General features: G+C 58.1%; 55 protein-coding genes and 2 pseudogenes (1 of these 57 running past the window's edge). 42 read left to right on the top strand and 15 right to left on the bottom strand.

Translation table 11 applies throughout. The features are described 5' to 3' along the window. The 5 genes from fabB to Cth01_RS05990 all read left to right on the top strand — a co-directional run. A protein-coding gene (gene fabB / locus Cth01_RS06010) for a beta-ketoacyl-ACP synthase I (protein WP_034354603.1) crosses the window boundary here: on the top strand, positions 1-830 show its 3' portion. The gene continues 394 nt to the left of window position 1, outside the view; 830 of the gene's 1,224 nt are visible here — the last part of the coding sequence; its start codon lies off the left edge, out of view; the stop codon is at positions 828-830. A 79-nt stretch (positions 831-909) separates the two neighbouring features. Continuing rightward, complete coding sequence (locus Cth01_RS06005; protein ID WP_003068019.1) at positions 910-1,497, top strand: D-glycero-alpha-D-manno-heptose-1,7-bisphosphate 7-phosphatase; 588 nt, start codon at positions 910-912, stop codon at positions 1,495-1,497. Positions 1,498-1,627: 130 nt separating this feature from the next. Next, positions 1,628-2,368 (top strand): lysophospholipid acyltransferase family protein, encoded by a 741-nt coding sequence (locus tag Cth01_RS06000; RefSeq protein WP_034354597.1) that lies wholly within the window; start codon positions 1,628-1,630, stop codon positions 2,366-2,368. Positions 2,369-2,381: 13 nt separating this feature from the next. Continuing rightward, positions 2,382-3,374 (top strand): M48 family metallopeptidase, encoded by a 993-nt coding sequence (locus Cth01_RS05995; RefSeq protein WP_045838748.1) that lies wholly within the window; start codon positions 2,382-2,384, stop codon positions 3,372-3,374. Positions 3,375-3,400: 26 nt separating this feature from the next. Further along, a complete protein-coding gene (locus Cth01_RS05990) occupies positions 3,401-3,817 on the top strand; it encodes a rhodanese-like domain-containing protein (protein WP_034377407.1) in 417 nt (138 codons plus the stop codon). 24 nt (positions 3,818-3,841) lie between these two features. On the opposite strand, the gene galE is transcribed toward Cth01_RS05990, so the two are convergent. Further along, positions 3,842-4,864 carry a UDP-glucose 4-epimerase GalE gene (gene galE / locus Cth01_RS05985; protein ID WP_045838747.1) on the bottom strand — a complete coding sequence of 341 codons (1,023 nt, stop codon included), beginning with the start codon at positions 4,862-4,864 and terminating at the stop codon, positions 3,842-3,844. Between the two features lie 79 nt (positions 4,865-4,943). Next, positions 4,944-5,414 (bottom strand): peptidoglycan-binding protein LysM, encoded by a 471-nt coding sequence (gene lysM / locus Cth01_RS05980; RefSeq protein WP_034354587.1) that lies wholly within the window; start codon positions 5,412-5,414, stop codon positions 4,944-4,946. Positions 5,415-5,584: 170 nt separating this feature from the next. On the opposite strand from lysM, the gene Cth01_RS05975 reads away from it, so the two are divergent. The 5 genes from Cth01_RS05975 to rfbC all read left to right on the top strand — a co-directional run bounded on the left by Cth01_RS05975 (position 5,585) and on the right by rfbC (position 9,899). Then, complete coding sequence (locus Cth01_RS05975; RefSeq protein WP_034354584.1) at positions 5,585-6,358, top strand: type III pantothenate kinase; 774 nt, start codon at positions 5,585-5,587, stop codon at positions 6,356-6,358. 69 nt (positions 6,359-6,427) lie between these two features. Next, positions 6,428-7,498: a dTDP-glucose 4,6-dehydratase gene (rfbB, locus tag Cth01_RS05970; protein WP_012838754.1), complete on the top strand. Its 1,071-nt coding sequence runs from the start codon at positions 6,428-6,430 to the stop codon at positions 7,496-7,498. Then, positions 7,495-8,400 (top strand): dTDP-4-dehydrorhamnose reductase, encoded by a 906-nt coding sequence (rfbD, locus tag Cth01_RS05965; RefSeq protein ID WP_045838746.1) that lies wholly within the window; start codon positions 7,495-7,497, stop codon positions 8,398-8,400. The genes rfbB and rfbD overlap by 4 nt, the downstream gene beginning before the upstream one ends. 63 nt (positions 8,401-8,463) lie before the next feature. After that, entirely contained in the window at positions 8,464-9,351 is an 888-nt protein-coding gene (gene rfbA / locus Cth01_RS05960; RefSeq protein ID WP_045838745.1) for a glucose-1-phosphate thymidylyltransferase RfbA, read from the top strand. Beyond that, positions 9,348-9,899 (top strand): dTDP-4-dehydrorhamnose 3,5-epimerase, encoded by a 552-nt coding sequence (gene rfbC, locus Cth01_RS05955; RefSeq protein ID WP_039050062.1) that lies wholly within the window; start codon positions 9,348-9,350, stop codon positions 9,897-9,899. The genes rfbA and rfbC overlap by 4 nt, the downstream gene beginning before the upstream one ends. On the opposite strand, the gene Cth01_RS05950 is transcribed toward rfbC, so the two are convergent. Further along, a complete protein-coding gene (locus tag Cth01_RS05950) occupies positions 9,896-10,762 on the bottom strand; it encodes a LysR substrate-binding domain-containing protein (protein ID WP_045838744.1) in 867 nt (288 codons plus the stop codon). The two genes, rfbC and Cth01_RS05950, sit on opposite strands and share 4 nt — an antisense overlap. 346 nt (positions 10,763-11,108) lie before the next feature. On the opposite strand from Cth01_RS05950, the gene Cth01_RS05945 reads away from it, so the two are divergent. From Cth01_RS05945 to Cth01_RS05930, 4 genes are all read left to right on the top strand, one after another. After that, positions 11,109-12,158, top strand: a complete 1,050-nt coding sequence (locus Cth01_RS05945) for a putative 2-aminoethylphosphonate ABC transporter substrate-binding protein (RefSeq protein ID WP_034354564.1) — start codon at positions 11,109-11,111, stop codon at positions 12,156-12,158. A gap of 187 nt (positions 12,159-12,345) precedes the next feature. After that, the gene (locus Cth01_RS05940) at positions 12,346-13,422 is read left to right on the top strand and encodes an ABC transporter ATP-binding protein (protein WP_045838743.1); all 1,077 of its coding nucleotides are present in this window, start codon (positions 12,346-12,348) and stop codon (positions 13,420-13,422) included. A gap of 23 nt (positions 13,423-13,445) precedes the next feature. After that, positions 13,446-15,185 carry a putative 2-aminoethylphosphonate ABC transporter permease subunit gene (locus tag Cth01_RS05935; protein WP_428839330.1) on the top strand — a complete coding sequence of 580 codons (1,740 nt, stop codon included), beginning with the start codon at positions 13,446-13,448 and terminating at the stop codon, positions 15,183-15,185. 97 nt (positions 15,186-15,282) lie between these two features. After that, entirely contained in the window at positions 15,283-16,398 is a 1,116-nt protein-coding gene (locus tag Cth01_RS05930) for a TIGR03364 family FAD-dependent oxidoreductase (protein ID WP_045838741.1), read from the top strand. A 106-nt stretch (positions 16,399-16,504) separates the two neighbouring features. On the opposite strand, the gene Cth01_RS05925 is transcribed toward Cth01_RS05930, so the two are convergent. The 3 genes from Cth01_RS05925 to Cth01_RS05915 all read right to left on the bottom strand — a co-directional run bounded on the left by Cth01_RS05925 (position 16,505) and on the right by Cth01_RS05915 (position 19,210). Continuing rightward, the gene (locus tag Cth01_RS05925; protein ID WP_045838740.1) at positions 16,505-17,599 is read right to left on the bottom strand and encodes a TFIIB-type zinc ribbon-containing protein; all 1,095 of its coding nucleotides are present in this window, start codon (positions 17,597-17,599) and stop codon (positions 16,505-16,507) included. 88 nt (positions 17,600-17,687) lie between these two features. Beyond that, positions 17,688-18,071 carry a bleomycin resistance protein gene (locus tag Cth01_RS05920; RefSeq protein ID WP_045838739.1) on the bottom strand — a complete coding sequence of 128 codons (384 nt, stop codon included), beginning with the start codon at positions 18,069-18,071 and terminating at the stop codon, positions 17,688-17,690. A gap of 29 nt (positions 18,072-18,100) precedes the next feature. Further along, complete coding sequence (locus Cth01_RS05915) at positions 18,101-19,210, bottom strand: SPFH and helix-turn-helix domain-containing protein (RefSeq protein WP_003068040.1); 1,110 nt, start codon at positions 19,208-19,210, stop codon at positions 18,101-18,103. Positions 19,211-19,599: 389 nt separating this feature from the next. Between Cth01_RS05915 and glyQ the strand changes: the two genes are divergently transcribed. The 4 genes from glyQ (at position 19,600) to Cth01_RS05895 (ending at position 25,223) form a co-directional block, all read left to right on the top strand. Further along, positions 19,600-20,538 (top strand): glycine--tRNA ligase subunit alpha, encoded by a 939-nt coding sequence (glyQ, locus tag Cth01_RS05910; protein WP_003068041.1) that lies wholly within the window; start codon positions 19,600-19,602, stop codon positions 20,536-20,538. A gap of 87 nt (positions 20,539-20,625) precedes the next feature. Next, positions 20,626-22,740: a glycine--tRNA ligase subunit beta gene (gene glyS, locus Cth01_RS05905; protein ID WP_045838738.1), complete on the top strand. Its 2,115-nt coding sequence runs from the start codon at positions 20,626-20,628 to the stop codon at positions 22,738-22,740. 75 nt (positions 22,741-22,815) lie between these two features. Next, positions 22,816-24,030, top strand: coding sequence for an oligosaccharide flippase family protein (locus Cth01_RS05900; protein ID WP_072248226.1), 1,215 nt, complete (start codon positions 22,816-22,818; stop codon positions 24,028-24,030). Between the two features lie 17 nt (positions 24,031-24,047). Then, entirely contained in the window at positions 24,048-25,223 is a 1,176-nt protein-coding gene (locus tag Cth01_RS05895; RefSeq protein ID WP_139032054.1) for an O-antigen polymerase, read from the top strand. Here Cth01_RS05895 and Cth01_RS05890 read toward each other — a convergent pair. Then, a complete protein-coding gene (locus Cth01_RS05890) occupies positions 25,183-25,617 on the bottom strand; it encodes a hypothetical protein (protein ID WP_233425114.1) in 435 nt (144 codons plus the stop codon). The genes Cth01_RS05895 and Cth01_RS05890 overlap by 41 nt on opposite strands. 123 nt (positions 25,618-25,740) lie before the next feature. Here Cth01_RS05890 and Cth01_RS05885 point away from each other — a divergent pair. Together Cth01_RS05885 and Cth01_RS24245 are read left to right on the top strand one after the other, a co-directional pair. Then, positions 25,741-26,055 (top strand): annotated as a pseudogene (locus tag Cth01_RS05885) (DUF1153 domain-containing protein). After that, the gene (locus Cth01_RS24245) at positions 26,052-26,243 is read left to right on the top strand and encodes a helix-turn-helix domain-containing protein (protein WP_072248224.1); all 192 of its coding nucleotides are present in this window, start codon (positions 26,052-26,054) and stop codon (positions 26,241-26,243) included. The pseudogene Cth01_RS05885 and the gene Cth01_RS24245 overlap by 4 nt, the downstream one beginning before the upstream one ends. Positions 26,244-26,601: 358 nt before the next feature. Here Cth01_RS24245 and Cth01_RS24240 read toward each other — a convergent pair whose 3' ends face one another. Further along, a complete protein-coding gene (locus Cth01_RS24240) occupies positions 26,602-26,766 on the bottom strand; it encodes a hypothetical protein (protein WP_233425127.1) in 165 nt (54 codons plus the stop codon). On the opposite strand from Cth01_RS24240, the gene Cth01_RS24235 reads away from it, so the two are divergent. Together Cth01_RS24235 and Cth01_RS05875 are read left to right on the top strand one after the other, a co-directional pair. Next, positions 26,695-26,871: an integrase core domain-containing protein gene (locus Cth01_RS24235; protein WP_233425113.1), complete on the top strand. Its 177-nt coding sequence runs from the start codon at positions 26,695-26,697 to the stop codon at positions 26,869-26,871. The genes Cth01_RS24240 and Cth01_RS24235 overlap by 72 nt on opposite strands. Before the next feature lie 34 nt (positions 26,872-26,905). Continuing rightward, positions 26,906-27,048: pseudogene (locus tag Cth01_RS05875) on the top strand (IS3 family transposase); the annotation flags it as partial. A gap of 31 nt (positions 27,049-27,079) precedes the next feature. On the opposite strand, the gene Cth01_RS05870 reads toward Cth01_RS05875, so the two are convergent. Genes Cth01_RS05870 through Cth01_RS05845 form a run of 6 tightly spaced genes read right to left on the bottom strand, consistent with a single transcriptional unit; the run spans position 27,080 to position 33,485 of the window. Next, on the bottom strand, positions 27,080-28,111 hold the full coding sequence (locus tag Cth01_RS05870; protein ID WP_072248223.1) for a glycosyltransferase family 4 protein: 1,032 nt from the start codon (positions 28,109-28,111) through the stop codon (positions 27,080-27,082). Beyond that, positions 28,112-29,533, bottom strand: coding sequence for a mannose-1-phosphate guanylyltransferase/mannose-6-phosphate isomerase (locus Cth01_RS05865; protein ID WP_072248222.1), 1,422 nt, complete (start codon positions 29,531-29,533; stop codon positions 28,112-28,114). Next, entirely contained in the window at positions 29,533-30,510 is a 978-nt protein-coding gene (fcl, locus tag Cth01_RS05860; RefSeq protein ID WP_045838734.1) for a GDP-L-fucose synthase, read from the bottom strand. The genes Cth01_RS05865 and fcl overlap by 1 nt, the downstream gene beginning before the upstream one ends. Position 30,511: 1 nt before the next feature. Beyond that, a complete protein-coding gene (gene gmd / locus Cth01_RS05855; protein ID WP_045838733.1) occupies positions 30,512-31,633 on the bottom strand; it encodes a GDP-mannose 4,6-dehydratase in 1,122 nt (373 codons plus the stop codon). 2 nt (positions 31,634-31,635) lie between these two features. Further along, on the bottom strand, positions 31,636-32,379 hold the full coding sequence (locus Cth01_RS05850) for a glycosyltransferase family 2 protein (protein ID WP_072248221.1): 744 nt from the start codon (positions 32,377-32,379) through the stop codon (positions 31,636-31,638). After that, positions 32,376-33,485, bottom strand: a complete 1,110-nt coding sequence (locus tag Cth01_RS05845) for an MraY family glycosyltransferase (RefSeq protein ID WP_045838732.1) — start codon at positions 33,483-33,485, stop codon at positions 32,376-32,378. Before Cth01_RS05845 ends, Cth01_RS05850 begins: the two co-directional genes overlap by 4 nt. Positions 33,486-33,626: 141 nt before the next feature. Between Cth01_RS05845 and argB the strand changes: the two genes are divergently transcribed. The 14 genes from argB to Cth01_RS05775 all read left to right on the top strand — a co-directional run bounded on the left by argB (position 33,627) and on the right by Cth01_RS05775 (position 49,284). Beyond that, positions 33,627-34,526, top strand: a complete 900-nt coding sequence (argB, locus tag Cth01_RS05840) for an acetylglutamate kinase (RefSeq protein WP_003068053.1) — start codon at positions 33,627-33,629, stop codon at positions 34,524-34,526. Positions 34,527-34,683: 157 nt separating this feature from the next. After that, positions 34,684-35,403, top strand: coding sequence for a response regulator transcription factor (locus Cth01_RS05835; protein WP_003068054.1), 720 nt, complete (start codon positions 34,684-34,686; stop codon positions 35,401-35,403). A 130-nt stretch (positions 35,404-35,533) separates the two neighbouring features. Further along, positions 35,534-37,033: a sensor histidine kinase gene (locus tag Cth01_RS05830; protein ID WP_045838731.1), complete on the top strand. Its 1,500-nt coding sequence runs from the start codon at positions 35,534-35,536 to the stop codon at positions 37,031-37,033. A 176-nt stretch (positions 37,034-37,209) separates the two neighbouring features. Beyond that, on the top strand, positions 37,210-37,905 hold the full coding sequence (slmA, locus tag Cth01_RS05825; RefSeq protein ID WP_003081301.1) for a nucleoid occlusion factor SlmA: 696 nt from the start codon (positions 37,210-37,212) through the stop codon (positions 37,903-37,905). 187 nt (positions 37,906-38,092) lie between these two features. Continuing rightward, positions 38,093-38,887: a TetR/AcrR family transcriptional regulator gene (locus tag Cth01_RS05820; protein WP_174447024.1), complete on the top strand. Its 795-nt coding sequence runs from the start codon at positions 38,093-38,095 to the stop codon at positions 38,885-38,887. A 77-nt stretch (positions 38,888-38,964) separates the two neighbouring features. After that, positions 38,965-40,761, top strand: coding sequence for an acyl-CoA dehydrogenase C-terminal domain-containing protein (locus tag Cth01_RS05815; protein WP_045838730.1), 1,797 nt, complete (start codon positions 38,965-38,967; stop codon positions 40,759-40,761). 87 nt (positions 40,762-40,848) lie between these two features. Further along, on the top strand, positions 40,849-41,292 hold the full coding sequence (locus Cth01_RS05810) for a DUF2147 domain-containing protein (RefSeq protein WP_034377170.1): 444 nt from the start codon (positions 40,849-40,851) through the stop codon (positions 41,290-41,292). Between the two features lie 82 nt (positions 41,293-41,374). Further along, entirely contained in the window at positions 41,375-43,798 is a 2,424-nt protein-coding gene (locus Cth01_RS05805) for a 3-hydroxyacyl-CoA dehydrogenase/enoyl-CoA hydratase family protein (protein WP_045838729.1), read from the top strand. A 22-nt stretch (positions 43,799-43,820) separates the two neighbouring features. Beyond that, positions 43,821-45,017: an acetyl-CoA C-acyltransferase gene (locus tag Cth01_RS05800; protein ID WP_034354504.1), complete on the top strand. Its 1,197-nt coding sequence runs from the start codon at positions 43,821-43,823 to the stop codon at positions 45,015-45,017. Positions 45,018-45,031: 14 nt separating this feature from the next. Continuing rightward, entirely contained in the window at positions 45,032-45,997 is a 966-nt protein-coding gene (locus Cth01_RS05795) for an alpha/beta hydrolase family protein (protein ID WP_034354501.1), read from the top strand. A 37-nt stretch (positions 45,998-46,034) separates the two neighbouring features. Continuing rightward, the gene (locus Cth01_RS05790; RefSeq protein WP_045838728.1) at positions 46,035-46,868 is read left to right on the top strand and encodes an acyl-CoA thioesterase; all 834 of its coding nucleotides are present in this window, start codon (positions 46,035-46,037) and stop codon (positions 46,866-46,868) included. A 46-nt stretch (positions 46,869-46,914) separates the two neighbouring features. Continuing rightward, positions 46,915-47,709, top strand: a complete 795-nt coding sequence (locus Cth01_RS05785; protein WP_045838727.1) for an enoyl-CoA hydratase — start codon at positions 46,915-46,917, stop codon at positions 47,707-47,709. A gap of 176 nt (positions 47,710-47,885) precedes the next feature. Beyond that, complete coding sequence (locus Cth01_RS05780; RefSeq protein ID WP_045838726.1) at positions 47,886-48,398, top strand: thioesterase family protein; 513 nt, start codon at positions 47,886-47,888, stop codon at positions 48,396-48,398. A 241-nt stretch (positions 48,399-48,639) separates the two neighbouring features. Continuing rightward, the gene (locus Cth01_RS05775; protein ID WP_045838725.1) at positions 48,640-49,284 is read left to right on the top strand and encodes a bactofilin family protein; all 645 of its coding nucleotides are present in this window, start codon (positions 48,640-48,642) and stop codon (positions 49,282-49,284) included. Positions 49,285-49,351: 67 nt separating this feature from the next. Here Cth01_RS05775 and Cth01_RS05770 read toward each other — a convergent pair whose 3' ends face one another. After that, positions 49,352-49,819 (bottom strand): acyl-CoA thioesterase, encoded by a 468-nt coding sequence (locus Cth01_RS05770; protein WP_003068067.1) that lies wholly within the window; start codon positions 49,817-49,819, stop codon positions 49,352-49,354. Positions 49,820-50,031: 212 nt separating this feature from the next. On the opposite strand from Cth01_RS05770, the gene Cth01_RS24115 reads away from it, so the two are divergent. The 6 genes from Cth01_RS24115 to Cth01_RS05740 all read left to right on the top strand — a co-directional run bounded on the left by Cth01_RS24115 (position 50,032) and on the right by Cth01_RS05740 (position 56,505). Next, on the top strand, positions 50,032-50,523 hold the full coding sequence (locus Cth01_RS24115; protein ID WP_174447019.1) for a hypothetical protein: 492 nt from the start codon (positions 50,032-50,034) through the stop codon (positions 50,521-50,523). After that, a complete protein-coding gene (locus Cth01_RS05760) occupies positions 50,481-52,310 on the top strand; it encodes an ABCB family ABC transporter ATP-binding protein/permease (protein WP_045838724.1) in 1,830 nt (609 codons plus the stop codon). The genes Cth01_RS24115 and Cth01_RS05760 overlap by 43 nt, the downstream gene beginning before the upstream one ends. Before the next feature lie 181 nt (positions 52,311-52,491). Then, positions 52,492-53,256 (top strand): GntR family transcriptional regulator, encoded by a 765-nt coding sequence (locus Cth01_RS05755; protein WP_034391050.1) that lies wholly within the window; start codon positions 52,492-52,494, stop codon positions 53,254-53,256. Between the two features lie 65 nt (positions 53,257-53,321). After that, on the top strand, positions 53,322-54,398 hold the full coding sequence (locus tag Cth01_RS05750) for a Rieske 2Fe-2S domain-containing protein (protein ID WP_045838723.1): 1,077 nt from the start codon (positions 53,322-53,324) through the stop codon (positions 54,396-54,398). Between the two features lie 107 nt (positions 54,399-54,505). Beyond that, a complete protein-coding gene (locus tag Cth01_RS05745) occupies positions 54,506-54,985 on the top strand; it encodes a MarR family winged helix-turn-helix transcriptional regulator (RefSeq protein WP_034354480.1) in 480 nt (159 codons plus the stop codon). A gap of 161 nt (positions 54,986-55,146) precedes the next feature. Beyond that, entirely contained in the window at positions 55,147-56,505 is a 1,359-nt protein-coding gene (locus Cth01_RS05740) for an MFS transporter (RefSeq protein WP_034404247.1), read from the top strand. Positions 56,506-56,511 lie beyond the last annotated feature (6 nt).

Genomic DNA, 56,511 nt, shown 5'->3' with positions numbered 1-56,511 from the left:
ACCAGGTCACACGCTGCATGAGCTCCACGGTGTCGGCCTGCCTGGCAACCAACTTCAAGGTCAAGGGCATCAACTACTCCATCACCTCGGCCTGCTCCACCTCGGCCCACTGCATCGGTGCTGCGGCCCAGCAGATCGCCTGGGGCATGCAGGATGTGATGTTTGCCGGCGGCGGCGAAGAGCTGTCCTGGGGCATGTCGCTGCTGTTCGACGGCATGGGTGCCATGTCCAGCAAGTACAACGAGACGCCTGATAAGGCCTCGCGTGCCTACGATGCCAACCGTGACGGCTTCGTGATCGCTGGCGGCGGCGGTGCCGTGGTGCTGGAAAGCCTGGACCATGCGCTGGCACGCGGTGCCAACATCCTGGCCGAAGTGGTGGGCTTTGGTGCCACCAGCGACGGTGAGGACATGGTCGCTCCTTCGGGCGACGGCGCCATTGCCTGCATGAAGCAGGCCATGGAAACCGTGGATGCGCCCATTGACTACATCAACACCCATGGCACATCGACCCCCGTGGGCGATATGCAGGAAGTGCGTGCCATGCGCGAGCTGTTCGGTGACCAGGTGCCTCCGTTCTCGTCCACCAAGTCGCTGACCGGCCACTCGCTGGGCGCGACCGGTGTGCAGGAGGCGATTTACTGCCTGATCATGCTGAACAAGGGCTTCATCGCAGGGTCCGTGAACGTGGAGACGCCCGACCCGCTGCTGGGCGATATGCCTCTGGTCACCCAGACCCGCGATGCCGAACTCAAGACCGTGCTGTCCAACAGCTTTGGCTTTGGCGGCACCAATGCCTCCCTGGTGCTCAAGCGCTGGGAAGGGCAGTAAGCGCCGGAGTCTTGGATCGCGAGCCCGCTTGGCCTTGAGGTAAGCGGGCTTTTTTCTGTCGTCGACTACTGTCTCCCCCATGAAGATCGCAATTCTTGACCGTGATGGCACCCTGAACCAGTGGGGAGCTCAAGGTTTCATTGGCCGGCCCGATGAGTGGGTTGCAGTCCCCAGTGCGCTGGAGGCGGTTTCGCGCCTGAACCGTGCCGGCTGGCATGTGGTGGTCGCCACCAATCAACCTGGGCTGGGTCGCGGGCTGTTCGATGTGATCGAGCTCAACGCCGTGCACGCCAAGATGCACCGGGAGATGGCAGCCGTCGGGGCGCGGGTGGAGGCAGTGTTTTTTTGTCCGCACGCTCCCGATGAAGACTGCCAGTGCCGTAAACCAGGCGTAGCGCTGTTCGAGCAGATTGCCGATCGCTACGGCGCGGAGGGCCATGAAATCTGGGCCATTGGCAGCGGTGTCGAGCATTTGCAGGCGGGCAAGGCTCTTGGCGCTCATCTGGTGTTCGTGGAGTCCACCGCCAGGCCCGAGTGCAGCAGCGATGCCGACCTGCCTGAAGGCAGCGAGCGCTATCCGGATCTGGAGGCTGTGGTGAATATGCTGTTGCCGCTGGGAGGGGATGAGGATGCTCAGCCCCTGGATTCGGCGCCTGCCCCGCATTGAGCCTGGGTTTCAGGTCAAAATAGACTCAACTGCTTGAAAGAGCAGCGCAAGCTGCTATGTTTCTTGTTGATAACCGTGCCAAATCATGGGCCAGACTTCAGGTCTGTGCTCACGTCATTCGATTGCTGTCATGTCCCTGATTCGCTCCGTCCTCCACATGTTGTGGATGGCTATTACCGTCATTCCCTACACTTTCGCGGTGCTGCTGGCCAAGTGGACCAGCGGCTCATCGGCCAAGGCATACAGTGCTGCCCGCGCCTGGCTCAAGCTCTCGGTGGACAGCGCCCGCGTGATCATGGGGGTCCGGTATCAGGTGCAGGGCATGGAGAACCTGCCTGCGGACCCGAATCAGGGGGTGGTGCTGCTGGTCAAGCACCAGTCCACTTACGAGACCTTTCTCATGCCTGCCATCATGCCGCGCCCGCTGGCCTATGTGTTCAAGAAGGAGCTGCTGAAGGTGCCATTCTTCGGTTGGTCCATCGGTGCACTGGACATGATTCACATAGACCGGGCCCAGCGCTCGCGCGCCTTTCACAAGGTGGTGGAGCAAGGCAAGCGCCTGCTCGATCAAGGCATCTGGGTCATCATGTTTCCCGAAGGTACACGTGTGAATCGTGGAGAGGTGGGCGAGTACAAGACCGGCGCCACCCGTCTGGCCATCATGACGGGTGCGCCCGTGGTACCCATCGCTGTTACCTCGGCCAAGTGCTGGCCGCGCAAGGCCTTCATTAAAAAGCCCGGCGTGGTGGATGTTTCCATTGGCAAGCCCATTTCTTCGGTGGGCCGCAAGCATGACGAGCTGATGGTCGAGGTCGAGGCATGGATCGAGTCCGAAATGCAGCGCCTGGACCCAGAGGCTTATCGCAGATAAGGCAAAACTGCCCATGTCCACAGGCGATAGCTTGCAGCAAGCTTGGCAATGGCTGGTGCCGCCTGTGGTGGGGGATGGGCGGGGCGGGTTGATGCCGCGCAAGCGCCGGCGCAGCGGCCCTGAAGCCATTGAGCAGCGTTTGGATCAATCCGAGCTGGAATTTGAGAATAGTCAGCTTGTAGCACCCGTCAATATTTCAGTGGGTGCTATTGATTCTGAAGAGAATGAGCTGCCTGCAGAGCCCACACTTCTGGTGCATCCGGAAGCTAGCCACAGCGCCCGCTTGCAAGGGCGTGAGGTGGCTTATCTGCTGCGCCGTTCGGCGCGCCGCAGCATAGGCTTCAGCGTAGGGCTGCAAGGGCTTGAAGTCACCGCTCCGCAATGGGTGGCCATGCGCGAGATCGAATCAGCGCTGCAGACCAAGGCCGGCTGGATTGTGCGCAAGCTGCAGGAAGCCGGACAGCGACAGCAGATCAAGCAGGAAGCGCGCATTCTCTGGCTGGATGGAGGCGTGCTGGACTATCTGGGCCAGCCCATGAGTTTGCGGCTGACCGGGGATGGGTCACAACTGCTGCGTACGCGCCAGACGCATAGAGAGCAGGGGGGCGATGGCCCGCAAAGCCTGCATCTGCCCTTGCCGACAGGGGCACCGCCTGCCCAGGTGCGCGCGGCCGTTCAGGCCTGGATACTGCGGGAGGCGCGCAGCTATTTCACGGCCCGTATGCTGCACTATGCCGCACTCATGGGCGTGCGCTGGAATGCGCTGCGCCTGACAAGTGCCAGCACGCGCTGGGGCAGTGCCAACAGCAGCGGGATCATTCGTCTGAACTGGCGGTTGATGCAGCACAGCCCGCAAATCATCGACTATGTGGTGGTGCATGAGCTCGCCCATCTGCATCATATGGATCACAGCCCGCAGTTCTGGGCTGTGGTGGCTCAGGTGCTGCCCGACTGGAAGCATTTGCGCAGAGCATTGAGAGACAGGCCCTTGCCCGCTTGGGAATAGCGGCAATGATCGAGACGAGGAATGAAATGAGCAATACAACCCAAATCCAACCCGCTGCCGGCTATGCCGGCGATGTGCCGGCGGAGCTGGCCTGGCAATGGCTGCAGGCTGGTGAAGCGGTTCTGGTCGATGTGCGCACCGATGCCGAGCGCGAGTGGGTGGGCAAGGTGCCAGGCGCTGTTGCCGTGGCCTGGAAGCAGTGGCCCGGCATGGCAGCCAACCAGAACTTTGACGCCGAGCTGCGAGCAGCGGTACCCGAGGGCAGGAAAGTGGTGCTGCTATGCCGCAGCGGTGTGCGCTCTGTTGCGGCTGCCCAGCGTGCCGCGGGCCTGGGAATCGAGGCCTACAACATTCTTGAAGGTTTCGAAGGCGACGTTGACGCCAACGGCCAGCGAGGCCAGTTGGGTGGCTGGCGCAAGCGCGGCCTGCCCTGGCATCAGTAATGCGCAGGGCCTGGGCGGCAGCTTCTAGACCGAGCGATAGCCGTTGGGGTTCTGGCTTTGCCAGCGCCATGTGTCGGCGCACATGGTGTCCAGATCATGCTCGGCTTGCCAGCCAAGGGTTTTCAGGGCGTGATCAGGGTCTGCGTAGCAACTGGCCACATCCCCGGGGCGGCGGTCTGTAATCGTATAGGGAAGGGTCTTGCCGCAGGCTTTTTCGAAGGCATGCAGCACTTCGAGCACGCTGTAGCCATTGCCCGTGCCCAGGTTGATGGTCAGCAACTCGGGCTTGGCCAGGCCGGCCAGCTTCTCGAGTGCCTTGACATGACCTCGGGCCAGGTCGACGACATGGATGTAGTCACGTACGCCGGTGCCGTCCACGGTGTCGTAGTCGCCGCCAAAGATCTGCAGCTTTTCACGACGGCCCACGGCGACCTGTGCCACAAAAGGCAGCAGGTTGTTGGGAATGTCCGAAGGGTCTTCACCAATCAGGCCGCTGGCATGGGCACCAATGGGATTGAAGTAGCGCAGCACGGCCAGCGACCATTGGGCGTCGGAGTGGTAGAGGTCCGACAGAATCTCTTCCACCATCAGTTTGCTGCGGCCGTAGGGATTGGTGACCGAAGTAGGGTGCACCTCATTGAGAGGCAAATATTGTGGCGAGCCATAGACTGTTGCCGAAGAGCTGAACACCAGATTGCGCACATTGTGCTTTTTCATGGCGCGCAGCAGCACCAGGGTGCCGTTGACGTTGTTGTCGTAGTAGTCCACAGGCTGGGCAACGGACTCGCCCACTGCTTTTTTGCCGGCAAAGTGCACGACACTGTCAATGCCATGCTCCTGCAAGGCCTGCTCAAGCGCAGCTTGATCGCGGACATCGCCATTGATCACGGCAATGGTGCGTCCAGTGATTTGCTCCACGCGGCGGATTGCTTCAGGATGGCTGTTGCTGAAGTTGTCGAAAATCACGACTTCATGACCGTGGCTGATCAGTTCGATGGCTGTATGGCTGCCGATATAGCCGGCACCGCCTGTGAGCAGAGTTTTCATAAGCTGCAGTCTAACTTCGAGTCAAATGAGAAAAGCGCTCATGCGAGCGCTTTTTGCGGCTGTATTTACAGAGCCTGATTCAGAGCGCCGGAATGCGCAGTTTCTGGCCAGGATAGATCCTGTCCGGGTTGCTGAGCATGGGCTTGTTGGCTTCAAAAATCACGTTGTACTTGTTGGCATCACCATAGTACTTCTTGGAGATGGCCGACAGGGTGTCACCGCGTACCACATCGTGGTACTGGGCTTCTGGCTCGGGGTTGGTGACCGCCATCAGGTTGTCCACGGACTGGACATTGGCCACATTACCGCAGCACAGCGTCACTTTTTCCTTGACAGCCTGAGTGGGAGCCGTGCCATTGACTGTTACCTTGCCTTGAGAAGCATCGAATTGAACCTGCAGATCGGATACGCCCAGATTCTGGGTGTTGATATAGCTGGCGATCGCCTGAGCCGCCTTGGCATTCAAGTCTTCGGCCGGTGCGGCTGCATGTGCGTCGCTGCCGCCAAACAGTTTTTCTCCGGCTTCCTTGATGAAACTGAACAGACCCATGGTTTCGACTCCTCAAAAGTAGTGGAAGAAAGCAGTTCACTTTAACGGGAAATCGAAATGATTTCTTGCAGGAGATGGACTGAGCGCTTTCTTTGACAATTTCCTGCGCACTTGTAATGAATGTGACAAGCGGCTGTCTGTCACAGAGAAAAGTGCTGATAATCCGCCGCATGACATTTTTGGCCATAGACATTGGCAACACCCGTTTGAAGTGGGCCATGTATGAAGATCATCGCCCTGGTGCTGCCTTGCTGGCCCATGGAGCGGAGTTCCTGGAGCATATAGAGCGCCTGGCAGAAGGTGCCTGGGCCGGGCTGCCAGCTCCCGAGCGCATGCTGGGCTGCGTGGTTGCCGGTGAGACGGCAAGGCGCAGGGTGCACGAGCAGATCGAACTCATGCTGGGATGGAATCTCGAGCCTCAATGGGTAGTCCCCTCCATCGCAGAAGCAGGGGTGACCAATGGCTATGACCATCCTTCCAGGCTGGGTGCGGACAGATGGGTGGCCATGATTGGTGCACGTCACCACATGTTGCAATTGGGCGATGCCCGGCCCTTGATCACGGTTATGGTGGGTACGGCAGTGACGGTCGATGCCATGGATGCGCAAGGCCGATTTCTGGGCGGCCTGATCATTCCCGGGCATGGCATCATGCTCAGGGCCCTGGAAGGCGGCACTGCGGGCCTGCACGTGCCTACGGGTGAAGTCAGGTGCTTTCCCAAGAACACCAGCGATGCGCTGACCAGCGGCGGCACCTATGCCATCGCCGGTGCGGTGGAGCGCATGTACCAGCATCTGGCAGAACACTGCGGTGCAGAGCCGATGTGCATCATGGCGGGCGGTGCCGGCTGGAAGATGTCTCCCAGCATGACCAGGCCTTTTGAGCTGATCAACAACCTGATCTTTGATGGCCTGCTGGTGATGGCTGAAAAGCGCTGGGGTTGAGTGTGCTGGCTTGATGGCCGTGGGTTGGGCTCTTCTATCGCTATCACTGAAATTTAGAGGCAGCTCTCTATGATTTTCGTAACCGGCGGTGCAGGCTTTATCGGCGCCAACTTTGTTCTCGATTGGCTGGCGCATGTGAATGAGCCCGTGGTCAATATCGACAAGCTGACCTATGCGGGCAATCTGGAGAATCTGGCCAGCTTGAAGGGCGATGCCCGTCATGTGTTTGTGCAGGCCGATATCGGCGACAGTGCACAGCTGGCGCAATTGCTGGCGCAGCACCAGCCTCGCGCCGTGGTGAACTTTGCGGCCGAGTCGCATGTGGATCGCTCCATTCATGGCCCCGAGGATTTCATCCAGACCAATGTGGTGGGCACTTTCCGCCTGCTGGAGGCGGTGCGTGCCTATTGGAATGGCCTGGAAGGCGAGGCCAAGTCCGGTTTTCGCTTTTTGCATGTCTCCACCGACGAGGTCTATGGGACGCTTGCGCCGACCGATCCTGCATTTACCGAAGAGCACAATTACGAGCCCAACAGCCCGTACTCGGCCAGCAAGGCGGCTTCTGACCATCTGGTACGGGCCTGGCATCACACCTACGGCCTGCCGGTGCTGACGACCAATTGCAGCAACAACTACGGCCCGTTGCATTTCCCCGAAAAGCTGATCCCGCTGGTCATTGTCAATGCGCTGGCCGGCAAGCCGCTGCCCATCTACGGCGACGGCATGCAGGTGCGTGACTGGCTGTATGTGCGCGACCATTGCAGCGCCATCCGCCGTGTGCTGGAGGCCGGCCAGTTGGGTGAGACCTATAACGTGGGCGGCTGGAACGAAAAGGCCAATATCGATATCGTCAAGACCGTGTGCAGCTTGCTCGACGAGCTGCGCCCGCGCGCCGATGGCAAGGCCTATGCCGAGCAGATCACCTATGTGACCGACCGTCCTGGCCATGATCGCCGCTATGCGATCGATGCGCGCAAGCTGGAACGCGAGCTGGGCTGGAAGCCTGCCGAGACCTTCGAGACCGGCATTCGCAAGACCGTGCAGTGGTATCTGGCCAACCCCGAGTGGGTGGCCAATGTGCAGTCGGGCGCCTACCGTGACTGGGTGCAGAAGCAGTACACCGGCGAGGCGTCGGCATGAAGCTGCTGCTGCTGGGCAAGAACGGTCAGGTCGGTTGGGAGCTGCAGCGCAGTCTCGCGCCTTTGGGCGAGGTGATTGCGCTGGATCGCCAGAACGTGAATGTGGATGGGAATGGCCTGTGCGGTGATATCGGCGATCTGCAGACACTGGCGCAGACCATTCGCAGCGTACGCCCGGATGTGATCGTAAATGCCGCAGCGCATACGGCAGTGGACAAGGCCGAGAGCGAGCCGGATCTGGCCTTGCGCCTGAACGCCGAAGCCCCTGAAGTCATGGCGCTGGAAGCCAAAAGCCTGGGCGCCCTGCTGGTGCACTACAGCACCGACTATGTCTTCGACGGCTCCGGCAGTGCGGCACGCAAGGAGGGTGATGCAACCGGGCCGCTATCGGTCTACGGTCGCACCAAGCTGGAGGGAGAGCAGCGGATTGCGGCCGCGCATTGCCGTCATCTGATTTTTCGCACCAGCTGGGTCTATGCAGCGCGTGGCGGCAACTTTGCCAAGACCATGTTGCGCCTGGCGCAGGAGCGTGAGGCGCTCAGCGTGATCAACGATCAATGGGGTGCCCCCACCGGCGCCGATCTGATCGCCGATGTCACGGCCCATGCAGTGCGCCATGTGAGCGCCCACGAAGGCGATGGAGGTCTCTACCATCTGGTTGCGGCAGGGGAGACCAACTGGCATGCCTATGCCAGCCATGTGATTGAGCGCGCCCAAAGCCTGCGTCCTGATCTGGGCTGGAAGGTGCAAAGCATTGCCGCCGTGCCGACCACGGCCTTCCCGACAGCGGCGGCGCGGCCCTTGAACTCGCGTCTGGATACGCAAAAGCTGCAAGCGGCCATGCAACTGCATCTGCCCGCATGGCAGCAAGGCGTGGAGCGCATGCTGCGCGAAATTCTGTAATTTTCAAATAACTCGCTTCAGGCGCTTATCTGCAAGGCGTTGGAAGCCATCCATTGATTCATCATGACGACACAGCGCAAAGGCATCATTCTGGCTGGCGGCTCCGGCACCCGTCTGCACCCCGCCACCCTGGCCATCAGCAAACAGCTGCTGCCGATCTACGACAAGCCCATGATTTACTACCCGCTGAGCACGCTGATGCTGGCGGGCATTCGGGACATTCTGATCATCAGCACCCCGCAGGACACGCCGCGCTTCCAGCAACTGCTGGGCGATGGCAGCCAGTGGGGCCTGAACCTTCAGTATGAGGTGCAGCCCAGCCCTGATGGTTTGGCCCAGGCTTTTTTGATTGCCGAGTCTTTTCTGGGAGGGGGCTCCTGCGCGCTGGTGCTTGGAGACAATATTTTCCACGGCCATGATTTGCAGACCTTGGTCAAAGTTGCCAATCAGACCCAGGGTGGAGCGACGGTGTTTGCCTATCATGTGCAGGAGCCCAGCCGCTACGGGGTGGTGGAGTTTGACCAGCAAGGGCAGGTGCTCTCGATAGAGGAAAAGCCGGTCGAGCCAAAATCCAATTACGCAGTGACGGGGCTGTATTTCTACGATTCGCAAGTGGTCGAGATTGCAAAGACTCTCAAGCCCTCTGGCAGAGGCGAGTTGGAAATCACAGACATCAATCGTATTTATCTGGAAAGAGGTCAGCTCAATGTGAAGCTGATGGGGCGAGGCTATGCCTGGCTCGACACTGGCACCCATGACAGTCTGCTGGAGGCAGGTCAATTCATTGCCACCCTCGAGCAGCGTCAGGGGTTGAAGGTGGCGTGCCCGGAAGAAATCGCATTTCGTGCCGGCTGGATTGACGCCGCTCAGCTCGCCGAACTGGCAAAGCCGTTGCTCAAGAACGGCTACGGGCGGTATCTGATGCAATGTCTGGAGGCTGGAGTGCGATGAAGGTCGTTCCGACTGCGATCCCCGAGATCAAGCTGTTCAAACCCACGATTCATCGGGATGGGCGAGGGCTTTTCGTGGAAAGCTTTCGCCAGGATATCTTCAACCAGGCCACGGGCACGAACCACGAGTTCATTCAAGACAACCACAGTCGCAGCAGCAAGGGCGTGCTGCGTGGGCTGCACTACCAGCTGCCGCCCCATGCCCAGGGCAAGCTGGTACGTGTGATCTCCGGTGCGGTGTTTGATGTGGCAGTGGATATTCGCCGCAGCTCACCCAGCTTTGGCCAATGGGTGGGAGCTGAGCTGAGTGCCGAGAATCACCACCAGCTCTGGATTCCGCCGGGCTTTGCCCATGGCTTTGTGGTGCTCAGCGATACGGCGGACCTTGTATACAAGGCCACAGCCTATTATGCGCCGGAGTCGGATCGGGGCCTGCTCTGGAATGACCCCGACATAGCTATTGCGTGGCCACAGCTCGATATCGACTTTTCCTTGTCCGAAAAGGATCAGCATCAGCCTGCATTCAAGCAGGCCGAACTGTTCGATTAAGTCTGGTCTGATTCGGCCATCTGCAGAAATGGCTGAATCAGCTGCGCGTCGCGCCGCTCGCGCAGGCAGTACAGGTATTCGGGAAGACAGGGAACCTCGCCTTCCAGATCCAGCACGACGAGTTCAGGGTGGGCCGATGCTTCGTGCCGCGCAAAAATGCTGATGCCCATCTGGCGGATCACGGCTTCGCGTATGGACTCGCGGCTGGCAATTTCCAGCACTCGTTGCGGGCTGACCTGGGCGGCTTCCAGCATCTGCTCGGTCAGCTGCCGGGTCATGGAGCCGCGCTCGCGCAGGATCAGCGTGTTTTCTGCCAGATCCTCGATGGCGACGGACTTCTGCCTGGCCAGCGCATGCTGCCGGTGCACGACCAGGGCCAACGGGTCGCGCCCCAGCTCCAGGCGCAGCAGGCGCGGATCGGTGTCCAGGTGCGAAGAGGTTGCCAGATCCACCTGGTACTCGGCCAGCGCCTGAATCATCTGGCGCGAATTGCCGTTGACGATGCTCACTTCCACCAGCGCATATTGCTGCTGATAGCGCTTGACGATGTCCAGCACATAGTAGGGGGCGGTGGCGCCTATGCGTAGCTGGCCCTGATTGACATGGCCCGACTGGCGCAGCGCCGATTCGATCTGGGCCGACTGCAGCAGCAGCTTTTCTATTTCCGGCAGCAGCTTCAGGCCCGCATCGGTGATGGCCAGTCTTCCGCTCTGGCGCGTGAACAGCTCGACTTCATATTGCTCCTCCAAGGCCTTGATCTGCGCCGTGACCGTGGGCTGGCTCAGCCCCAGCTGGCGCGCTGCCTGGGTGATGCTGCCGAGGCGGGCGACCCAGAAAAAGGATTTGAGCTGTGTGGCAAACATGACAAGGTCTTCAAGAAAGCGGTGCCCGGATTTCAACATGAACGCTGCAGCCGGTAATGCGGATGAGCAGCTTTGATTTCAATAGCTTCTTGCGCATATAAGCAATGTCTTTTAGATGGTTTTATGAAGAAATATGAGACAGATAAGGCGTAAGTTGCTTTTGAATTAATAGCATTTCGATGGCGGACGCTGGCGTAGCGCGCTGACTACAAAGTTTGCTGATGACGCCTTTGCCAGATTTCAGTTCTGTGACACAGGCGTTTCACAGTGAATTTCTACAGTTCCCTCATGTCGCAAACGGCCGCGTTGGTCGGGCGGCAACGATCAATCCAAGGGACTGTTATCCATGCGCCACGCTTTTGCACCCGCCACTCGCCGCTTCACCTTGATCGCCTTTGCCACGGTTGCCACGGCTTTGCTGGGCCTAGCCTCCGCGGCCCACGCCAGGACCGATCTGCTGGTGTATTCGGCCCTGGAGGCCGACCAGATCAAGGCCTACAAAGCGGCTTTTGAAAAAGCCCATCCCGAGATCGAGCTGAAGTTCGTGCGCGACAGCACGGGCATCATCACTGCCCGTCTGCTGGCCGAAAAGGCCAATCCCCAGGCCGATGTGATCTGGGGCGTGGCCGCCACTTCGCTGATGCTGCTGGACAAGCAAGGCATGCTGCAGCCCTATGCGCCCAGAAACCTGGCCAAGGTGCGCTCCACCATGCGCGATCCGGCAGCCACGCCGACCTGGGTGGGCATGGACCTGTGGTCGTCCGCCGTCTGCTTCAACACCGTGGAAGGCCCGAGGCGCAAGCTGCCCACGCCTGCCAGCTGGGCCGACCTGACCAGGCCCGAATTCAAGGGCTCGATCACCATGCCCCACCCGGCGTCCAGCGGCACGGGCTATCTGATGGTGGCCGCCTGGCTGCAGATGATGGGCGAGGACAAGGGCTGGGCCTATATGGATGCGCTGCACCAGAACATCGGCGTCTACACGCACAGCGGCTCCAAGCCCTGCCGCCAGGCCGGCGCGGGCGAATTCCCCGTGGGCCTGAGCTTTGAATACCGGGCCAACAAGACCAAGAAGGATGGTGCGCCCATAGACATTGTCTTCCCAAGGGAAGGCCTTGGCTGGGATGTGGAAGCCACGGCCATTCTGAAGACCAGCAAAAAGCAGGACGCGGCCAAGGCCCTGGCCGACTGGGCGGTGACGCCTGACGCCAACAAGCTCTATGCCGCCAACTTTGCCGTGCTGGCCCTTCCCGAGGCCCAGGAAAAGCACGAGTTCATTCCGGCCGATCTGGAAAAGCGCCTGGCCAGGAACGACTTCAACTGGGCAGCGGCTAACCGCGATCGTATCTTGGCCGAATGGTCGCGTCGGTACGAAGCCAAAGCGGAGAAGAAATAACACCCCCTGAGGCGCTTCGCGCCTTCCCCCTCTCTGGCGCTGAGCGCCGGAGGGGGACGACAGCCTCGCTGCGGGGCTGCCCTTGCTCGCTGTCACTGGCGAAACGGGTCTGCACATGCAGCGGTGGGCATTTCGAGCGATACAGATCGGAACGACCTTCGGATTGTTTGCACGTTGAAAGAGATACATGCTGCGCATTGACCATATCGCCAAGCAGTACAGGGACCAGCCGGTGCTGCGCGACATTGACCTGTTGGTGGAGGGGGGCGAGTTCGTCAGTCTGCTGGGCCCTTCGGGCTGCGGCAAGACCACGCTGCTGCGCATTCTGTGCGGCATCGAGCAGGCCGACGCGGGCCGCATTCTGTTTCAGGGCGAGGACATCACGCGCTGGCCTGCCGCGCGTCGGGGCTTTGGCGTGGTGTTCCAGAGCTACGCACTGTTTCCGAACCTGACGGCGGCCCAGAATGTGGCGTTTGGTCTCAGGGGCCAGCCTGCGGCGCAAGTGCAGGCCCGGGTGCAGGAGATGCTGGCTCTGGTAGGCCTGGGTGCGCAGGCGCAGCGCTATCCGGCGCAATTGTCGGGCGGCCAGCAGCAGCGCATTGCGCTGGCCCGCGCACTGGCGCCGCGCCCGCGTCTGCTGTTGCTGGACGAGCCGCTGTCCGCGCTCGATGCCCAGGTGCGCACCGAACTGCGCAGCGAAATCCGCCAGTTGCAGCGTCAGCTGGGCATTGCCTGCGTGATGGTCACGCACGACCAGGAAGAAGCGCTCTCCATGGCTGACCGGGTGGTGCTGATGCATCAGGGCCGTATCGAGCAGCAGGGCTCGCCAGAGCAGCTCTACGCCAAGCCGGTCAGCCACTTTGCGGCCGGTTTTGTGGGCCGCATGAATTTGCTGCCCGCCGTGGCCGAGTCGGGCGATGCGGTGCACGTGGGCGAGGGGCGGCTTGAATGCAGCACTGCCGGCTTTGAGGCCGGTGATGCCTTGCTGGTGGGCGTGAGGCCCGAAAGCGTGGTGCTGCACCCGGCCCAGCCCGCAGCACTGCCCAATCTGTTCCGGGCGCGGGTGGTCGAGACCTCGTTCCTGGGCTCGCTGGTCCTGGTGCGCGTGTTCAGCCCCACGCTGCAATGCCAGATCGATGTGCAATGGCCGCTGCGCCATGACGCGCGTCTGCCCGACTGGCTGCAGGGCGAGGTGCTGGTGGAGTTGCCGGCTGCCGCGCTGCAGTCGCTGGCAGCGCCAGAGATTTTGCGAAAGGCGGCATAAGCATGAATGCCTCTTCTTCTGCGATGCCCGTGGGGAGCTATGCGCCTGCAGCGGAATCACGTCGGCAGCAAGGCACCGGCCCTGCGACGCCACGACAAACGCGCTTTTTCGATTGGGAAAAGCTGTGGCTGGGCGCGCTGGTGCTGGGCCTGCTGGGCGCGCTGCTGGTGGCCATTGCACTGCCCGTGGGGGCGCTGCTGAGGCACAGCTTTGTGTCGGCCGATGGCAAGTTCTCGGGCCTGGCCCAGTACCTCGCCTATGCGCAAATGCCGGGCGTAGGCCAGTCGCTGTTCAACAGCCTGTGGCTGTCTGCCTTCAGCAGCACCTTGTGTGTGGCCCTGGCCTATGGCTATGCCTATGGCGTGATGCGCAGTTGCATGCCGCTGGCCAAGCTGTTTCGCGCCATCGCCCTGGTGCCTCTGCTGGCGCCGTCGCTGCTCATGGCCATCAGCCTGATCTATCTGTTTGGCGCCCAGGGTCTGCTCAAGAGCTGGCTGCTGGGCGGCACGGCCTACGGCCCGTTCGGCATCATTCTCGGCTCGGTGCTGTGGACGTTTCCGCATGCGCTGATGATTCTGTGCACCACGCTGGCCTCGGGCGATGCGCGCCTGTATGAGGCTGCCGCCACACTGGGCGCGGGGCGCTGGCGCAGCTTCTGTCAGGTCACGCTGCCAGCCAGTCGTTACGGGCTGATGATTGCCTGGATTGTGGTCTTCGTTCTGGTGGTCACCGACTTTGGCGTGCCTAAGGTGATTGGCGGCAACACACAGATGCTGGCCACCGATATCTACAAGCAGGTGATTGGCCAGCAGAACCTGTCCATGGGTGCCGTGGTGGCCATGCTGCTGCTGGTGCCTGCGGGCCTGGCCTTTGCAGCCGAGCGCCATTTGCGTGCCCGGCAGGCCGCTGCCATGAGCGTGCGGGCCGTGCCTCTGGTGCCGCAGCCCTATGCGCCGCTTGACCGTGCGCTACTGGTGTATTGCAGCCTGATGGCTTTGGCGTTGCTGGCGGTGATGGGAGTGGCCGTGCTGGCATCCCTGGTCAGCTTCTGGCCCTATAACCTGACGCTGACCTTCAGGAACTACCAGTTCGACCTGATGGATGGTGGCGGCTGGGCCAGTTACGCCAACTCGCTGACCATGGCCGTGGCCACGGCGGCGACAGGCGCGCTGCTGAGCTTTCTGAGCGCGTATCTGGTGGCCAGGCCCACGGGCTGGGGCCGCGCGCGCCAGTGGCTGCACGCGGTGGCCACGCTGCCCATGGCGGTGCCTGGGCTGGCGCTGGGTCTGGGCTATATCCTGTTCTTCAATGCGGGCAGCAATCCGCTGCACTTTCTGTACGGGTCCATGGGCATTCTGGTGCTGTGCACGGTCGCGCATTTTTTCTCGGTGGCGCACATCACCCAGCTCACCGCCTTGCAGCAGCTGGACGCCGAATACGAACGAGTGGCCGATTCCATGGGCCTGCCGTTCTGGACGCTGCTGTGGCGCGTGCATCTGCCCGTGTGCCTGCCTGCGGTGATGCAGGTGGCGGGCTACTTCTTCGTGAATGCCATGACCACGGTGTCGGCCGTGGTCTTCTTGTACTCGCCCGAAACCACATTGGCCTCGGTGGCCGTGCTGGCCATGGATGACGCGGGCGATATCGCTCCCGCCGCCGCCATGGCCACGCTGATCTTTGCGACTGCAGCCGCCGGTCGCCTGCTGATTGCGCTGCTGGATGCCTGGCTGCAGCGGCGTACCCAGCACTGGCGCCAGCGCTGAGGACTTTCTCCACATCACTTGATTCTCCGAACGTCTCTTGCTGCATCGCCATGGCGCTGCGGCAAGGACTTGGCTTGTCTGCTTTTTCTGTAACGCTATGAAAAACTACGATCTGATCGTCGTCGGCGCCGGCATTGTCGGCCTGGCCCATGCCTATACCGCTGCCGCGCAAGGCCGCTCCGTGCTGGTGATAGAGCGCGACGGTGCCTGCCTGGGTGCATCGATTCGCAACTTCGGCTTTGTCACCATCACGGGCCAGCGCGCCGGTGCCCATTGGCGGCGCGCCATGCGCTCACGCGATGTCTGGGCAGAGATTGCACCCAAGGCCGGTATCGATGTCCTTCATTCCGGCCTGTGGCTGACGGCGCGCCGTCCTGCTGCCGCTGCAGTGCTTGAAGCCTTTATGCACACCGAAATGGGCGAAGGCTGTGAGCTGCTGACGCCAGCCCAGGCCGCGGCGCGCCACCCGGCGCTGCGCACCGACGGGCTGCAGTCCGTGCTCTACAGCCCGCACGAGCTGCGCGTGGAGTCGCGCACAGCCATCCCGCAACTGGCCCTGTGGTTGCAGCAGGATCTGGGAGTGGATTTCGCCTATAGCGAAAGCGTGACGGAGGTGGCAACGCCGCGCGTGACCACCTCGCGTGGCCGCTATCACGCCGAACGTGTGGTGGTCTGCAACAACGCCGATCCAGGTGGACTGTTTGCAGGCGAATGGACTGACAACCAAGTGCAGCTGTGCCAGTTGCAGATGCTGCGCGTCAAGCCGCAAGCGGGCTTCAAGCTTGAAGGATCGGTCATGGGGGATCTGAGCCTGGTGCGCTACGAAGGCTATAGCGCGCTGCCCGAAGCCACTGCATTGCGCGCCGAGCTGGAGCGCGAGGAGGCCGAAAGCCTGAAGCACGGCATCCACCTGATCGCCGTGCAAAGCGCCGATGGTTCGCTGGTGGTCGGCGATTCGCACCACTACGGCAGCGCGCCCCAGCCGTTTGCCAGCGAAGCTGTCGACCAGCTCATGCTGCGGCATATGCACGAGGCGCTGCATATCGACAAGGCCCAGGTTGTGGAGCGCTGGACGGGCATCTACCCCTCCAGTGCCGAAGCCCCTTGTTTTGTCAAAGCGCCCGATGCCGCGACACGTGTGGTGGCAGTGACCAGCGGCTCGGGCGCGAGCACGGCGTTTGGTCTGGCCGAAGAAGTGTGGAAGGCCTGGTAGCGGCTACGGATTGAATAGCTGCTGGCGCTTGTAGGTTCTTGAATTTCAAGAAAATGAATTCAGAATCTTTATCTATCAAGTGTAAGTAGCTATCAAAGAATGAGCATCACTGCTGCACGAACAGCGGCGCAATCAGCATGACGAGCAGGATGGCGGCCAGTACGGCAAACAGGATCTTGACCCAGCTGTAAGGCCGCTCGCCCGCAATCTGACCGGTATAGCCATTGGCCACGATCTGGTAGGTCTTGCTGCCATAGGTGTAGCCGACCAGCCAGACCGGCACCAGCGTGTGCTTGAAGCTGCGGCCCGAGTATTGGCGCTGGACCTGCAGATTGCGTTGCGTGTCGCCCGGCACCTCGCGCGAGCACATGCTGCGCAGCTGGCTGTCCATGTCTTCTTCGTTGATTCTGGCGGCCTTGGATAGGTCCACCTGGTAGCGCTCCACTGTCCAGCCTCGCACGAACTCCGGGCTGTAGGGCTTGAGGTCGGTAGTGGTCGGGAAGGGCTCCACCTGGCGCAGCAGATGGGCGTGCACGCCCACGGTGCCCGGCACCAGCTCATCGTCGAAGAAATGCTGCAAGCTGCCCGATGCCGGCTCCCAGCGCACATGCTGGACCTGGCGGGTCTGCAGATTGCCGTTGCCGTCGCGATAGGACTCGGTGGTGTAGTAGTAATAGCCGGCCTCTGCCCACCACTGGGCGCTGGCATGGGCGTCAAAGGTCCAGTAGGGCAGATAGACGCCGTGCAGCGTGTCCGTCAGCGCGGCGCTCTTGAGCTTGCTGGGCGCAAACCAGCGGCTGCCATACCACTGGCGGATCTTGTCGCGAATCTGGCCGTCGCTGATCTTGAACGGCAGGATGCTCTGCGGCGTGATGGCGTCGCTGCGCTCCTCATGGGCGACGATGGCCGGCGAGCCGCAGAAGTCGCAGCGCTGGGCCACGTTCTTGCCGAGAAACACCGAGATGGCGCGGCAGTTCTGGCACTGCACCTCGTAGCGCTCGTCCGAGCCCCAGCCGCGACCGCTGGCCGGGTTGCGCAAGGCCTCGGCCAGATCCTGCTCCACCACGGAGCGTCCCGGCTCGGGCTGTGTCTGCTCGCTCCAGGGAACGACGGTGCCGCAGTAAGGACATCTGAGCGACTGGGCCTTGGCATTCCACTCCAGATTGCCGCCGCATTCGGGGCAGACATGCCGGCCCACCATGGAGGGAGGCGCCGTCTCGGAGACAGGGGTGAATGCAGATCCGGAAGAGCGAGAGGAGGAAGCGGGTGTGGCCACGGCAAAAACGGGTTCAGGCGGCAGCGGCGGCGGGATGGGTTTCGTAGAAGGTCACGCAGTTGCCATCCTCGTCGAGAAGACTGAATTCCTGGGTGCCCCAGGGCTGCTGGCGCAGACCGCCATTGGGGTGAACCGCGTGCTCGGCCAGACACTGCGCATGAAGGGCGGCAATTCCCGCCACCTGGATGCGGCAGCTGGTCTGCCTGGGAATCTCCGGGTCCTGGCAGGCCCAGAAATGCAGCTCCAGCCCGCCCAGCGAGACGATGGCGTACTCGCCGGGCTGGGCGTGGACGGTTCTGGCGCCCAGCACGCGGGCGTAGAAAGCCACGGTGCGCGCCATGTCCAGCGATGCCAGCACCGGAGTGGTGCTGATGAAAACCGGTTTGTGTTCATTCATGACGTGCACCCGATGCCATGGATTGGGGATCAGCCGCGCAGGAACTCGTCCAGCGCAGCCTGGGCGATGCGCCACTGGCTGCCGATCTGGCGGGCCTTGAGGTTGCCGGCCTGGATTTCGGCCAGTACGTCGGCCTCGGCCACGCCCAGCACCTGGGCCGCCTGGGCGGGAGTCAGCACCTGCAGGCCGGCGGCGGCCGGGGCGGCAGGCGTCTGTGCGGCTTGCGCCGCGGCCGGCGAGAAGGGGTCTGCCACAGCAGCGGCCGGGGCGCCTGCAGCGCCACCGCCCTGCATGCCCTTCATCATTTCCTGGGCCATGCCGAAGCCCATGGCCATGGTGGCCGGAATGGTGGCCGCCGCAGCGCCTTCGCCGCCATTGGCCATGGCCTGGCCCATCTGGTACTTCACATAGTCGTTGAGGTTGCCGATGGCGCCCATGCTGGAGCGCTTGTCGATGGCCTGCTCCACTTCGGGCGGCACGGAAACGTTCTCCAGCAGGAAGCTGGTGATTTCCAGGCCGTATTTCTCGCTGACGGCCGGGTTGATGAGCTGCAGCAGCGCGTCGCCCAGCTCGCTGTAGCGCTGGGCCACATCGAGTGCCGGCACCTGAGCCTTGGCCAGTGCCTCGGAGAAGATGCTGACGATGCGCGAGCGCATGGTGTCGGCAAACTCGTCGATGCGGAAGTTCTGGTCCGTGCCCGCCACTTCCTTGAGGAACAGGGCGGCGTTGGTGATGCGGAAGTCATAGGTACCGAAGGCGCGCAGACGGATCACGCCAAAGTCCTTGTCGCGCATCATGATGGGGTTGGAGGTGCCCCATTTGTTGCCGGTGAACAAGCGCGTGTTGATGTAGTAGACATCGCACTTGAAGGGCGAGTTGAAGCCGTACTTCCAGCCGCGCAGCGTGGACAGAACCGGGATGTTCTGCGTGGTCAGCAGGTGGCGGCCCGGGTTGAACAGGTCTGCGAACTGGCCTTCGGAGACGAACTGCACCTGCTGCGACTCACGCACGATGAGTTGGGCGCCGTTCTTGATTTCCTTGTCTTCATCGGGCCAGCGATACGACAGCGTGTCGCGCGAATCATCGGTCCATTCGATGATTTCGATCAGTTGCTTGGTGATGATTTTCATGAAATCCATGACGTGCTCCGAATGAGGATGACGGGAAAGGAATCATTCTAGGAGGCAAACCGCAGCAGCCGGTTCCGGGATGCATGGCAGTTGCGCGGAAATTGTTAAAAAGTGAGCGCACTGCGCTCGTTATCCAATGGTTTCATGGTCTATTGATGCTGAAACTGTCTATTCATGAGTGGTAAATGCTAGCGTTTTGCTTTTCACATTTTGAAATCACCGGCTGGGCCGTTTCGTGAAAATGCCCGCTGTGGGGCCGCGCAGACAGACTACGCCCGTGATCAGTGGCACAGACTTAGAATCTACCGCTTATGCGGTCGATACCGCCCAGAACACCTCTTAATGAAGATGCCGCCCGCAATCGCCAGTGATTGCTGACGCGCGAACGTATACAAGTCATGCTGACCTTCCAACAAATCATTCTGAAACTGCAGTCCTACTGGGCCGAACAGGGCTGTGCATTGCTCCAGCCCTATGACATGGAAGTCGGCGCCGGTACCTCGCACACCGCGACCTTTCTGCGCGCCATCGGCCCCGAGCCCTGGAAGGCAGCCTATGTGCAGCCCAGCCGTCGTCCCAAGGACGGCCGCTATGGCGAGAACCCCAACCGCCTGCAGCATTACTACCAGTTCCAGGTGGTGCTCAAGCCCGCTCCCGACAATATTCTGGAGCTCTACCTGGGCTCGCTCGAAGCCCTGGGCTTCGATCTGAAGAAGAACGACATCCGCTTTGTCGAGGACGACTGGGAAAACCCCACGCTGGGCGCCTGGGGCCTGGGCTGGGAAGTCTGGCTCAACGGCATGGAAGTGACCCAGTTCACCTATTTCCAGCAGGTCGCCGGCATCGACTGCAAGCCTGCCACCGGCGAAATCACCTACGGCTTGGAACGTCTGGCCATGTATCTGCAGGGCAAGGAATCGGTGTACGACCTGGTCTATACCGACGGCCTGTCCTATGGCGACGTGTTCCACCAGAATGAGGTGGAGCAGTCCACTTACAACTTCGAGCATTCGAATGCCGAGTTCCTGTTCAGCGCCTTTGCAGCTCATGAAGGCACGGCCAATCAGCTGATTGACGCCCAGCTGGCGTTGCCCGCCTATGAGCAGGTGCTCAAGGCCGCCCACACCTTCAACCTGCTGGACGCCCGTGGCGCCATCTCGGTGACCGAGCGCGCTGCCTATATCGGCCGCATCCGCAACCTGGCCCGCGCCGTGGGCAAGAGCTATCTGGACAGCCGCGCGCGCCTGGGCTTCCCCATGGCGCCCAAGGCCCATGCCGACGAGGTGCTGGCCGAGCTGGCCAAGGCCGCAGAGCAGGCAGCCAAGAAAGCCGCATAAGCGGCTTCAGGCCTCATTCCGACCCATATCCCAAAATTTCAGCGGCCAGCCTGGATCTAGCAAGCGCTGGCGGCTATCAAGATCATCATGAACGCATCGAATCTACTGGTTGAACTGTTTGTCGAAGAGCTGCCGCCCAAGGCACTGCAAAAGCTCGGCGATGCTTTTGCCGCTGTCATCTTCGAGCAGCTCAAGGCCCAGGGACTGTTGGCATCGACCGAGTCGCGCCTGACCGCCTACGCCTCTCCCCGCCGTCTGGCCGCGCACATCACCGAAGTGCTGCCCCAAGCCGAAGACAAGGCTGTCTCGCAAAAGCTGATGCCTGTCTCCGTGGCGCTGGATGCCGAGGGCAAGCCCACGGCGGCACTGCTCAAGAAACTGGCGGCCCTGGGGGCCGACGAATCCGCTGTGGCCGCTCTGAAGCGCCAGGGCGAAGGCAAGGCCGAAGCCCTGTTCTACGAATCCACAGCCAAGGGCGTGCTGCTGACCGACGGCGTGCAAAAGGCGCTGGACGAAGCGCTGGCCAAGCTGCCCATCCCCAAGGTCATGCGCTACCAGTTGCAGGACGGCTGGACCAGCGTGCACTTTGTGCGCCCGGCCCACGGCCTGGTCGTGATGCATGGCACCCAGGTGCTGATCGGCGTGAAGGCCCTGGGCCTGACCGCCGGCGCTGCCACGCATGGTCACCGCTTTGAAGCCGCTGTGGACCCCGTGGTCATCCAGAACGCTGACAGCTATGCCGAGCAACTGCGTGAAGAAGGCGCCGTGATCGCCAGCTTTACCGAGCGCCGTGCCGATATCGCCCGCCAACTGCAGGCGGCTGCCGAACGCATTGGCGGCGACGTGCGCCCCATCGACGACCCGGCCCTGCTGGACGAGGTGACGGCCCTGGTCGAGCGCCCCAATGTGCTGGTCTGCGAATTCGAGAAGGAATTCCTGGCCGTGCCCCAGGAATGCCTGATCCTGACCATGAAGGCCAACCAGAAGTACTTCCCGCTGCTGGACGCCAATGGCAAGCTGACTCATCAATTCCTGATCGTCAGCAACATCCAGCCCCAGGACGCGTCGGCCGTGGTCGGAGGCAACGAACGTGTGGTGCGCCCCCGCCTGGCCGATGCCAAGTTCTTCTTCGACCAGGACCGCAAGAAGACCCTGGCCAGCCGCGTAGAGCAACTGGACAAGGTGGTCTATCACAACAAGCTGGGCACCCAGGGCGAGCGCATTGCCCGCGTACGCGCCATCGCCAAGAGCATTGCCCAGCAGTTGGGCAACTCCGAACTGGGCCGTCTGGCCGATCAGGCCGCCATGCTGGCCAAGACCGATCTGGTCACCGACATGGTGGGAGAGTTCCCCGAGCTGCAAGGCATCATGGGCCGCTACTACGCCCAGAACGACGGCCTGGATGTGGCTGTGGCCGATGCCATCGAAGACCACTACAAGCCCCGCTTTGCCGGCGACGAACTGCCGCGCGGCGATGTCGGCGTGATCGTGGCCCTGGCCGACAAGCTCGAAACCCTGGTCGGCATGTTCGGTATCGGCAACCTGCCCACCGGCGACCGCGATCCCTTCGCCCTGCGCCGTCATGCGCTGGGCGTGATCCGCATGCTGGTCGAAAAGGATCTGGAGCTGGATCTGGAAACCCTGCTGGTCAGCACGCTGCCGGCCTTTGGCGACAAGATCCAGGACGCCACGCCCCAGCTGGTCGAATTCATCTACGACCGCCTGGCCAATATGTTCCGCGAACAAGGCTACAGCGCCCAGGAAGTGGAGGCCGTGCTGGCCCTGCAGCCCCAGCGCCTGTCCGACGTGCAAAAGCGCCTGGAAGCCGTGCGAGCCTTTGCGACCCTGCCCGAAGCTCCGGCCCTGGCCGCAGCCAACAAGCGCGTGGGCAATATCCTGAAGAAGGCCGAAACCGACATTCAGCCGCAGGTGAACGAGGGGCTGCTGGCGGAGCAGGCCGAAAAAGACCTGTATGCAGTGCTGCAGCAGGTGGCGCCCAAAGCTCAGCAACAGTTTGCAGCAGGTGATTACACCGCCAGCCTGCAAACCCTGGCAGCATTGCGTGCCTCGGTCGATGCGTTCTTTGAGCAAGTCATGGTGAATGCCGAGGATGCAGCGCTCAAAATTAATAGGTTGTCCATATTGAAAAATTTGCATATCGAAATGAATCGAGTAGCAGATATCTCAAGAATAGGCGCTTGAGTTAATGTGCTTTTTTGAATGGCATTGGAGTCGTACTTCCAATGCCATTTTTTTAAATTAAAATAATAATATCAAGTGAAAAATTTTAAAAATCTTATTTATTTGGTATGTGTGCAAGGCGCAAATTATGTAGCACCAATTGCAATAATGTATATCTTGACTAAGAATGCAAGCATAGAAATCTATGGAAGATTTGCATTCTGGTATGCAGTACTAGTCTATTTTCAGACCATAATAGATTATGGATTTAACTATACTGCAACGAGAGAAGCGGCCGCATTAGATTATAAAAGTGAAAATGAGAATTTATCAAAAATATTGTGTTATGTTTCTTTCTCAAAAATAATAATAGCTGCTTTTTTATTGTTTGCAATTTTTTCTTCCAGTATATTTTTTGATTTTAATCTGGAGTTGGCAATAATTGTATTCTTTGGCGCACTGTTCTCTTCATTGGTGCCGAACTGGTTTTTTCAAGGAACTCAAAACATAAAAAATATTTCTGTATTCAATATTTTCGGTAAATTATCCTTCATCATAATATCTTTTTATTTTATTGAAAACTATTCTCTGGAGAATATTTTTATTTCATATTTTTTATCTGCTTCAATACCTCTTATTTATTCAATAATATTTTTTAGAAAATTCAAATTAATAAAACATGACTACTTCAATAATGTTATCAGATACATTAAGGATGGTAGAAATATATTCTCTGCCAACGTATTGGCTGTTTTGTTAAGCAATGGAGGAGTAATTTTTCTTGGATTGTTTGCAGATGATAAAATTCTTGGAATTTACAGCTTCTGTGAGCGTATTGTCAAATCTTTTCTTGGTTTATTCTCTCCCCTGTTTACAGCTTTTTACCCCGTCTTTAGCAGAAAATTTGCGCTTGAATTTAATAATGGATTAGAGTTTCATAGGAAATTTTCAATAATTCTATTCGGGTCCTCGATAACATTCTTATTATTTGCCTACTTGATCGCTGATTTCTTTTTTACAGAAAATATCCATTACGATAAGCGCTATTTTTCTATATTGATGATTTGGGTGTTGGTATCATTAATGAATAATGCATTCGGAATACAGTTTTTGTGTGCATCTGGGAATGATCGGTTGTATGTCAAAGGAATGTTTTCAGCGTTTTTTGTGTTTTTATGCTTTGTGGGATTCAATTTTTTTGATAATCGAGGAATGCAAGTGGCATTGGCCACGTGTACTTCGGAATTCCTCTTGCTGTTAATTAATATAAAATATTATTTATTTGTCAGAAATAATAATATTCAAGTGTGAAGATGATGAAAAAATTCTTGAATCATAATTATTTTTTTATTTTTGGATGGGGATATTATCTTTTTATTCCTCCTATTTTAGGATGGCTAGGAAAATTTCATGATTATCCAGGATTCCACGAGTGGTACGTTGATTTCCATAAGCTAAGTCTTTCTCTGTTATTTGAATATTATTTGTCAATATTTTCTTTGTTGATTTTTTTTATGCTTGGTTCATTTTTTGGCGGCAATTTTAGGTTGAGGATTTACTTCCCTTTTGTTAAATATAATAGGATGTCAATTATTATTTCTGGAATATTATCTCTTTTTATTGTTTTGTATTTAATATGGAGTTCTGATGTTGTTTTATTTTCGGGGTATGAATTTTATGACTCTAATTTTTTAGGGAAAATTGCTACAATTTTCATTGTTAGTTGTTTCTTGTCTCTTTATTTTTTAGAAAAAAATATCGGGAAAATGGCGGTGATGCCTATTTTTGCCTCTCTATCAATTTGCTCAGTGGTTATGATTGGATTGGGTGCAAGAATGTATGTTTTGCTGCTGCTTATCTCATTTGCAATGTACTATTTGAAATACAAAAATGTTATTTTAAATATAAAATATATTATTCTCATGTCATTGATGCTTTTTTTAATATTGATGGTTGGAGTTGTAAGGGTTGGATTGGATCTGAATTTTGAGAACTTAATGTATATTCTATTTGCGGAGCCAATGTTTACCTGGTGGAGCGCACAAACATATATTTATAGCAATGATATAACTTCATTCTCTGTCCATCTCGATGGATACATAACTTCATTTTATAATTTTATTCCATCTTTTATTTTTGAAAATAAAAGTGAATTCATTGTAAGTATATCTGATTACGCCAATTTTTCTTCTCCATTAGGTGCGACAAGCCTAATTGTTTCATTATTGGGGAACTTCGGTATATTATTTTCGATGGTTTTTATATTTTTTGTTGGGTTTTATATTTCCCAGGTAAATTATTATTCTTATAAATCTTCATTTATTAAAATTTACTATATATTGATATGTTCATTGCTTCCATTTCAGTTTTTTAGAGATGGATTTGAAATACTGAATAAGCAAATGTATTGGAATATGTTAATCGTACCTATGTTTATTCTTCTGGGTGTTTATTTATTATCGTTCATGTTGAATTTTTTAAAGATTGGTAAAAATAGTAGTTAGTTGTTAGGCAATCCGGATGATTGCGCACGCTCTTGACGAATAGATCAGTTATTTTTATCTTCCAGTTTTTGAGCGCATGCACTGTGGCAATATTTCTCAGTGCCTTCTTGGTAAGTCTTGGTTGCACTGCCAGAAAAACCTGTGCAAGGTTTTCTCCAAATCTTCTGCATCGTTGAAATGATGTGAGCGCAGCACTTGGCTGAGCTGTCCATTGAAGCCCGTTGGTTTTCGGTGTCTTGGGCTTGGTCAGTCGGTGTTCGATACCCAGGCTTTGACACAGTTGATCGAACTCGTGGTCGCTTGTGGGAGGGCGGCAGCGGCTTCCAAACAGCCAGTCCGTAAATTCCTTACCGTTATTCGTCAGGATGGTGCGAATCTTGAACGGCGCAGCCATGCGCACTGCCGCCACGAGGAAGGCTTTGGCTGATGCGGCGGTCTTGTGCTGTTTGATGGCAATGATTACCTGTATTGACCCACTGAAAACCTGCTCAGGTGTTACCGTCGAGAGGATGACCCCATGAGTACGTTGATGGACGAAGAGATCAAGCGCTGGACCGCGAAGCGCAAGACGGCATTGGTACTGGAAATCATCTAGGGCAAGACCAGCGTGGCCGAGGCCAGTCGGTCCTATGACCTAGCGCCCTCGGAGATCGAGAGCTGGGTGGAGGACGGCCGTAAAGGAATGGAGAATGCCCTGAAGGCCAACTCGCAGGACGTGCGCGAGCATTACGAGAGCCAGCTGAAGGAACTCCAGGAGGCCTACGGCGAAGCGATGCTGGAGCTTTGTACAAGAAAAAATTGCAGTCGCCTGCTGGGCGAGGACGAGAAGTGATCGAGACGATCCGCCAGGGACTGCAGGCCGATGGCATTACCGTCTCGATCTCCAAGCTGTGCCGCTGGTTTGATGTGCCCAGGCGCACCATGTACTATCGCCCAGTCAAGGTTGCGCCGAAGTTGCAGGATCGATTGGTGGCGCCGATCAAGGCCATGATCGAGGAGAACCCATCCTTCGGCGATTGAACGGAGGCTTATCTGCTGGGGTGGGGTTCAACGAGAACATGATGCAGCGCATCGTCCAGATAAAAGGCTGGCAGGTGCGAAAGCGTTCGGTAGGCTTCAGGCCCAGGATCCAATACCTGCCCTCGGTGGCCAAGGCGCCGAATGAGCGCTGGGTCCCGACATGTGCCGGGCGGATGTGATGGCTGGGCCACGATGGCCCTGGCGATCGATTGCCATAGCCGGGAACTGCTGGGCTGGCACCTGTCGCGCAGCGGGAGATCCAGGACGGCGGAGTCAGCACTGGAACAGGCGCTGATCGAACGGTTCGAGACGCTCGGGCGCGTGCCAGCTTCGTTCCTACTGCGCTCGGACAAATGGGCTAGTCTTCACCAGCCGCAGCTTCACGGCCCTGGTCAGAAGCTATGGCCTGCGTCAGGAACTCATCACCCCGCACAGCCCCGAGCAGAATGGCTTGGTTGAGCGGGAGATTCGTGCGCTCAAGGAGCAATGCGTACATCGGCACCGGTTCGAATCGCTGCAGCATGCCAGTCGCCTGATCGGAGACTGGATCCACTTCTACAACCACCGGCGCCCGCACCAGGCGCTGAACATGAAAACACCCGCTGAGGCATTTGCACTAGCGGTCTGACTTGTGCATGTGCAGGTTCTGCTGGGTCGATACACGTATTCGCAAGCACCTCTACAGGACTCGGGACATGGCCGGGCCGATGTGTTTGGCTACATCGAGGTGTTCTACAACCGGTCACGCAGCTATAGTCATCAGGCTGGTATCAGCCCCGAGGTGTTCGAGCGCGCCCGGGCGTGAGGCTGGGAATTGTCTACTGGAGTGGGGGCAGTTAACCTAGCGCTTTGCGGTAGACATCCAAGGTGTGTTGGTGAGTTTTTCTCCAGTCATATTTTTTTGACAGCACAAGACCGGATTCTATTTTCTTCTGTCTATATTCTTTTTCAAAAAGTCGCTCGATATTTTTTGCAAATTCAAAAGCATCCAGCTTTTCAACAACTGTTAGCGATTCCTGGCCGACTTCGATCACGGCCTCGCACTTGCTGGTGACCACCGGACAACCTGCTTGCATGGCTTCGGCAACAGGAATTCCAAAGCCTTCATAAGAAGATGGATAAACCAAGCAAAAGGCCTGGTTGTATAAATGATTGATGGCCTCTTCGCTGAGGAATCCAGCATGCTCGATCCGGCCTTGAATGGAAGAGGGAAGACCTGATAGATCGCTTTCGGATAATTTCCCTCCACCAACACAGACTAGCTTGAAATCTTTCAGATGTTCTAGTGCTTTCGCTGCTACATGGAAATTCTTGTATCCGGACCTTGCCCCGATGAAAAGCAGAAAAGGCCGGTCTTCGGAATGGGAAATGTTCTCGGGCCGGTAGGTGTTTGATACGCCGTTATAGATGACATCAATCAATGATTCATCTATATGGGGTAGAAAGTGCAGAAGGTCTTTTTTGGTCGCCTCAGAAATGCAGATTATTCGATCTGCATTTCTGATAGATGAAAATTTTTGATATGAATGAACGAACTTCCGAAGACCATTGTTGTAATGTTCATAGACAAAATCATGAACGGTTACAATGTTTTTTATTTTTCTGTTTTCTGGATTTCTGTAGTATGTGGAGTGAAATATGTCAAATTCATCGGAATTTATCTTGCAATTTCGGTACCGCTCCAGAAATCTACTGTTTTCTGTGACTTCGGAATTGGAAGGAAATGGATTTTGTTTTTTGTCGTTGTAGGTTGTTATTTGAAAGTTGCAGATTTCATTTTCAAGAGTTCTGATAAGCTCATTGAAGTAGACACTGATACCTCCAAAATTTTGTATTGAATATACGATGCCATCAAGAAAAATTTTCATTTAACATCTGCCATATTTATCTGAAAAACGAACAATGTCATCTTCACCAAGGTATGGGCCAACCTGAACTTCAATTAGCTCGAGCGGAATTTTCCCTGGATTTTCCAGCGCATGAACGGCTCCAATTGGCAGATATATCGACTGATTTTCAGTAAGCAAGGTATCTTTACCATCCAGAGTAACCAAAGCCGTACCAGAGACTACGACCCAATGTTCTGCTCGGTGATGATGCATTTGTACTGAAAGCTTTGCTCCCGGATTAACTGTAATGCGTTTGACTTGATGGCGCATACCGGAGTCAACGGAGTCGTAATTTCCCCAGGGGCGATATACTTGACGATGTAATTGGGCCTCTGGCCGATTAGAGGATTTGAGTTGCTGAACTATCTGCTTTACATCTTGGACTTGCTTGAGGTCAGCGACTAGAAGTGCATCCTTGGTTTGAACCACCACTAAGTCTTTTACTCCGACAGTGGCGACCATGCAATTTTCAGCCAAAACCAAGGTATTGGCTGTATTGCATGCTAGGACTTCACCATGAAATGCATTTCCATCACTATCTTTGTCGCATACCTCCCACAATGAGGAAAAGGCACCTACGTCACTCCAGTTGGCAGAAAGTGGTACAACTGCCGCATGGGGAGTTTTTTCCATGACAGCGTAGTCAATGGAGTCTGAGGGGCATGCCATGAATGCCTCTTTTTCGATCCGTATGAAGTCGAGGTCAGGCTGTGAAGATTCGATGGATTTCTCGCAGGCTACGAGAATATCAGGACGATAAGCTGCTAACTCTTTTAGATAGACACTGGCACGAAATAAGAACATGCCACTGTTCCAATCATATTCACCGGTGGCCAAATATTTCTCGGCTGTAGTTAGGTCTGGTTTTTCCACAAAGCTAGCTACTTCGAAAGCATGTTCGCTTAAAGGCTTTCCTCGATGGATGTAACCATACCCTGTTTCAGGGGTACTTGGCACAATGCCAAATGTCACTAACCGTCCAGCATTGGCAAGAGGCAAAGCAGCATGCACCGCAGCTTGAAATGCAGGTACATCGCCAATTATGTGGTCGGCGGCAAGCACCAACATGAGTGGATCATCGCCATTACGTTGTGCATGCAGTGCGGCTAGCGCAATGGCTGGGGCCGTATTACGGCCAACAGGCTCTAGCAGAATGTTGTGTTCCAACTTGCCGACTTGGCGGAGCTGTTCCGCAACCAGGAAGCGATGCGATTCGTTGCTGATGACCAGGGGACACATATCGCTCAAGCCTTCTACGCGCGCTAGCGTCATTTGCAGCATAGAGAGGTCTTGCCCTGGAAGCGTCAGAAACTGTTTGGGATGCAGTTCTCGCGACAGGGGCCACAAGCGAGTACCGGATCCTCCGGCCATGACGATGGGGAGCAGCTCTGTATTTCGCATTAGGAAGCCCGTACGTTTTCGACATTTTCAAGATACCAGTCATACGCATTTCGCAGACCTGCTTCTAGAGGTATTGTGCTTTGCCAACCAAGGCCCTTAAGGCGCGACACATCCATGAGTTTTCGCGGTGTGCCATCGGGCTTGCTACTGTCAAACTTCAAACGGCCGGTAAAACCTGTCACTTTTGAGATTGTTTCTGCCAATTCGCGAATAGTGCAATCGACACCTGTTCCCACATTAATATGGGACAGCATGGGTTGAGTATGGGCATGGTAGAGGCTTGCATCCAGTTCCATCACATGAACCGAAGCTGCGGCCATATCATCAACGTGTAAAAATTCGCGCATGGGTGTGCCGGAACCCCATATCACTACTTCATTCGCCTTTGATATGGTCGCATTATGAAAGCGACGAATAAGGGCTGGAATCACATGGCTGTTGTCTGGATGAAAATTGTCATTCTGACCATACAGATTGGTGGGCATGACAGACCGGTAGTCACGGCCATATTGACGGTTATAACTTTCACAGAGCTTAATACCCGCAATCTTTGCAATTGCATAAGGTTCATTAGTCGACTCAAGCAGCCCTGTCAACAAAGCCTCTTCCTTCATTGGCTGAGGTGCGGCTTTCGGATAAATACAAGAGCTACCAAGGAATAACAGCTGCTGTATACCTGCCTCATGTGCAGCATGAATCAAATTCGCTTCAATCATCAGGTTTTCATAGATGAATTGAGCTGGGTATGTATTATTGGCGTGAATACCCCCCACTTTGGCCGAAGCAATATAAACTTGCTGAATGTTCTGTGAGGCGAAGAAATCTTTTACGGCCTGTTGATTGACTAGGTCAAGCTCATTGCGGATAGCCGTAATGATCTGGGTGTAGCCAAGCTCGGACAGTCGGCGAACAATAGCCGAACCGACCATGCCTCTATGGCCGGCGACGAAGATGCGGGCTTTAGTGTCTCGGGTCATTTCAATTTTCCATAGAGACCGGCACATGATGACCATGCTGCTTGAGCAAGGCATGTCGACGTGCGGTTTGAAGATCCTCGGCAACCATCTCTGCACACATTTCTTGTACGGTAATTTCTGGTGTCCAGCCTAGCTTTTCCTTCGCTTTGCTTGGGTCTCCAAGCAGCGTCTCGACTTCTGCGGGGCGGAAGTAGCGTGGATCAACGTGAACGATTACGTCGCCAACACTCAGGGCAGGAGCCTTGTCGCCTTCAATTTTTGTAATGACTGCGATTTCATCGACTCCACTTCCTTCAAATCGGAGAGTGATCCCGAGCTCTGCTGCTGACCATTGGATGAATTGACGGACCGAGTATTGGACCCCAGTGGCAATGACAAAATCTTCTGGCTGGTCCTGTTGTAACATCATCCATTGCATGCGCACATAATCTTTCGCATGTCCCCAGTCGCGCAAGGAGTCCATATTTCCCATGTAGAGGCAAGACTCAAGGCCTTGGGCAATGTTCGCTAAACCACGGGTAATTTTTCTGGTTACAAAAGTTTCCCCTCTTCGTGGGGATTCATGATTAAAAAGAATGCCGTTGCAAGCGTACATTCCATATGCTTCTCGGTAATTTACAGTAATCCAGTATGCATAAAGTTTTGCTACTGCATATGGAGACCGGGGGTAAAAAGGAGTGCTTTCCTTCTGTGGGATTTCTTGCACTAATCCATAAAGCTCGGATGTGGATGCTTGATAGAATTTCGTCTTCTTTTCTAAACCTAGCAGTCGAATGGATTCAAGGATCCGAAGTGTGCCTATTGCATCTACATCTGCCGTATATTCTGGGGATTCAAATGAAACCGCCACATGAGATTGCGCTCCAAGATTGTAAATTTCGTCAGGTTGAACCTGCTGAATAATACGTGTCAAATTTGATGTGTCAGTAAGATCGCCGTAGTGTAGGGTGAAGTTCTTATTGTCAACGTGAGGATCTTGATAAATATGGTCGACACGCTGTGTATTGAACAAAGACGCGCGTCGTTTTATACCATGTACTTGATAACCTTTTTCAAGTAAGAATTCGGCTAGGTAGGATCCATCTTGTCCTGTGATACCCGTGATTAGTGCAATTTTATTCATGGCTATATTTTGATAAATTGAGATAACTTTATTGCGAATCTTAAATTGACAAAAAGTATATTTGAGTAAATATTGTTTTTCTTGAGAGATTTAATTATTTCATATGAAACCTTGTGCCTCGATTTCAGACTACCGTTACTAATTCCCCCATCACTCATGAGAACCAATGTTTTGTCAATTCGTTTGAATTTGAGCTTTAGTACAGATAAAAACCTTGTTAATAAGTCGAAGTCTGCGGCAATTCTCAATTGCTTGTCATAAGTTCCATGTTTCGTATATGCAGACTTTCTTATGAAGACGGCTGGATGTGGAGGCTGTATTCCGAATCTACTCAATTTTGGATTGAAAATTTTGGATGAGTAAAATCGCCTGACCTTGTTTGTGGATTCGTTGAATATCTCCACGTTGCCTAATAGTAAATCTATTTCCGGTGAGAAATTCGCTGATACCGTCTTTAAAACTTGGTTGTTTGCGAAATAGTCATCAGAATTCAATATGGCGATTATTTCTCCTGATGCTAAAGATATTCCTTTGTTCATGGCATCATATATTCCAGAGTCCTTTTCTGAAATAATTCTAGAAATCCTATTTGAGTATTTTTGGCAGATTTCCAGTGTTCCATCTTTTGATTCTCCGTCAATTATTATGTATTCATAATCAACATAATCTTGAGTTAGGACGGAGTTAATTGTGCGTTCTATTGTTTTTTCGCTGTTGAAAGAGACAGTAATGACTGATATTTTCATTTTTTGGGAATCCAACGAAAAAATGCTAACTTATTATAGAAGGATAAATAACATAAGAAGCTGACCATAAAAGAAATGGCTGTAAGCATTTTACTGTGGTAGGTGAGAATTGCTAATATGCAAGGAATTGTTGCATATACCCAAAGAAAAGGTGACGTTAATCCATTTTGCATAGGTTTTGAAAAGTTGGCGAATATTTTTCGTGCCCAGCGTTTGTTGGCCAAAGAGTGCAGGTGAAAGAAGTCCGGCTCAGTTGGACTATATCCTTCTCGGAGAGATCTTCGCAAAATGCTAAAGCCTACTTCAATAATGGGGTAGGAGCAAATCAGTAGGCTGGTCCACGGGGAAACAGAATGATTGCGTTCAGGAAGTAGCACGGCAATCCATGCCAATGTAAATCCCAGGAAATATGCACCTCCGTCTCCCAAAAATATCTTTCCCTTTGGCCAGTTGACAAAAAAGAAACCTGCGACGGAACCTGCAATAATCAAGCAGGTAAAGGCGAGGGGGATATCTCCTACCAGCCTTGCGATGATGCCGAAAGCCGCGAGAATAATCATTGCTGTGCCTGCTGTAAGACCGTTTAGCCCATCGATGATGTTGATGGAGTTTGCAACCCCTCCTACAGCGATAGCGGTAAATATCACGGAGATGATGGTAAAGCCCAGTAAGAAGTCAAGGCCTGGAATGTCGACGTGGGTGAGCGATGTTCCTGTAATGCCCCAGCCTAGAACGCCAGAGGCCATGGTGGCTAGGAGACGTATTTTTACCGATACTTTCTTTGTCAAATCTTCCAAAAGGCCGAAAATGAAAGCGGGTATCCCTGCCATGAGGATGGCACTAAGAATCATTCTCTTTTCTGCGGCAGCTGCATCATGGCTTGAGGCCGCGAAGCCCGCAAAGACGCCTATGGCAATACCAATGCCACCAATTCGTGGAGTCGGGGTTGTGTGAACCTTCTGCACCCCACTACTAGAGTCCATGGAAAAGCTGCCATGCCACTTCTTCGTGGTAACTAGTAACACGCAGGTGATAAATGAGGCCAGACCTGCGAGAAACGCGTCATACCTGAATAACTCTTGAACAGAGAAAATAATCGAATTCATGGAGTGAGTGGACGTGGAATTGTTTTATATCGTGGGAGGCTGACTCGGGGAAGTTGGCATCTTGCTCGTCTCCAAGAGCATTTGCGGCACAATGCAGCCCATCTGACTTGAACATTGTCCCACGGGACAGAGCCTTGATCTATGACCACCATTGACCCCACCACCCAGATCGCCCCCCGCGACAAAGCCGAAATCCTCGCGCAAGCGCTGCCCTACATCCGCAAGTTCCATGGCAAGACCATGGTCATCAAGTATGGCGGCAATGCCATGACCGATCCTGCCCTGCAGGCGGATTTTGCGGAAGATGTGGTGTTGCTCAAGCTGGTGGGGATTAACCCTGTGGTGGTTCATGGTGGTGGGCCTCAGATTGAAGCGGCGCTGGGTCGTCTAGGCAAGAAGGGTGAATTCATTCAGGGCATGCGTGTCACGGATGAAGAAACCATGGAAGTGGTGGAGTGGGTGCTGGCCGGCGAGGTGCAGCAGGACATCGTGGGTCTGATCCATCAGGCCGGCGGCAAGGCCGTGGGCCTGACGGGGCGAGATGGTGGCTTGATTCGTGCCAAGAAGCTCAAGATGCTGGATAACAAGGATCCGAGCATCGAGCATGATGTGGGTCAGGTGGGCGATATCGTTGCCATCGACCCCAGTGTGGTGAAGGCGCTGCAGGACGATGCTTTCATTCCGGTGATCAGCCCTATCGGTTTTGGTGAGGAGAACGAAAGTTACAACATCAACGCCGACGTGGTTGCAAGCAAACTCGCAACAGTGTTGCAAGCTGAAAAGCTGGTGCTTTTAACCAACACTCCGGGCGTTCTGGACAAGGCAGGCAATCTGCTGACGGATCTGACGGCGCGCGAGATTGATGCGCTGTTTGCCGACGGTACGATTTCCGGCGGCATGCTGCCCAAGATTTCGGGCGCTCTGGACGCTGCCAAGGCGGGTGTGAATGCGGTGCACATCATCGATGGACGCGTGCCGCATTCCATGCTGCTGGAAATTTTGACGGACCAGGCGTATGGCACGATGATTCGCAGCCATTGATGAGCCTGTCTGGCCCTGACATGTGGTTGCTCTTCTCGAGTGACTTTTCACATATGGCGTTAACATCGCCGCAGGGCTTTCCCGGGTGGAGTCGTGCTCAGGACTCCGCTGCAAGCCGCCTTTGGGCGGCTTTTGTTTTTGAGCGAGGTAGGACTTTATGCGTTTGCTTCTGGTGGAAGATGATGTGATGGTGGCCAGCGGTATCAAGCTGGGTCTTTCCGATGCCGGTTATGCGGTGGACTGGGTGGGCAGTGCCGAGCGTGCACTGGAAGTGCTGGCCCAGGAAGCGTTCGATGTGGCGGTGATCGATATCGGCCTGCCGGGCATCAACGGCCTGGAGCTGACGCGTCGCCTGCGCAGCAGCGATGTGGAAAGCAAGGCCATGCCGGTGTTGATCCTCACGGCGCGCGATGCGCTGCAGGACCGGGTGCAAGGCCTGGACTGGGGTGCCGACGACTATATGGTCAAGCCCTTCGAGCTGCCCGAGTTGCTGGCGCGCCTGCGTGCGCTGATGCGCCGCTCCCAGGCAGCAACTTCTGCTGTCCTGAACTTTGGCTGTATCGAACTGGATACGGCTGGCCGCCGCGCCGGCGCACGCCAGTTGCCGCAGGAAGGCGAAACTGAAGGCAAGCTGCTGCCCATCGATCTGGGGCCACGTGAATGGACGGTGCTGGAGTATCTGCTGCTCAATGCCCCCAAGCCCGCCAGCAAGGAAAAGCTGCTGCAGGCCCTGACCGGTTGGGACCGTGAAATCACGCCAAATGCCGTGGAAGTTTATGTGTCCCGCCTGCGCAGCAAACTGGAGCCGCATGGCGTGGCCCTGCGCTCCATTCGCGGTTTCGGTTATCGGCTGGAGTTGATGCCTGAATCTGTTTGATTCTCTATTTGATAGCTGTCAGCGATTGATTGATATGGAATTCAGTTATTTATATATCTGAATCGGTTATTAATGAAGCGCTTGCAGCTATGAAAATTGAATACTCCGAGTTCTCATTCAATAAACATTAATGACCGCCAATCTGCGTTTTCGGCTGCTGGTTCTGCTTTTGGTGCCGCTGATGCTGTTGGCAGCCATGGGTGGCTGGTTCAGCTACAGCGCCGCGGATGAGGCCTCCACCCAGCATGACCAGCGTTTGTTGCGCTTGCTGCCGGCCCTGGCCGATTCGGTGCTCGCGCCCTCGATTGCGGACGGCACGCCGCCGCTGGTGTCGCTGACGCCAAGCGTTGAAGACTTTTTGCGCAATCAGGGCGATGAAGCAGGCTATGCCGTGGGCGATCTGCAGGGCAATGTGGTGGCAGGCGATACCTGGATCAACTTCGATGTGCCGGCGACCGGCACGGCGGAATTCCACAGCCAGGAGCACGACGGTGTGACCTATCGCGTTGCCGTGCTCAAGGCCGAAACCTATGGCGCCGGCGAGATGGTCGTCATGCTGGCCGACAGCAGCGATGTGCGTCAGCAATGGGTGCGCCAGTTGCTGATGCATGTGCTGCTGCCCAATTTGCTGCTGATTGCGGGCGCGGCCGTGGCCATTTACTGGTCGGTGAGCCGGGCCTTCAAGCCGCTGCACAAGCTGACTCAGGCGGTGGAGCGCCGCTCGCCGCGCGATCTGAGCCCGATCGACGAGCAGACCTCGCCAGCCGAGGTCCGCCCGCTGGTGCGCTCGCTCAATCGCCTGTTCTCCCTGGTCAATGCCCAGGCCGAAGGCCAGCGCCGTTTCGTCGCCGATGCAGCCCATCAGCTGCGCACGCCGCTGGCGGCCTTGCAGACCCAGGTGGAGGCCTGGGCCCTGAGCGGGCAGGAGGCCAGGCGCCTGGCCAAGCGGACAGGGGAGCAGGCGCAGGTCGTGCTCACGGTGGAGCAGATCGAGCAGTTGCGCGATGCAACCCGGCGCACCTCCCAGCTGGCGCGTCAGCTGCTGGCCCTGTCGCGTGCCGATGCGCGCAATGCCGAGGTGCAGCCGCTGCAGGAGGTGGACCTCAAGGAACTTTGCGAGAGCATGCTCGAGACCTTTATCGATCGTGCCTCGATCAAGCATCTGGACTTTGGCCTCGAGGTCGAGGCTGCATCGGTCTGGGGCCATAGCTGGTTGCTGCGCGAACTGGTTTCCAACCTGGTGGAAAACGCCATCAAGTACACGCCCAGAGGCGGCAGTGTCACCTTGCGCTGCGGTCTGCGCCCCCGGCCCGTGGGCACGGACGATGCAACCCTGCTGCAGATGGCGGGTGTGCAGCAATGGGCTTTTGTCGAGGTTGACGATGACGGGCCCGGCGTGCCCGAAGAAGAGCGCAGCCAGATTACCCAGCGTTTCTATCGCGCCCAGGGAGTGATTGAAGAGGGAACCGGTCTGGGCCTGGCAATTGCCGATGAAATAACGCAATTGCATCAAGGTGTACTGAGTTTTTCAGATGGAAGTTTCGGTAAAGGCCTATTAGTAAGACTTGAAATTCCGGTTCAATCAGTTTCAGAAGGCAGTCATGAGGTATCTGAAGCTCTCAAAGGTTAATTTCTCGGTTACGCTTGCGTGTTGGTGAGAGCGGGGGTGAAAGTTCGGGGTGGAGACCGCAAGCCTGCTGTGTATTAAGGTTGGTTTGACGCACCTGACACCTACCGGTAAGGATAGTCGTGTGCTTAACAGTGCAACTGGCTGTGAGAAAATTGCTAATAAATACTGAGTCGCCTATGTCTGAGTCTGAAGTCCTGTCGCCTGTTTCCAATATTGAAAATCCCGCGGAGGACAGTCCTGCCGCTCCTGCCATGGCTCCTGCGCGCAAGCGCCCCAAGCCCGGCGAACGCCGCGAGCAAATCCTGCAGGCATTGGCCTCCATGCTGGAAAAGCCGGGTGCCGACCGTATCACCACGGCAGCTCTGGCTGCCCATCTGAGCGTGAGCGAGGCGGCCCTGTACCGCCACTTTGCCAGCAAGGCCCAGATGTTCGAGGGACTGATCGAGTTCATCGAGCAGTCCGTCTTCACGCTGGTGCAGCAGATTGTGGGCCGCGATGTGCCCGAGGCCGCGCATGATCCGGTCACTAGCGTGCGCAATGCCAACCGCGTGGTGGCATTGCTGCTGCAGTTTGGCGAAAAAAACCCCGGCATGGTGCGCGTGATGGTCGGCGATGCCATCGTTTTCGAGCACGAGCGTCTGCAGACCCGCATGAACCAGTTCTTTGACCGCATCGAGTCCACCTTGCGCCAATGCCTGCGCCCTGCCGCCGGCGCCATGGGCTCTGCTGCACCGACGGCCGAAGCATCGGTTGCTGCCAGTGTGCTGACCTCGTTTGCGCTGGGACGTCTGCAGCGCTATGCCCGCTCGGGCTTTCGCCGCCTGCCCACCGAACACCTGGATGCCAGCCTGGCCATGATGGTCGTGGTCTGAGTCGCTCGTCGGGCACTCTTTCAGGAACGCCGCAGTCTCAGGACTGGCGGCGTTTTTTATTGCGCATCGAGGCAGCTGAGTCGGCAAAAGTCCTGGCGGGGAAAGGCTAAGTATTTACCCTGGATGGATTCAAAATCGGCCGGAAATTGTGCAAAATAGAACGAACGTTCGTTTTATTGAGAGTTTCATGGCCTCGTCCTCCGCTTCCCGTTCTTCAACTTCGCCCGCAGGTCGGGATGTGGCGCACCCGGCTGGCCGCGGGGGGGCTGCGAGCAGGAAGACCAGCGCAAAGTCTCGCAAGCTGCACGCCGAGGCGCAAGCTGCGGTTAGCCCCAGTAAGGCCGTGGAGGGGGCTGCCACCAAGTCTGCGGGCCGATCGCTCGCAAAAGGTCAGCAAACCAAGGCCACGATTGTCGAGGCTGCGCTCAATCTGGCCACCCATATCGGGCTGGAAGGGCTGTCCATTGGCGCGATTGCCGAACTCACGGGCATGAGCAAATCAGGGGTGTTTGCCCATTTCGGCTCGCGTGAGGAATTGCAGATTTCCGTGGTGCACGAGTACCACGACCGTTTCGAGCAGGAAGTCTTCTACCCCGCCATCGAGGCGCCGCGCGGCATTCCGCGTCTGCGAGCGCTGTTTGGCAACTGGATGAAGCGCACCTCCATAGAGATCGACTCCGGCTGCATCTATATCAGCGGAGCAGTGGAGTTCGACGATCGCACGGGTCCGGTGCGCGATGCGCTGGCCGAGTCCGTCGGCACCTGGCTGGCTGCCATGCGCCGCACCATTGTGCAAAGCCAGGAATGCGGCGATCTGCGTGCCGATGCCGATGCCAGCCAGTTGCTGTTTGAAATTCACGGCCTGATTCTTGCCCTGCATTACGAGGCGCGCTTTCTGCATAGCGAGGGCTCGATAGAGCGGGCTCATGCAGGCTTCAACAACATTCTGGCGCGCTATGCCAGCGAGCCGCCAGCCGCCTGACGCCATTCACAACCCGCGTCAGTTCCAACCCCAAAAAAGCAAACCGTTCAACGCGCAACCATCACAGGAGACGACAAATGCCCAGCTACAACCCGCCACTGCGTGACATGCAATTCCTCATGCACGAGGTCTTCAAGGTCACCGAGACCTATCAGCAGATTCCCAAGTACGCGGAGGTCGATACCGACACCATCAACGCGGTGGTCGAAGAGGCGGGCAAATTTGCGGCCAATGTCACCTTTCCCTTGAATATCTCCGGCGACGAAGAGGGCTGCACGCTGAACAAGGAGACCCACGAGGTCACCACGCCCAAGGGCTTCAAACAGGCGTATGCGCAGTTCATCGAGGGCGGCTGGCCGGCACTGTCCTGCGATCCGGAGTATGGCGGCCAGGGTTTGCCGTTCGTGCTCAATTCGGCGCTTTATGAAATGCTCAACAGCGCCAATCAGGCCTGGACCATGTATCCCGGTCTGTCGCATGGAGCCTATGAGGCCCTGCATGCCTACGGCACGCCGGAGCAGAAGAAGACCTATCTGGGCAAGCTGACCAGCGGCGAGTGGACCGGCACCATGTGCCTGACCGAGCCGCACTGCGGCACTGACCTGGGCCTGCTGCGCACCAAGGCCGAGCCGCTGGCGGACGGCAGCTATCGTGTCACCGGCAACAAGATCTTCATCTCGGCCGGCGAGCACGACTTCACCAGCAACATCGTACACCTGGTGCTGGCGCGTCTGCCCGATGCGCCTGTCGGCTCCAAGGGCATCAGCCTGTTCGTCGTGCCCAAGTTCAAGGTGAAGGCCGATGGTTCGCTGGGCGAGCGCAACCCGATTTTCTGCGGTGCGCTGGAGCACAAGATGGGCATTCACGGCAATGCCACGGCCCAGATCAATATCGACGGCGCCATCGGCACCCTGGTGGGCGAGCCCAACAAGGGTCTGCAAGCCATGTTCGTGATGATGAACGCGGCCCGTCTGGGCGTGGGCAACCAGTCGCTGGGGCTGACCGAAGTGGCCTACCAGAATGCGCTGGCCTATGCCAAGGACCGCCTGCAGATGCGCAGCCTGTCGGGCGTGAAGGCCAAGGACAAGCCGGCCGACCCCATCATCGTCCACCCCGATGTGCGCCGCATGCTGCTCACGGCCAAGGCCTATGCCGAAGGCGGCCGCGCGCTGTCCACCTTCTGCGGCCTGCTGTTGGACAAGGAGCTGCACCACCCGGACGAGAAGGTGCGCAAGGACAGCGGCGAGCTGGTGGCGCTGCTGACGCCCATCGTCAAGGCCTTCATCACCGACAACGGCTGGACGGCGACAACCCTGAGCCAGCAGGTCTTCGGCGGCCACGGCTTCATCAAGGAATGGGGCATGGAGCAGTTTGTGCGCGATGCGCGCATCAACATGATCTATGAAGGCACGAACGGCATCCAGGCGCTGGATCTGCTGGGCCGCAAGATCCTGGGCAACCAGGGCGCGACGCTCAAGAAGTTCGGCAAGCTGATCGCCCAGTTGGTGGAGGAAGAAGGCGTCAACGAGAAGATGAGTGAGTTCATCACGCCCATTGCCATGCTGGGCGAGCAGATGACCAAGTTCACCACCGAGATCGGCTTCAAGGGCATGCAGAACCCCGACGAAGTCGGCGCAGCCGCCGTGGACTATTTGCGTGTGGCCGGTCATCTGGTCTTCGGCTACCTGTTTGCCCGCATGGCCCAGGTGGCGCTGCGCGAGATCGCAGCCGGCAATGCCGATCCTTTCTATCAAGGCAAGCTGCAGACCGCGCGCTTTTACTTCGCCAAGCTGTTCCCCGAGACGGCGACGCTGATGCGCACCGCGCGCGCCGGCAGCCAGTCGCTGATGGACAGTGACGCGGCCCTGGCCTGATGTTCCGCAGGCGCGTGCTGCTTCGCTATTTAAAGAGTAGCTGCATGCGCTTATTCATCCCTTGTTTTGAATATAAAGGACTTGGAAATGAAAAAAATCAAAGCGGTAGCAGCTCTTGTATTGATAGCGGGCAGCATGTCGGCCGCCTGGGCGCAGATGTCGCCCGTGGGCACCTGGCGCAGCATGGATGAAAAGGAAAACACGCCCAAGGCGCAGGTGAAGATCACCGAGGCCGGCGGCGTGGTCACGGGCAAGGTCGAGGCCCTGCTGCGCAAGGGCGCGGACCCGAATGCGCTGTGCACCGAGTGCAAGGACGAGCTCAAGGACAAGCCCGTGGTGGGCATGACGCTGATCAGCGGCGTCAAAAAGGTCGAGGGCAAGGAGGTCTGGGAGGGCGGCAAGATTCTCGATCCCGAAAACGGCAAGACCTATACCGTGCGCCTGACGCCCGTCGACGACGGCCAGAAGCTGGAGGTGCGCGGCTCCATCGGTCCTTTCTGGCGTACCCAGACCTGGATCCGCGTTCAGTAAATCTCAAGAAAGAAAACAGCCAGCGCCTCAGTCCCATGCTTTGTCCGTGGCAAGGCCGCTGGCCCTTAATGGAACATAGCTCATGTCCCGATTCAATGTGAAAAAAGTCGCCGTGCTGGGCGCGGGCGTGATGGGTGCGCAGATTGCGGCTCATCTGGTCAACGTCAAGGTGCCGGTCATTTTGTTTGACCTGCCGGCCAAGGAAGGCCCCAAGAGCGGCATTGCAGAGCGTGCCATTGCCAATCTGAAGAAGCTCAAGCCTTCGCCTATCGGTGTGGCCGATGATGTGGAGCTGATCCAGGCGGCCAACTACGAAGAGCATATGAAGCTGCTCAAGGGCTGCGATCTGGTGATCGAGGCCATTGCCGAGCGCATGGACTGGAAGCTGGATCTGTATCACAAGATCGCTCCCTTCGTCGCCAAGCACGCGCTGCTGGCGTCCAACACTTCGGGCCTGTCGATCACCAAGCTGTCCGAGGCCTTGCCCGACGCCATCAAGCCGCGCTTTTGCGGCATCCACTTCTTCAACCCGCCGCGCTATATGCAGCTGGTGGAGCTGATCAACACGCCCACCACGCAGGCCGAGGTGCTGGATCAGCTCGAAGCCTTTGTCACCAGCACGCTGGGCAAGGGTGTGGTGCGCGCGCATGACACGCCCAACTTCATCGCCAACCGTATCGGCATCGCCGGCATGCTGTCCACGATGAAGGAGGTCGAGAACTTCGGTCTGTCCTTTGACGTGGTGGACGACCTCACGGGCAAGAAGCTGGGCCGAGCCTCCTCGGGCACCTTCCGCACTGCCGACGTGGTGGGCCTGGACACCATGGCCCATGTCGTCAAGACCCTGCAGGACAATCTGAGCCTGGAGACCGACCCCTTCTACGGCAGCTTCGGCACGCCGCCCGTGCTGGCCAAGCTGATCGAGCTGGGCAACCTGGGCCAGAAGACCAAGAAGGGCTTCTACAAAAAGGTCGGCCGTGACATCTTCCAGTTCGAGCTCGACAGCGAGGACTACATTCCCGCAGGCGGCAAGGCCGACGAGGTCTACGGCCGCATGCTCAAAAAGCCCGCTGCAGAGCGCCTTAAGCTGCTGCGCAATGCCGAGGGCAAGGAGGGCCAGTTCCTCTGGGCCATTTTGCGCAACAGCTTCCACTATGCCGCCGTGCACCTGCAATCCATTGCCGATTGCGCACGCGATGTGGACCAGGCCATGCGCTGGGGCTTCGGCATGAAGCAGGGCCCGTTCGAGCTGTGGCAGGAAGCCGGCTGGCTGGAGGTGGCCAAGATGGTGCAAGAGGACATCGACGCCGGCAGGGCGCTGTGCAAGGCGCCGCTGCCTCAATGGGTTTTCGAAGGTCCGGTGGCTGAGGCTGGCGGAGTACACACGGGCAATGGCTCGTGGAGCCCCGCGAAGAACCAATTCGTGCCGCGCCGTGTGCTGCCCGTGTACGAGCGCCAGCTGTTCCCTGAGAAACTGCTCGGAGAAACCGATCTGCCCGACTGGCAGACGGCTGGCACGACGATTGCCGAAACCAGGGCTCTGCGTACCTGGACGCTGGACGAGGATGAAAGCTCCTCCGGTAAGCGGGTCTTGATTGCCAGCATCAAGAACAAGATGCATGCCATCAGCCCCGAAGTCATGGAAGGCCTGATGGAGGCGGTGGATACGGCCGAGAGCGACTTTGACGCCATGGTCATCTGGTCCGGCGATGCGCCCTTCAGCGTGGGCGCCGACCTGGAGGCCACCATGCCTGCCTTTGTGATCGGTGGTGCCGACGCCATCGAGAGCATCGAGCAGGAGCTGCAGAACCTGATGCTGCGCCTGCGTTATGCACAGGTGCCCGTGGTGTCTGCCATTCACGGGCTGGCGCTGGGCGGCGGCTGCGAGATGGCGGTGTATTCGGCGCGCCGCGTGGCCCATATGGAAAGCTATATCGGTCTGGTGGAAGTCGGCGTGGGCCTGGTGCCCGGTGCCGGTGGCTTGACTTATATCGCGCGCCGCGCTGCCGAAAATGCAGCCACCAGCACCGGCAAGGATTTGCTGCCCTTCCTGACCGAAGGCTTCACGGCTGCCGCCATGGCCAAGGTGGGCACCAGCGCGCTGGAGTCGCGCAAGCTCGGCTATTTGCTGGACAGCGACATCGTCGTGGCCCACAAGGACGAGGTGCTGTTCGTGGCCATCAACGAGGCCAAGGCCATGGCGGCCGGCGGCTGGCGTGCGCCGCACAAGCGCAGCTTCCCCGTGGCGGGCCGTAGCGGCCAGGCCACGATCAAGGGTTCGCTGGTCAATATGCGCGACGGCGGCTTCATCAGCGAGTTCGACCAGCATATTGCGGGCCTGATCGCCAATGTGGTCTGCGGTGGCGATGTCGATGCCGGCACGCTGGTGGATGAGGCCTATCTGATGAGCCTGGAGCGCAAGGCTTTCTGTCATCTGATTGCCCACCCCAAGACCCATGAGCGAATCCTGGGCATGTTGAACACCGGCAAGCCGGTTCGCAACTAAGGCGAAGCGAGGAGAAACAAAAATGAAGCAAGTACAAGACGCCTATATCGTTGCTGCCACGCGCACACCCATCGGTCGCTCGCACAAGGGTTTTTTTCGCAACTACCGTCCCGACGATCTGCTGGCCACCACGCTCAAGGCGGCGCTGGCCCAGGTGCCTGGCCTGGACCCCAAGGCGATCGAGGACATCGTCTGCGGCTGCGCGATTCCCGAAGCCCAGCAGGGCCTGAACGTGGCGCGTATCGGTGCCGTGCTGGCGGGACTGCCCACCAGCATCGGCGGCATCACCGTCAACCGTTTTTGCGCCTCCGGTCTGTCGGCCGTGGCCATGGCGGCGGACCGTATCCGCGTCGGTGAAGCCGATGTGATGGTTGCTGCCGGCGTGGAGAGCATGAGCATGGTGCCCATGATGGGCAATGCGCCCAGCCTCTCGCCCAGCATCTTCGAGCGCGATGGTGATGTGGGAATTGCCTATGGCATGGGCCTGACGGCGGAGAAGGTGGCCCAGCAGTGGAAGGTCTCGCGCGAGGCGCAGGATGCGTTTGCACTCGAATCGCACCGCCGCGCGATTGCCGCGCAGCAGGCCGGCGATTTCGCTGCCGAGATCACGCCGATCGAAGTCACCGACCGCACGCTGAACATCGCCACCGGCGAGACCGTGGCCAGCACGCGCACCGTGAGTCTGGACGAAGGCCCGCGCCCCGATACCAGCATCGAAGGCCTGGCCAAGCTGCGCACCGTTTTTGCGGCGCGCGGCACGGTCACGGCGGGCAATAGCTCGCAGACCAGCGACGGTGCGGGCGCGCTGATCATTGCCAGCGGCGATGCCGTCAAGCGCTTTGGTCTGACGCCGCTGGCGCGCTTCGTCAGCTATGCCAGCAAGGGCGTGCCGCCCGCCATCATGGGCATTGGCCCTATCGAGGCCATTCCCGCCGCGCTGCGCTATGCGGGTCTCAAGCAGGACGATATCGACTGGTACGAGCTCAACGAGGCCTTTGCAGCCCAGTCCCTGGCTGTCATCAACACCCTGGGGCTGGACCAGAGCAAGGTCAACCCCATGGGCGGTGCGATTGCATTGGGCCATCCCCTGGGTGCGACCGGTGCCATCCGTGCCGCCACCGTGGTCCATGCGCTGCAACGCAAGCAGCTCAAGTACGGCATGGTGACCATGTGCGTGGGCATGGGTCAGGGCGCGGCTGGCATCTTCGAGCGCGTCTGAGCGCCGCAGCCGCCATGCAGACCGCCCAGTCGCAAGCCTCCGTGCAAGTTCCGGTGCAAGCTGCCGTGCAATGGACGGAGATGGCCTTGCCCATCTCCGTGGGTTCGGCCCATCTGGTGCTGCGCCAGTGTCAGCCCAGGGTGGCAGCGCCGCTGGCGCAGGTGGTGGTGGCTGGCGCCATGGGCGTGCAGCAAAGCTATTACCAGGCCTTTGCCCGCTGGCTGGCGGAGCAGGGCTATGGCGTCACCACCTTCGACTATCGTGGCCATGGCCTGTCGCTGCAAGTGCCGCTGCGTGACGCCAGGGCCGACCTACTGGACTGGGCCAAGGACTGCGAGCTGGTGGCAGCGCATCTCAAGCAGCAGTTTCCGCAGCAGCCGCTGATCTGGATCGGTCATAGCGTGGGCTCGCAATTGCCGGGCCTGGCCTCCATTCCCCTGCCCATCAACGGCTTGCTGTCTGTTGGCAGCGGCAGCGGCTACTGGCGCGATAACGCTGCGCCAACCAGGCGCATGGTCAGGCTGTTCTGGTGGGGCGTCGCTCCGCTGGTCACTGCGTTGTACGGCGCGTTTCCGGGGCGCAAGCTGGGCATTGTGGGCGATCTGCCGGCAGGCGTGATCTGGCAATGGCGTCGCTGGTGCCTGAATCCTCTGTACGCCATGGGCGCGGAAGGCCGCTGGGCGGCCGAGGCTTATGCGGCAGCCCACTATCCCTTGCATGCGCTGTATTTCGAGGACGACGAAATGATGTCGCTGGCCAGCGTGCAATCTTTGGTGGACTGGTACAAAAGTGCGCCCAGCACGCTGGAGCGTGTCGATCCGGGCCTGGCTCCGTCCGGACGCATAGGCCATCTGGGGTATTTCAAGGAAGAGATGCGTGAGCTACTGTGGCAGCCCCTGTTGCCCTTGCTGCAGAGCTGGCGCGACGGTGACCGTGGCCCAGGCAAACCCTTGTTCGGGCCGCTTGAGTCACCTGTTTGACGGCTTTCATTCCCGCCCTTGGGCAACACTGCCAATCATGAGCACAGACCTCCACCCCTTTGATCGTGCCGTGGCGCTGAGCGCTACGGGCGTGCCCAATCAGTACCAGGGAACGGCTTCGCCCGATTACTGGAATATGGTCGGCCCTTATGGCGGCATCACGGCGGCCAGCCTGGTGCAGGCCATTCAGCAGCACCCGCAGTGCCTGGGCGATCCGCTGTCCATCACCGTCAACTATGCGGCAGCCGTGGGGCCGGGCGCTTTCGAGATCGAGGCCAGGCCGGTGCGTACCAACCGCTCCACCCAGCACTGGCTGCTGACCATCACCCAGCCCGATGCCGAAGGCCAGCCGCAGATCGTGACCACGGCCACGGCCGTGACGGCGGTGCGTCGCCAGACCTGGAGCGTCAGCGATATGCCCATGCCCGAGGTCCGGGCTGCTGCGGAGGTGGAGCGCGTGCCGCCGTTGTTCAAGGCCTCCGAGTGGCTGACCCGCTACGAGATGCGATTTGTGGACGGCATCCTGCCGCGTGATGAGGACGGTGCCGAGCGCGACAGTCTGACGCGACTCTGGGTGAGAGACAATCCGCCGCGTCCGCTGGATTTCGCGTCGCTGGTTGCGGTCTCCGATGTGTTCTTTCCACGGGCGTGGTTGCGCCGCGCCAAGCGCGTGCCGGCGGGTACGGTGTCCATCACTGTCTACTTCCATGCCGGACGCGAGGAGCTGGCTGAAGCAGGTGACGGATTGCTGCTGGCGCAGGCGCGAGGGCAGGAGTTCCGCAACGGCTTTTTTGACCAGACGGCTCAGTTGTGGAGCCAGTCCGGTCAGATGCTGGCGACCAGCCACCAGATTGTTTACTACAAGGAATAGCGCGCCGAAACCAGCGAGCTGTTCACATCATTTACAAGGCAAGACCATGAGCAATACCCAGGATAGCCAGGACATCCTGGTGCACACCGAAGAGGGCGTGTGCACCATCACCTTCAACCGTGCGGCGAAGAAGAACTCCTTCACCGAGGCCATGTATACCCAGATGGCGGATGCATTGGCCGCCACCAAGGTCGACGCAGGCGTGCGCGTGGTGGTATTTCAGGGCGACATCGCCATCTTCAGCGCGGGCAACGATATTGCGGACTTCCTGAAGCAGGCCTCAACCCCCGGTGCAATGGGGGCCGATGCGCCCGTGTGGCGTTTTCTGCAGGAAGTCTCGGCCTTCCCCAAGCCTCTGATTGCTGCCGTCTGTGGTCCGGCAGTGGGTATTGGCACCACGCTGCTGCTGCACTGCGATCTGGTCTATGCCGGCGATAACGCCGCATTCTCGCTGCCCTTCATCAACTTGGGCGTATGCCCCGAAGCGGCATCCAGCCTGCTTTTGCCCCAGATGCTGGGTTATCACCGCGCCGCTGAAGCCCTGCTGCTGGGCGAGCCATTCATGGCAGAAGCCGCGCTGGAGGTGGGCCTGATCAACCGCGTGGTGCCGCCCAGTGAATGCAATGCCGTGGCACAGGCCCAGGCCAGGAAGCTGGCGCGCAAGCCCCTGTCCTCTCTGATCGAGACCAAGCGCCTGATGAAGGGCGGCCAGGCCAAGGCAGTGGGCGAGCGTATTGTGGAAGAGGGTGCGGTCTTCGCCCGCATGCTGCGCGAGCCCGCGGCCAAGGAAGCACTGACGGCCTTCATGGAAAAACGCCACCCCGACTTCAGCCAGTGCTGAAGTCAGACATTGCGGCAGCAAGATGAGCGCAGCGATGGGTGGCGGTGTTACCCAAAGCGCCATCCGGATTTCGGCATGTGTCGAATCCGGGCCAGCTTCGCCAGCGTGTACCAGTGCCGAGCTGAAAATCGCCCCTTGCCGGGCGATTTTTCTTTGACCTCTTTTCAGGGTTGCCTATGACATCCAGGTCCGTACCGTCCCGTCATTCAGCGCAGGAAATTGCCGAGTCCGTGCAGTTCGAGCCTGAGTTCATCTCCGGCTTGCGCGAGATCTTTGAAACGCGCGTGGCCTTCAACCAGACCATAGGGCTCAAGATCGGCGAGATCACGCCCACGCTGGTGCAGGGGCATATCGCCATGCGACCTGATCTGGTCGGGCATTCGGCCTACCAGCGCATTCATGGCGGCGTGATCAGCGCCGGCCTGGACTCCATGGGCGGGCTGGCTGTGATGGCGGCCATTGCGGCCAAGCATATGGACGATACGCCCGCACAAAGACTGCATCGTTTTTCCCGGCTGGGCACAATCGATCTGCGTGTGGACTACATGCGCCCCGGCATCGGCAAGGAATTCCTGCTCACTGCCAGAGTGCTGCGCCTGGGCTCGCGGGTGGCGAATACTCAGATGGAGTTTCTGTCGGTGGATGGCGAGCTGCTCTCTACCGGCACAGCGGCCTATATCGTCTCTTGACGATCTCTGAAACAAGAGCATAAAGCGCCAGCGAAATATGGACGGGCAGCAAAACGTGCCTCAAAGACGGGCAAGTGAACGCTCGCCCGGATGCTGCCAAATCTTTCATTGTGTGAGATCAGGCAATGCATGCAAGTAACTGAAACTTATGAAAGCTTTGCTTACCGTTATTGCGAGATGACGGTAAATGTTGCTACTTATGCTGCATAGGATGGCACTTTCTGACTAGGAGATTCCTGCCATGGCTGTGCAAAACCCGTTCTTCGGCAAACGCGATAACGATAACTTTCCTTCACGCAGTTCCGTCACCGGGCTTTCGACAGCGAATACTGCTGCGACATCTGGCGCCAGCTCTCTGAGCAACGCGGGCCTTGGCACGGCACCATCCAGCACCATGCGTGCGGCTTCGACTGCAGCTCCCACCGCGCCTCTTGCGGAGGAAAACGGTGGCAGCAAGCTGACCGTCGGCCCGAACATCAAGCTCAAGGGCGTGGAAATCACGGACTGCGACACCTTGGTAGTGGAAGGAACGGTTGAGGCGACCATGAACTCCCGCGTCATCAAGATTGCCGAGCAGGGGGCGTTTCACGGTACGGCCGAGATCGATATTGCAGAAATCCACGGCAAGTTCGACGGCACTCTCACGGTGCGCGAAAAGCTGGTGATCTATGGCTCCGGCAAGGTCAGCGGAACGATCCGCTATGGCAAGGTGGTGATCGAAGAGGGTGGCGAGCTGACGGGGCAGATCGAAGCGGGAACCCGTTTCGGCACCAGCAGTTCCAGCAATGCCTCTGCTTCCGCCTGGAGCAAGAGCAGTGCCGGCAGCAGCACGGCGACGGCCGCAGTCAGCAGCAGTGAAACCACGGGTAGCGCTGCAGTCGCCTGAATCTCTGCGCACAGCCCATGAAAAAAGCGACCTCTAGAGGTCGCTTTTTTCATGCTCGATGCGTGGATCAGCTCTTGGCGGCCGCCTGAGCCTGGAGTTTCTCGCGCCAGGCACGTGTCTGCTCGGTATCAGGCAGAGACTGGGGCTTGCCGGTAGCATCAATGGCCACATAGGTCAGGCGGGCCTCGGTCACCTTCACATATTTACCCTGGTCGGAAAAGCGCTCGGCAAAGACTTCCACATCCACGGCGACCGAGGTGCGACCCACATGCTGTACGCCCGCGTAAAAGGACAGAATGTCGCCCACGCGCACGGGCTGCTTGAAGATGAACTCGTTGACGGCCACGGTCACCATGCGGGTGTGGCTGATGCGCTGAGGCAGCACCGAGCCGGCCAGGTCCACCTGCGCCATGACCCAGCCACCGAAGATGTCGCCATTGGCATTGACATCGGCAGGCATGGGCACGACTTTGAGGACCAGTTCCTTGTCGGCGGGCAGGGCAACGCTGGGAAGGTCGGGCGAACGGGGAGGCATGGAAATCTGTGACACGAATGGAAAGATTGAATTGTCCCTCAACATCGGGTTTCTACCATGTTGGCGAGAGAAAGCCACTAACGACGGTTCGGGCAAGTAAGTAGGGGGTAACTATGGGACGGTGTTTGTGGTGGATCTGTGGATGCCTGAGTGTCGTGCTGGCGGCCTGCAGCAGCCATCCGGTAAAAGCCCCAATATCGGGCAGAGACGATGTGATATCGGCAACGTCGCTCAAGCAGCCTGTGCAGGCCGTGCAGTCCTCTTGCCATCCGGAACCCTTGACCGGCGCGGCAGCGCTGGCCGGGCCTTTCACTGCAATGAATCCCAGGCAGGCCTTGCAGGCCGGTGCGCTGAATGCGCGTGTCTGCTGGGCTGGCGGGCTGCGCAGCATAGAGGCGGTCGGCGAGCAGCGCGATTGCATGGTTCTGATGCATGCCGAGTTCAGTGAACAGGGCTTTCTGTCCTGGCCGCGCGAGGCAAGCTTCTTCAAGGCCTGCGGTGCTGGCCCGTATGACAGACAGTTGCTGCAGCCCTTCACCCTGGTCTGGGTGAGCGCAAAAGTGACGGGACAGGCAGAATTCGTGGGTACCCAGATTCCCGTCATAGAAATAGACGCCCTCTACCGCGGCTCCGACTGCCTGCAGGGCGACACAGCCCCACAATGCGTTCACAGTTACCTGCAACCCCAGAAGAAGCCGCAGTAGCGGCAAACCAGTCAGACGGCGCCACGCTGCGTCGCCTCTTTCCCTATATCTGGCGCTACAAATGGCATGCGCTGGCGGCGCTGGCGTTCATGATCTGCGCCAAGCTGGCCAATGTGGGCGTGCCCATCTTGCTCAAGCATCTGGTCGATGCGCTGGATATCAAGCCCGGCCAGGCCCAGGCCGTGCTGGTGGTCCCCGTGGGTCTGCTGGCGGCTTACGGACTGCTGCGCTTTTCCTCCACCATGTTCACCGAGCTGCGCGATCTGGTCTTTTCCAAGGCCACGCAAGGGGCATCGCGCTCTATTGCGCTGTCGACCTTCGAGCATCTGCATGCACTGAGCCTGCGTTTTCATCTGGAGCGCCAGACCGGAGGCATGACGCGGGACATCGAGCGCGGCGTGCGCAGCACCGAGTCGCTGATCTCGTATTCGCTCTACTCCATCCTGCCCACGCTGATTGAAATGGCGCTGGTGCTGGGCATTCTGGCCGTGCGTTTCGACATCTGGTTTGCCGTCATCACGCTGGCAGCGCTGGTGTTCTATATCGGCTTTACGGTCACCGTGACGGAGTGGCGCACCCGCTTCAGAAAAGAGGCCAATGCCCAGGAGTCGGCGGCCCATACCAAGGCCATCGATTCCTTGCTCAATTACGAGACCGTCAAGTACTTCAACAACGAACAGTTCGAGTCAGCGCGCTACGACGAGAACCTCGAAAACCTGCGCCGCGTGCGGCTCAAGAGCCAGACCACGCTGTCCATGCTCAACTGCGGCCAGCAACTCATCATCGGTGCGGCGCTGGTGGCCATTCTGTGGCGTGCCACGCAAGGCGTGGTCGACGGCAGGCTGACGCTGGGCGATCTGGTCATGATCAATGCCTTCATGATTCAGCTCTATATCCCGCTGAACTTTCTGGGCGTGATCTACCGCGAGATCAAGCAGAGCCTGACCGACCTGAACCGCATGTTCACCCTCATGGACAAGGAGCGCGAAGTGTCCGATGCGCCCGGTGCCCAGCCCTTGCAGATCGACAATCCGCCGCCTGAAGTGCGCTTTGAAAACGTGCAGTTCGCCTACGATAGCGCGCGGCCCATATTGCATGACGTGAGCTTCACCATTCCTGCGGGCAAGACCGTGGCCGTGGTCGGTCCCTCGGGTTCGGGCAAGAGCACGCTGGCGCGTCTGCTGTTTCGTTTCTACGACGTGCAGGGCGGCCATGTGCGCATTGCCGGGCAGGACATACGCACGGTGACCCAGAGCAGCGTACGTCACTGCGTGGGCATTGTTCCGCAGGACACGGTGCTGTTCAACGACACAGTGGCCTACAACATCGCCTATGGGCAACCGGGCGCCACGCAGGAGCAGGTGGTTGCAGCGGCCAAGGCTGCGCGCATCCATGACTTCATCGAGCGCACGCCCCAGGGCTATGCCACGCGGGTGGGTGAGCGCGGCCTCAAGCTCTCGGGCGGTGAAAAGCAACGTGTGGCGATTGCGCGCACCCTGCTCAAGAACCCGCCGATCCTGATCTTTGACGAAGCGACTTCGGCACTGGACAGCGCCAACGAGCGCGCCATCCAGAACGAGCTGCGCAGCGCGGCGCAGGGCAAGACATCGTTGGTCATTGCCCACCGCCTGTCCACCGTGGTCGAAGCGCATGAAATCCTGGTCATGGACAGCGGCCGCATCATCGAGCGCGGCACGCACGAGGAGCTGCTGGCCGCCGGCGGGCGCTACTCCAGCATGTGGAATATGCAGCTCAATCAGCAGGAGTCATCGGAGATCCCCGCCTGAGTTCGACCACTTTTAGCCAGACTTCTCACAGGCCACCTCAGGGTGGCTTTTTTCTCGCCTGCATTGCTTGTATGTATACATGTTGCTAGGTGTTTACCCTTTATTTTCCAATTAAATAGCTGTTTTTTGATTTTTATGTATACATTTCTTCCATCTACCAAAAACTAAATACCCGCGAGACATGCCACCCTCCATTGCCCCCGCTGCTGCAGCGGAAGAAAACCATTCCCAGGTCGTGAAGGCGCAGCTGCAGCTGCGCGAAATGATTCTTGCCGGCGAGATGGCGGCCGGAGAGCGCATCTCCGAGCTGGTGCTGGCCGAGCGTCTGGGCATCTCCCGCACTCCCATACGCGCAGCGCTGATGCGACTTGAGCAGGAGGGCATGCTGGAGGCCACGTCCGGCGGGCGCGGCTACAAGGTGCGCGTGCTGTCCGAAGCAGATGTCTCGGACGCCATCGAGCTGCGCGGCACGCTGGAAGGTCTGGCGGCGCGCATGGCGGCAGAGCGCGGGGTGGATGAAGCCCTGCTGGCGAGAGCCGCGCGCTGCCTGGATGCCATCGACCGTGTGCTGGATGCCCAGAACTGGGGCGACGAAGCGTTTTCCGCCTATGTGGCCTTGAACTCCGAATTTCACGACATCCTGCTGGAGATGTCGGGAAGCAGCTTCATGCAGCGCGAGCTGGACCGGGTCAAGCGCCTGCCGTTCGCGTCCCCCTCGGGCTTTGTGGTGGCCGACTCCGAGTCGCCGCGCGCGCTTCGCAGCCTGATCCTCGCGCAGGAGCAGCACCGCGAAGTGATAGACGCGATCGAGCACCGCGAAGGCGCGCGTGCCGAGGCGCTGATGAAAGAGCACTCGCGCATTGCGCGGCGCAACCTGCGCGAAGCCATGCGCTCGCCCGAGACCACGCGCGTTCCCGGTGCGCAACTGATTCGCGCCAGCCGCTAATGGCCGGCCCGTAGCGCAGCAGGCTGCGCCCGACCCCGACCGATAAATACAAGGAGACACCCACGATGAGCAAGCAAGCACAGCCCACCTATCCTCGCAACACCTGGTATGTTGCTGCCACGGCGGCCGAAGTCACGGACAAGCCGCTGGGGCGCCAGATCTGTGGTGAGCGCATGGTTTTCTACCGCGCCCTGGAAGGCAAGATGGCCGCCGTCGAGGACTTCTGCCCGCATCGCGGCGCACCGCTGTCGCTGGGCCGCGTCTGCGAAGGCAAGCTGGTCTGCGGCTATCACGGGCTGGAGATGGGCTGCGACGGCAAGACGGTTGCCATGCCCGGCCAGCGCGTGCGTGGCTTTCCTGCCATCAAAAGCTATCCGGTGGAAGAGCGTTACGGCTTTGTCTGGGTCTGGCCGGGCGACAGGGATGCAGCCGATGCAGCGCTGATCCCGGATCTGCAATGGCATGACAACCCCGAGTGGGCCTATGACGGCGGGCTGTTCCACATCAAGGCCGACTATCGACTGATGATAGACAACCTCATGGACCTGACCCATGAGACCTATGTGCATGCCAGCAGCATCGGCCAGGCCGAGATCGACGAGACGCCCTGCAAGACCGAGGTCATGGGCGACAGCGAGGTGGTCACCAGCCGCTTCATGGAGAACATCGAGGCACCTCCGTTCTGGAAGATGGCATTGCGCAGCAATGGTCTGGCCGATGACGTGCCTGTGGACCGCTGGCAGGTCTGCCGCTTCACTCCTCCCAGCCATGTGCTGATCGAGGTCGGTGTGGCGCATGCCGGCAAGGGCGGCTATGACGCCGCTGACGAGCACAAGGTCTACAGCATGGTGGTGGACTTCATCACTCCGGAGACCGACGGCAGCATGTGGTACTTCTGGGGCATGGCGCGCAAGTTCAATCCCGGCGATGCATCGGTGACGGCAGCTATCAAGCAGGGCCAGCACAAAATCTTCAGCGAAGACCTGGAGATGCTGGAGCTGCAGCAGCGCAATCTTGAGGACTATCCGCAGCGTCAGCTGCTCAAGCTCAATATCGATGCCGGCGGCGTGCAGTCGCGCAAGATCATCGAGCGCCTGATCGACGAAGAGAAAAGCGAGTCGGACATTGTGGCGCTGGCTTGAACGGCCGCAGGCGGGGCAGATCATGTCTGTAGATGGAGTAATCTTGCAGCTCCTCGAATCGGAGTCAGCGATGCCCATAGGCAACGCTGCCCTTGCTACGCTGCTGCATGGAATCGCCCACCACACCCAACCCGCTTTCCCTGGATCTCTACGACCAGCCAGGTCACCTGATTCGACGAGCCCAGCAGATTGCTGCGCTGCTGTTTCGAGAAGTGCTGGGCCCCGATGTGACGCCGGTTCAGTACGCCATCCTGCGCATGCTGCAGGAGTCTCCCGGCATCGACCAGGTGACGCTGGCGCGTCTTGTCGCGCTGGACAACTCGACTACGGCCGATATCGCTGCGCGTCTGGAAAGCAAGGGCTGGATTCATCGGGAGCTGCTGCCAAGGCGTCAACGCCGTTTGAGTCTGACCACCGAGGGCGAAGCCATGCTGGCCGCGTTTGTGCCCAATGTCTACGAGCTGCAGCAGCGCATGCTCTCGGCGCTGGAGCCCGAGGAGCAGACGGAGTTCAAGCGTCTGCTGCGCAAGTTCGTGCAGTTGCACGACAGCACTGAAACCGGCGAGCAAGCGGCGATCAACGGCTAGCAGCTCGCCCTGACGCGGCGGCTTCATCACGATCACGCCGGCCAGCGCCGGCTGTGAACCGGCACGACTAGGGAATTCACTTGTGCTGGATCAAGATTTCATTCAGTAAACTGAATGTGATTCAGTATGCTGAATGAATGATAAAAAACAAGGAGACAACGATGGAACAGGATTTGCGCGCGCATCTGGACCAGCGGCCCATGACGACCTTCCAATGGTCGGTCATCGCGGTATGCATGGCCCTGAACATGATCGATGGCTTTGACGTGCTGGTGATGGCCTTCACGGCTTCCGCGGTATCGGCGCACTGGAAGCTCAGCGGATCGGAACTGGGCTTTTTGCTCAGTGCCGGGCTTTTCGGCATGGCCGCCGGTTCGCTGCTGCTGGCGCCGATGGCCGACAAGCTGGGGCGCCGTCCCCTGATCCTGCTGTGCCTGGCCGTTTCCGGGCTGGGCATGCTGGCTTCGGCCTGGAGCCAGACGCCGACGCAGCTTGCCGTGCTGCGCGTGATCACGGGTCTGGGCGTGGGCGGCATTCTGGCCTGCAGCAACGTGATTGCCAGCGAATATGCCTCGCTGCGCTGGCGCAGTCTGGCGGTCACGCTGCAATCGACTGGTTATGCGCTGGGCGCGACCATTGGTGGCAGTATCGCGGTCTGGCTGCTGGCCCACCATGGCTGGCGTTCCGTCTTCATGTTCGGCGGTTGCTCCACGCTGGCGGTGCTGGTTCTGGCCTGGTTTGCCTTGCCCGAGTCCCTGGACTTTCTGCTGGTCAAGCGACCCGCCAATGCGCTGCAGCGTCTCAATGGACTGATCCGCAAGATGGGCCTGCCGGCACTGGGCTCCCTGCCTCAGGCCGTGGCGGCAGGCAGCGGTGAAGGCAAGCGCATGGGCCCTTTGCAGCTGCTGTCTCCCAAGCTGCTGCGCCCCACCTTGCTGGTCTGGCTGTCCTTCTTCTCGGTGATGTTCGGTTTCTATTTCGTGATGAGCTGGACTCCCAAACTGCTGGCGGCCTCGGGGCTGACGCCCGAGCAGGGCGTGACCACGGGCGTGCTGCTGAGCCTGGGCGGCATTCTGGGCGCGACCTTGCTGGGCCTGCTGGCGGCGCGTTTCGCGATTCACCGTGCGCTGGCGGTCTTCATGCTGGTGACGGCAGTGCTGCTGTGCTTTCTGGTGGGTAGCTCCGGTGCGCTGTGGATGTCATACACGCTGGCCTTCCTGATCGGCGTGTTTGTGAATGCCTGCGTGGCTGGCCTCTATGCGATTGCGCCGGTGGTCTACGGCAGCGATGTGCGCGCCACCGGTGTGGGCTGGGGCATAGGCATCGGTCGCATCGGGGCGATTGTGTCGCCGCTGGTGGCCGGTGGCCTGCTGGATGCGGCCTGGTCGCCCGATCAGCTGTACCTGGGTTATGGCCTGGCGTTTGTCCTGGCTGCCGTCATCGTGTCCATGCATCGTATTGCAGGCCCGCAGGCTGCGGACAGGCGCGCTGCATCCGAGACAGTGGCTGCCGCTCATTGACCAGGG

Origin of the sequence: Comamonas thiooxydans (assembly GCF_000964545.1) — a bacterium.
In the GTDB taxonomy this organism is placed as follows: Bacteria; Pseudomonadota; Gammaproteobacteria; order Burkholderiales; family Burkholderiaceae_C; genus Comamonas; species Comamonas thiooxydans.
The sequence above is the reverse complement of the archived record's forward strand: the minus strand, read 5'-3'. Positions and strand labels throughout refer to the sequence as shown.

Coding starts and splice junctions, on each gene's coding strand:
- Cth01_RS06005 (WP_003068019.1), top strand. CDS start 910: ATGAAGATCGCAATTCTTGACCGTGATGGCACCCTGAACCAGTGGGGA.
- Cth01_RS06000 (WP_034354597.1), top strand. CDS start 1,628: ATGTCCCTGATTCGCTCCGTCCTCCACATGTTGTGGATGGCTATTACC.
- Cth01_RS05995 (WP_045838748.1), top strand. CDS start 2,382: ATGTCCACAGGCGATAGCTTGCAGCAAGCTTGGCAATGGCTGGTGCCG.
- Cth01_RS05990 (WP_034377407.1), top strand. CDS start 3,401: ATGAGCAATACAACCCAAATCCAACCCGCTGCCGGCTATGCCGGCGAT.
- galE (WP_045838747.1), bottom strand. CDS start 4,864: ATGAAAACTCTGCTCACAGGCGGTGCCGGCTATATCGGCAGCCATACA.
- lysM (WP_034354587.1), bottom strand. CDS start 5,414: ATGGGTCTGTTCAGTTTCATCAAGGAAGCCGGAGAAAAACTGTTTGGC.
- Cth01_RS05975 (WP_034354584.1), top strand. CDS start 5,585: ATGACATTTTTGGCCATAGACATTGGCAACACCCGTTTGAAGTGGGCC.
- rfbB (WP_012838754.1), top strand. CDS start 6,428: ATGATTTTCGTAACCGGCGGTGCAGGCTTTATCGGCGCCAACTTTGTT.
- rfbD (WP_045838746.1), top strand. CDS start 7,495: ATGAAGCTGCTGCTGCTGGGCAAGAACGGTCAGGTCGGTTGGGAGCTG.
- rfbA (WP_045838745.1), top strand. CDS start 8,464: ATGACGACACAGCGCAAAGGCATCATTCTGGCTGGCGGCTCCGGCACC.
- rfbC (WP_039050062.1), top strand. CDS start 9,348: ATGAAGGTCGTTCCGACTGCGATCCCCGAGATCAAGCTGTTCAAACCC.
- Cth01_RS05950 (WP_045838744.1), bottom strand. CDS start 10,762: ATGTTTGCCACACAGCTCAAATCCTTTTTCTGGGTCGCCCGCCTCGGC.
- Cth01_RS05945 (WP_034354564.1), top strand. CDS start 11,109: ATGCGCCACGCTTTTGCACCCGCCACTCGCCGCTTCACCTTGATCGCC.
- Cth01_RS05940 (WP_045838743.1), top strand. CDS start 12,346: ATGCTGCGCATTGACCATATCGCCAAGCAGTACAGGGACCAGCCGGTG.
- Cth01_RS05935 (WP_428839330.1), top strand. CDS start 13,446: ATGCCCGTGGGGAGCTATGCGCCTGCAGCGGAATCACGTCGGCAGCAA.
- Cth01_RS05930 (WP_045838741.1), top strand. CDS start 15,283: ATGAAAAACTACGATCTGATCGTCGTCGGCGCCGGCATTGTCGGCCTG.
- Cth01_RS05925 (WP_045838740.1), bottom strand. CDS start 17,599: ATGGTGGGCCGGCATGTCTGCCCCGAATGCGGCGGCAATCTGGAGTGG.
- Cth01_RS05920 (WP_045838739.1), bottom strand. CDS start 18,071: ATGAATGAACACAAACCGGTTTTCATCAGCACCACTCCGGTGCTGGCA.
- Cth01_RS05915 (WP_003068040.1), bottom strand. CDS start 19,210: ATGGATTTCATGAAAATCATCACCAAGCAACTGATCGAAATCATCGAA.
- glyQ (WP_003068041.1), top strand. CDS start 19,600: ATGCTGACCTTCCAACAAATCATTCTGAAACTGCAGTCCTACTGGGCC.
- glyS (WP_045838738.1), top strand. CDS start 20,626: ATGAACGCATCGAATCTACTGGTTGAACTGTTTGTCGAAGAGCTGCCG.
- Cth01_RS05890 (WP_233425114.1), bottom strand. CDS start 25,617: ATGGCTGCGCCGTTCAAGATTCGCACCATCCTGACGAATAACGGTAAG.
- Cth01_RS24240 (WP_233425127.1), bottom strand. CDS start 26,766: ATGCTGCAGCGATTCGAACCGGTGCCGATGTACGCATTGCTCCTTGAG.
- Cth01_RS05870 (WP_072248223.1), bottom strand. CDS start 28,111: ATGAAAATTTTTCTTGATGGCATCGTATATTCAATACAAAATTTTGGA.
- Cth01_RS05865 (WP_072248222.1), bottom strand. CDS start 29,533: ATGCGAAATACAGAGCTGCTCCCCATCGTCATGGCCGGAGGATCCGGT.
- fcl (WP_045838734.1), bottom strand. CDS start 30,510: ATGACCCGAGACACTAAAGCCCGCATCTTCGTCGCCGGCCATAGAGGC.
- gmd (WP_045838733.1), bottom strand. CDS start 31,633: ATGAATAAAATTGCACTAATCACGGGTATCACAGGACAAGATGGATCC.
- Cth01_RS05850 (WP_072248221.1), bottom strand. CDS start 32,379: ATGAAAATATCAGTCATTACTGTCTCTTTCAACAGCGAAAAAACAATA.
- Cth01_RS05845 (WP_045838732.1), bottom strand. CDS start 33,485: ATGAATTCGATTATTTTCTCTGTTCAAGAGTTATTCAGGTATGACGCG.
- argB (WP_003068053.1), top strand. CDS start 33,627: ATGACCACCATTGACCCCACCACCCAGATCGCCCCCCGCGACAAAGCC.
- Cth01_RS05835 (WP_003068054.1), top strand. CDS start 34,684: ATGCGTTTGCTTCTGGTGGAAGATGATGTGATGGTGGCCAGCGGTATC.
- Cth01_RS05830 (WP_045838731.1), top strand. CDS start 35,534: ATGACCGCCAATCTGCGTTTTCGGCTGCTGGTTCTGCTTTTGGTGCCG.
- slmA (WP_003081301.1), top strand. CDS start 37,210: ATGTCTGAGTCTGAAGTCCTGTCGCCTGTTTCCAATATTGAAAATCCC.
- Cth01_RS05820 (WP_174447024.1), top strand. CDS start 38,093: ATGGCCTCGTCCTCCGCTTCCCGTTCTTCAACTTCGCCCGCAGGTCGG.
- Cth01_RS05815 (WP_045838730.1), top strand. CDS start 38,965: ATGCCCAGCTACAACCCGCCACTGCGTGACATGCAATTCCTCATGCAC.
- Cth01_RS05810 (WP_034377170.1), top strand. CDS start 40,849: ATGAAAAAAATCAAAGCGGTAGCAGCTCTTGTATTGATAGCGGGCAGC.
- Cth01_RS05805 (WP_045838729.1), top strand. CDS start 41,375: ATGTCCCGATTCAATGTGAAAAAAGTCGCCGTGCTGGGCGCGGGCGTG.
- Cth01_RS05800 (WP_034354504.1), top strand. CDS start 43,821: ATGAAGCAAGTACAAGACGCCTATATCGTTGCTGCCACGCGCACACCC.
- Cth01_RS05795 (WP_034354501.1), top strand. CDS start 45,032: ATGCAGACCGCCCAGTCGCAAGCCTCCGTGCAAGTTCCGGTGCAAGCT.
- Cth01_RS05790 (WP_045838728.1), top strand. CDS start 46,035: ATGAGCACAGACCTCCACCCCTTTGATCGTGCCGTGGCGCTGAGCGCT.
- Cth01_RS05785 (WP_045838727.1), top strand. CDS start 46,915: ATGAGCAATACCCAGGATAGCCAGGACATCCTGGTGCACACCGAAGAG.
- Cth01_RS05780 (WP_045838726.1), top strand. CDS start 47,886: ATGACATCCAGGTCCGTACCGTCCCGTCATTCAGCGCAGGAAATTGCC.
- Cth01_RS05775 (WP_045838725.1), top strand. CDS start 48,640: ATGGCTGTGCAAAACCCGTTCTTCGGCAAACGCGATAACGATAACTTT.
- Cth01_RS05770 (WP_003068067.1), bottom strand. CDS start 49,819: ATGCCTCCCCGTTCGCCCGACCTTCCCAGCGTTGCCCTGCCCGCCGAC.
- Cth01_RS05760 (WP_045838724.1), top strand. CDS start 50,481: ATGCGTTCACAGTTACCTGCAACCCCAGAAGAAGCCGCAGTAGCGGCA.
- Cth01_RS05755 (WP_034391050.1), top strand. CDS start 52,492: ATGCCACCCTCCATTGCCCCCGCTGCTGCAGCGGAAGAAAACCATTCC.
- Cth01_RS05750 (WP_045838723.1), top strand. CDS start 53,322: ATGAGCAAGCAAGCACAGCCCACCTATCCTCGCAACACCTGGTATGTT.
- Cth01_RS05745 (WP_034354480.1), top strand. CDS start 54,506: ATGGAATCGCCCACCACACCCAACCCGCTTTCCCTGGATCTCTACGAC.
- Cth01_RS05740 (WP_034404247.1), top strand. CDS start 55,147: ATGGAACAGGATTTGCGCGCGCATCTGGACCAGCGGCCCATGACGACC.